This is a genomic window from Corynebacterium marambiense, assembly GCF_016342275.1.
GTDB classification, from domain to species: domain Bacteria; phylum Actinomycetota; class Actinomycetes; order Mycobacteriales; family Mycobacteriaceae; genus Corynebacterium; species Corynebacterium marambiense.
Window position 1 is genome coordinate 115,343 of record NZ_JAEIOT010000011.1, and the last position, 57,671, is coordinate 173,013.

51 protein-coding genes, 1 tRNA gene and 2 pseudogenes (2 of these 54 running past the window's edge) are annotated in these 57,671 nt (G+C 63.6%); 31 read left to right on the forward strand and 23 right to left on the reverse strand.

Annotated features, from left to right (window positions below; genetic code table 11):
* A protein-coding gene (locus JDV76_RS09745; RefSeq protein WP_198736706.1) for an acyltransferase family protein crosses the window boundary here: on the forward strand, positions 1 to 453 show its final stretch. 762 nt of this gene lie to the left of the window's left edge; only the last 453 of its 1,215 coding nucleotides appear in the window; its start codon lies beyond the left edge, outside the window; it ends in the stop codon at positions 451 to 453.
* A gap of 76 nt (positions 454 to 529) precedes the next feature.
* Here the strand turns inward: JDV76_RS09745 and JDV76_RS09750 are convergent, their stop codons facing one another.
* The 3 genes from JDV76_RS09750 to JDV76_RS09760 form a co-directional block, all read right to left on the reverse strand.
* On the reverse strand, positions 530 to 3,748 hold the full coding sequence (locus JDV76_RS09750; protein WP_198736707.1) for an alpha-(1->3)-arabinofuranosyltransferase domain-containing protein: 3,219 nt from the start codon (positions 3,746 to 3,748) through the stop codon (positions 530 to 532).
* Between the two features lie 3 nt (positions 3,749 to 3,751).
* Positions 3,752 to 3,949, reverse strand: a complete 198-nt coding sequence (locus tag JDV76_RS09755; RefSeq protein WP_198736708.1) for a DUF2613 domain-containing protein — start codon at positions 3,947 to 3,949, stop codon at positions 3,752 to 3,754.
* 71 nt (positions 3,950 to 4,020) lie between these two features.
* Positions 4,021 to 4,506: a universal stress protein gene (locus JDV76_RS09760; RefSeq protein ID WP_198736709.1), complete on the reverse strand. Its 486-nt coding sequence runs from the start codon at positions 4,504 to 4,506 to the stop codon at positions 4,021 to 4,023.
* A 182-nt stretch (positions 4,507 to 4,688) separates the two neighbouring features.
* Between JDV76_RS09760 and JDV76_RS09765 the strand changes: the two genes are divergently transcribed.
* Complete coding sequence (locus JDV76_RS09765) at positions 4,689 to 5,930, forward strand: glycoside hydrolase family 3 N-terminal domain-containing protein (RefSeq protein ID WP_336244255.1); 1,242 nt, start codon at positions 4,689 to 4,691, stop codon at positions 5,928 to 5,930.
* A 169-nt stretch (positions 5,931 to 6,099) separates the two neighbouring features.
* Positions 6,100 to 7,746, forward strand: coding sequence for a VanW family protein (locus JDV76_RS09770; RefSeq protein ID WP_198736815.1), 1,647 nt, complete (start codon positions 6,100 to 6,102; stop codon positions 7,744 to 7,746).
* Positions 7,747 to 7,753: 7 nt separating this feature from the next.
* Here JDV76_RS09770 and JDV76_RS12940 read toward each other — a convergent pair whose 3' ends face one another.
* Entirely contained in the window at positions 7,754 to 8,512 is a 759-nt protein-coding gene (locus tag JDV76_RS12940) for a helix-turn-helix transcriptional regulator (RefSeq protein WP_336244256.1), read from the reverse strand.
* Here JDV76_RS12940 and JDV76_RS09780 point away from each other — a divergent pair.
* From JDV76_RS09780 to JDV76_RS09800, 5 genes are all read left to right on the forward strand, one after another.
* Complete coding sequence (locus JDV76_RS09780; RefSeq protein ID WP_198736711.1) at positions 8,436 to 8,924, forward strand: YcaO-like family protein; 489 nt, start codon at positions 8,436 to 8,438, stop codon at positions 8,922 to 8,924. The genes JDV76_RS12940 and JDV76_RS09780 overlap by 77 nt on opposite strands.
* A complete protein-coding gene (locus JDV76_RS09785) occupies positions 8,921 to 9,220 on the forward strand; it encodes a hypothetical protein (RefSeq protein ID WP_198736712.1) in 300 nt (99 codons plus the stop codon). Before JDV76_RS09780 ends, JDV76_RS09785 begins: the two co-directional genes overlap by 4 nt.
* A 10-nt stretch (positions 9,221 to 9,230) precedes the next feature.
* Positions 9,231 to 9,875: a hypothetical protein gene (locus JDV76_RS09790; RefSeq protein ID WP_198736713.1), complete on the forward strand. Its 645-nt coding sequence runs from the start codon at positions 9,231 to 9,233 to the stop codon at positions 9,873 to 9,875.
* Positions 9,876 to 10,631: 756 nt separating this feature from the next.
* Entirely contained in the window at positions 10,632 to 10,838 is a 207-nt protein-coding gene (locus tag JDV76_RS12810; RefSeq protein ID WP_198736714.1) for a type II toxin-antitoxin system prevent-host-death family antitoxin, read from the forward strand.
* Positions 10,839 to 10,861: 23 nt separating this feature from the next.
* Complete coding sequence (locus JDV76_RS09800; RefSeq protein WP_198736715.1) at positions 10,862 to 11,746, forward strand: type I restriction-modification system subunit M; 885 nt, start codon at positions 10,862 to 10,864, stop codon at positions 11,744 to 11,746.
* Between the two features lie 191 nt (positions 11,747 to 11,937).
* Here the strand turns inward: JDV76_RS09800 and JDV76_RS13070 are convergent, their stop codons facing one another.
* Positions 11,938 to 12,159: a nucleotide-binding domain-containing protein gene (locus JDV76_RS13070; protein WP_198736816.1), complete on the reverse strand. Its 222-nt coding sequence runs from the start codon at positions 12,157 to 12,159 to the stop codon at positions 11,938 to 11,940.
* 14 nt (positions 12,160 to 12,173) lie between these two features.
* Between JDV76_RS13070 and JDV76_RS09810 the strand changes: the two genes are divergently transcribed.
* From JDV76_RS09810 to JDV76_RS09820, 3 genes and pseudogenes are all read left to right on the forward strand, one after another.
* On the forward strand, positions 12,174 to 12,356 hold the full coding sequence (locus JDV76_RS09810) for a hypothetical protein (protein ID WP_198736716.1): 183 nt from the start codon (positions 12,174 to 12,176) through the stop codon (positions 12,354 to 12,356).
* A gap of 125 nt (positions 12,357 to 12,481) precedes the next feature.
* Positions 12,482 to 12,769, forward strand: a pseudogene (locus JDV76_RS13075) (ATP-binding cassette domain-containing protein); the annotation flags it as partial.
* 24 nt (positions 12,770 to 12,793) lie between these two features.
* Positions 12,794 to 13,084, forward strand: a complete 291-nt coding sequence (locus JDV76_RS09820) for an ATP-binding cassette domain-containing protein (protein WP_198736717.1) — start codon at positions 12,794 to 12,796, stop codon at positions 13,082 to 13,084.
* Positions 13,085 to 13,213: 129 nt separating this feature from the next.
* Here the strand turns inward: JDV76_RS09820 and JDV76_RS09825 are convergent, their stop codons facing one another.
* The 5 genes from JDV76_RS09825 to JDV76_RS09845 form a co-directional block, all read right to left on the reverse strand.
* A complete protein-coding gene (locus tag JDV76_RS09825; protein ID WP_198736718.1) occupies positions 13,214 to 13,606 on the reverse strand; it encodes a hypothetical protein in 393 nt (130 codons plus the stop codon).
* Positions 13,607 to 14,696: 1,090 nt separating this feature from the next.
* The gene (locus JDV76_RS09830) at positions 14,697 to 15,887 is read right to left on the reverse strand and encodes a hypothetical protein (RefSeq protein ID WP_198736719.1); all 1,191 of its coding nucleotides are present in this window, start codon (positions 15,885 to 15,887) and stop codon (positions 14,697 to 14,699) included.
* Positions 15,888 to 15,951: 64 nt separating this feature from the next.
* Positions 15,952 to 16,025: transfer RNA gene (locus JDV76_RS09835), tRNA-Gly, on the reverse strand.
* A gap of 77 nt (positions 16,026 to 16,102) precedes the next feature.
* Positions 16,103 to 18,250, reverse strand: coding sequence for a YhgE/Pip domain-containing protein (locus JDV76_RS09840; protein WP_198736720.1), 2,148 nt, complete (start codon positions 18,248 to 18,250; stop codon positions 16,103 to 16,105).
* Positions 18,247 to 19,110: an ATP-binding cassette domain-containing protein gene (locus JDV76_RS09845; RefSeq protein ID WP_232959233.1), complete on the reverse strand. Its 864-nt coding sequence runs from the start codon at positions 19,108 to 19,110 to the stop codon at positions 18,247 to 18,249. The genes JDV76_RS09840 and JDV76_RS09845 overlap by 4 nt, the downstream gene beginning before the upstream one ends.
* A 148-nt stretch (positions 19,111 to 19,258) precedes the next feature.
* Here JDV76_RS09845 and dcd point away from each other — a divergent pair, with 148 nt between their 5' ends.
* From dcd to JDV76_RS09875, 7 genes are all read left to right on the forward strand, one after another.
* Entirely contained in the window at positions 19,259 to 19,822 is a 564-nt protein-coding gene (dcd, locus tag JDV76_RS09850) for a dCTP deaminase (protein WP_198736721.1), read from the forward strand.
* Positions 19,819 to 20,625, forward strand: a complete 807-nt coding sequence (locus JDV76_RS09855; protein ID WP_198736722.1) for an ABC transporter ATP-binding protein — start codon at positions 19,819 to 19,821, stop codon at positions 20,623 to 20,625. The genes dcd and JDV76_RS09855 overlap by 4 nt, the downstream gene beginning before the upstream one ends.
* Positions 20,622 to 21,260 carry an ABC transporter permease gene (locus JDV76_RS09860; RefSeq protein ID WP_198736723.1) on the forward strand — a complete coding sequence of 213 codons (639 nt, stop codon included), beginning with the start codon at positions 20,622 to 20,624 and terminating at the stop codon, positions 21,258 to 21,260. The genes JDV76_RS09855 and JDV76_RS09860 overlap by 4 nt, the downstream gene beginning before the upstream one ends.
* Before the next feature lie 7 nt (positions 21,261 to 21,267).
* Positions 21,268 to 21,942 (forward strand): ABC transporter permease, encoded by a 675-nt coding sequence (locus JDV76_RS09865; protein ID WP_198736724.1) that lies wholly within the window; start codon positions 21,268 to 21,270, stop codon positions 21,940 to 21,942.
* The gene (locus JDV76_RS09870; protein ID WP_198736725.1) at positions 21,939 to 22,919 is read left to right on the forward strand and encodes an ABC transporter substrate-binding protein; all 981 of its coding nucleotides are present in this window, start codon (positions 21,939 to 21,941) and stop codon (positions 22,917 to 22,919) included. Before JDV76_RS09865 ends, JDV76_RS09870 begins: the two co-directional genes overlap by 4 nt.
* A 181-nt stretch (positions 22,920 to 23,100) precedes the next feature.
* On the forward strand, positions 23,101 to 23,232 hold the full coding sequence (locus tag JDV76_RS12815) for a hypothetical protein (RefSeq protein ID WP_255520447.1): 132 nt from the start codon (positions 23,101 to 23,103) through the stop codon (positions 23,230 to 23,232).
* A gap of 104 nt (positions 23,233 to 23,336) precedes the next feature.
* Positions 23,337 to 24,662, forward strand: coding sequence for a UDP-glucose dehydrogenase family protein (locus JDV76_RS09875; protein WP_198736726.1), 1,326 nt, complete (start codon positions 23,337 to 23,339; stop codon positions 24,660 to 24,662).
* 71 nt (positions 24,663 to 24,733) lie between these two features.
* Here JDV76_RS09875 and JDV76_RS09880 read toward each other — a convergent pair whose 3' ends face one another.
* The 6 genes from JDV76_RS09880 to JDV76_RS09905 all read right to left on the reverse strand — a co-directional run bounded on the left by JDV76_RS09880 (position 24,734) and on the right by JDV76_RS09905 (position 34,056).
* Complete coding sequence (locus JDV76_RS09880; protein ID WP_198736727.1) at positions 24,734 to 26,053, reverse strand: YibE/F family protein; 1,320 nt, start codon at positions 26,051 to 26,053, stop codon at positions 24,734 to 24,736.
* A gap of 101 nt (positions 26,054 to 26,154) precedes the next feature.
* On the reverse strand, positions 26,155 to 27,357 hold the full coding sequence (locus tag JDV76_RS09885) for a DUF8175 domain-containg protein (protein WP_198736728.1): 1,203 nt from the start codon (positions 27,355 to 27,357) through the stop codon (positions 26,155 to 26,157).
* 159 nt (positions 27,358 to 27,516) lie between these two features.
* Positions 27,517 to 28,782 carry a pyridoxal phosphate-dependent aminotransferase gene (locus JDV76_RS09890; RefSeq protein WP_198736729.1) on the reverse strand — a complete coding sequence of 422 codons (1,266 nt, stop codon included), beginning with the start codon at positions 28,780 to 28,782 and terminating at the stop codon, positions 27,517 to 27,519.
* 137 nt (positions 28,783 to 28,919) lie between these two features.
* Positions 28,920 to 29,975 carry an ABC transporter substrate-binding protein gene (locus JDV76_RS09895; RefSeq protein ID WP_198736730.1) on the reverse strand — a complete coding sequence of 352 codons (1,056 nt, stop codon included), beginning with the start codon at positions 29,973 to 29,975 and terminating at the stop codon, positions 28,920 to 28,922.
* Between the two features lie 174 nt (positions 29,976 to 30,149).
* Complete coding sequence (locus tag JDV76_RS09900; protein WP_198736731.1) at positions 30,150 to 33,350, reverse strand: heterodisulfide reductase-related iron-sulfur binding cluster; 3,201 nt, start codon at positions 33,348 to 33,350, stop codon at positions 30,150 to 30,152.
* Positions 33,351 to 33,636: 286 nt separating this feature from the next.
* Complete coding sequence (locus tag JDV76_RS09905; protein WP_198736732.1) at positions 33,637 to 34,056, reverse strand: hypothetical protein; 420 nt, start codon at positions 34,054 to 34,056, stop codon at positions 33,637 to 33,639.
* Positions 34,057 to 34,455: 399 nt separating this feature from the next.
* On the opposite strand from JDV76_RS09905, the gene JDV76_RS09910 reads away from it, so the two are divergent.
* The 9 genes from JDV76_RS09910 (at position 34,456) to JDV76_RS09945 (ending at position 42,650) form a co-directional block, all read left to right on the forward strand.
* The gene (locus JDV76_RS09910; protein ID WP_198736733.1) at positions 34,456 to 36,132 is read left to right on the forward strand and encodes a nitrite/sulfite reductase; all 1,677 of its coding nucleotides are present in this window, start codon (positions 34,456 to 34,458) and stop codon (positions 36,130 to 36,132) included.
* Complete coding sequence (locus JDV76_RS12655) at positions 36,129 to 36,386, forward strand: hypothetical protein (protein WP_248140933.1); 258 nt, start codon at positions 36,129 to 36,131, stop codon at positions 36,384 to 36,386. The genes JDV76_RS09910 and JDV76_RS12655 overlap by 4 nt, the downstream gene beginning before the upstream one ends.
* Positions 36,383 to 37,162, forward strand: coding sequence for a phosphoadenylyl-sulfate reductase (locus JDV76_RS09915; RefSeq protein ID WP_248140934.1), 780 nt, complete (start codon positions 36,383 to 36,385; stop codon positions 37,160 to 37,162). The genes JDV76_RS12655 and JDV76_RS09915 overlap by 4 nt, the downstream gene beginning before the upstream one ends.
* A complete protein-coding gene (cysD, locus tag JDV76_RS09920; RefSeq protein ID WP_198736734.1) occupies positions 37,159 to 38,112 on the forward strand; it encodes a sulfate adenylyltransferase subunit CysD in 954 nt (317 codons plus the stop codon). The genes JDV76_RS09915 and cysD overlap by 4 nt, the downstream gene beginning before the upstream one ends.
* On the forward strand, positions 38,112 to 39,419 hold the full coding sequence (locus JDV76_RS09925) for a sulfate adenylyltransferase subunit 1 (protein WP_198736735.1): 1,308 nt from the start codon (positions 38,112 to 38,114) through the stop codon (positions 39,417 to 39,419). The genes cysD and JDV76_RS09925 overlap by 1 nt, the downstream gene beginning before the upstream one ends.
* Positions 39,412 to 40,152, forward strand: coding sequence for a sirohydrochlorin chelatase (locus JDV76_RS09930; RefSeq protein WP_248140936.1), 741 nt, complete (start codon positions 39,412 to 39,414; stop codon positions 40,150 to 40,152). The genes JDV76_RS09925 and JDV76_RS09930 overlap by 8 nt, the downstream gene beginning before the upstream one ends.
* Positions 40,140 to 41,102: a sulfite exporter TauE/SafE family protein gene (locus tag JDV76_RS09935; RefSeq protein ID WP_198736737.1), complete on the forward strand. Its 963-nt coding sequence runs from the start codon at positions 40,140 to 40,142 to the stop codon at positions 41,100 to 41,102. The genes JDV76_RS09930 and JDV76_RS09935 overlap by 13 nt, the downstream gene beginning before the upstream one ends.
* 433 nt (positions 41,103 to 41,535) lie before the next feature.
* Complete coding sequence (locus JDV76_RS09940; protein WP_198736738.1) at positions 41,536 to 42,057, forward strand: hypothetical protein; 522 nt, start codon at positions 41,536 to 41,538, stop codon at positions 42,055 to 42,057.
* Between the two features lie 287 nt (positions 42,058 to 42,344).
* Positions 42,345 to 42,650: a hypothetical protein gene (locus tag JDV76_RS09945; RefSeq protein WP_198736739.1), complete on the forward strand. Its 306-nt coding sequence runs from the start codon at positions 42,345 to 42,347 to the stop codon at positions 42,648 to 42,650.
* A 441-nt stretch (positions 42,651 to 43,091) separates the two neighbouring features.
* Here JDV76_RS09945 and JDV76_RS12945 read toward each other — a convergent pair whose 3' ends face one another.
* The 3 genes and pseudogenes from JDV76_RS12945 to JDV76_RS09955 form a co-directional block, all read right to left on the reverse strand.
* Complete coding sequence (locus JDV76_RS12945; RefSeq protein ID WP_336244258.1) at positions 43,092 to 43,457, reverse strand: DUF3887 domain-containing protein; 366 nt, start codon at positions 43,455 to 43,457, stop codon at positions 43,092 to 43,094.
* 30 nt (positions 43,458 to 43,487) lie between these two features.
* Positions 43,488 to 43,580, reverse strand: a pseudogene (locus JDV76_RS12660) (DUF3887 domain-containing protein); the annotation flags it as partial.
* Positions 43,581 to 44,127: 547 nt separating this feature from the next.
* A complete protein-coding gene (locus tag JDV76_RS09955; RefSeq protein WP_198736741.1) occupies positions 44,128 to 44,781 on the reverse strand; it encodes a hypothetical protein in 654 nt (217 codons plus the stop codon).
* Positions 44,782 to 44,880: 99 nt separating this feature from the next.
* Between JDV76_RS09955 and JDV76_RS09960 the strand changes: the two genes are divergently transcribed.
* Together JDV76_RS09960 and JDV76_RS09965 are read left to right on the forward strand one after the other, a co-directional pair.
* Positions 44,881 to 45,522, forward strand: coding sequence for a nucleosidase (locus tag JDV76_RS09960; protein ID WP_198736742.1), 642 nt, complete (start codon positions 44,881 to 44,883; stop codon positions 45,520 to 45,522).
* 419 nt (positions 45,523 to 45,941) lie between these two features.
* Positions 45,942 to 46,754: an IS630 family transposase gene (locus JDV76_RS09965; RefSeq protein ID WP_232959234.1), complete on the forward strand. Its 813-nt coding sequence runs from the start codon at positions 45,942 to 45,944 to the stop codon at positions 46,752 to 46,754.
* Positions 46,755 to 46,967: 213 nt separating this feature from the next.
* Here the strand turns inward: JDV76_RS09965 and JDV76_RS09970 are convergent, their stop codons facing one another.
* The 4 genes from JDV76_RS09970 to JDV76_RS09985 form a co-directional block, all read right to left on the reverse strand.
* Positions 46,968 to 47,777 (reverse strand): hypothetical protein, encoded by an 810-nt coding sequence (locus tag JDV76_RS09970; RefSeq protein WP_198736743.1) that lies wholly within the window; start codon positions 47,775 to 47,777, stop codon positions 46,968 to 46,970.
* A gap of 128 nt (positions 47,778 to 47,905) precedes the next feature.
* A complete protein-coding gene (locus tag JDV76_RS09975; RefSeq protein ID WP_248140939.1) occupies positions 47,906 to 49,573 on the reverse strand; it encodes an LGFP repeat-containing protein in 1,668 nt (555 codons plus the stop codon).
* A gap of 735 nt (positions 49,574 to 50,308) precedes the next feature.
* Positions 50,309 to 51,724 (reverse strand): AI-2E family transporter, encoded by a 1,416-nt coding sequence (locus JDV76_RS09980; protein ID WP_198736744.1) that lies wholly within the window; start codon positions 51,722 to 51,724, stop codon positions 50,309 to 50,311.
* A gap of 113 nt (positions 51,725 to 51,837) precedes the next feature.
* The gene (locus tag JDV76_RS09985) at positions 51,838 to 55,314 is read right to left on the reverse strand and encodes a proline dehydrogenase family protein (RefSeq protein WP_198736745.1); all 3,477 of its coding nucleotides are present in this window, start codon (positions 55,312 to 55,314) and stop codon (positions 51,838 to 51,840) included.
* Between the two features lie 684 nt (positions 55,315 to 55,998).
* Here JDV76_RS09985 and JDV76_RS09990 point away from each other — a divergent pair.
* Positions 55,999 to 56,376, forward strand: coding sequence for a hypothetical protein (locus JDV76_RS09990; RefSeq protein ID WP_198736746.1), 378 nt, complete (start codon positions 55,999 to 56,001; stop codon positions 56,374 to 56,376).
* 277 nt (positions 56,377 to 56,653) lie between these two features.
* Positions 56,654 to 57,671: the 5' portion of a molecular chaperone DnaK gene (gene dnaK, locus JDV76_RS09995; protein WP_198736747.1), read on the forward strand. The gene runs 818 nt beyond the window's last position; only the first 1,018 of its 1,836 coding nucleotides appear in the window; its start codon is at positions 56,654 to 56,656; the stop codon falls past the right edge of the window.

A 57,671-nucleotide genomic window follows, 5' to 3' on the forward strand; every position in this document is an offset into this window, starting at 1 on the left:
CCCGTCGGCCTCGTGCACCCGGAACCGGGCGAGTTCGCGCTCCGCGTTCTGGCGGGCACGGTGTTCACCGCTGCCGTCGTCCTGCCCTACGCCCTGGCGCCCAGGGAGGGGTTACTGACGACGCCGGTGTTCCAGGCGCTCGGCCGCTGGTCCTACTCCATCTTCCTCGTCCACCTCCCGGTCCTGGAACTCATGTTCCCGCTCACTGGAATCGCGCCCTTCACCGGGCACACCGCACTGATCGCGGTGCTGACTCTCGCGGTGACTGTCCCGCTGTCCGCCGCCATCTACGTGCTCGTGGAGGAACCGGCCCGGACGATGACCCGGCGAATCATGACCCGGCGGAAAGGTTCGGCGACCGGGAGGGAATCCACGGGAGGTCCGTCCGTTGAACCAGACGTATGCACACCGGAGCAATCATCAACTACTGCTCGGGCCGGGGATCTGAGCTAGTATTGGCGGCGTAAGCCCCCGGGGACGCGCCGATAAAGCGCCTGCCCGGGGGCGTTTGTCTGTGCGGATGTCGGCGCTATCTCGGTCGGGAGTTCACCGCCGATACCACGGCCGCCACCGAGACCAGGGCGGCGAGCCCGACGAAGGATGCGTCCCCGGCATAGCCGCCCTGCGGCCAGGGCGCGTGGGCGAGCCACATCCCGGCCAGGGCCACCCCACCACCGGCGAGAACGGACGCCGGGATCAGGGTGTACCGCACCACCGCCCACGTCGCCACTCCGAGGACGAGCCCGGACCAGCCGCCGATGAGCCAGAGAGTGACCGCACCGCCGAGCGTGAGAAGGGCCGTCGAGTGGCCGGTGTCCAGGGTGGGCACGAAATTCCCCCGGCTGCGGATCACGGCGAGTGCGCACAGCACCACGGCGCAGAGCCAGGCCACGGCGCCGCCGATGAGTCCCGCCCGGTAGGGGGTGTCTCCGGCGAAGTGCAGTTCCACGGCGCCGGACACCCCCGCCGGGACGTGGAAGGATCGGGTCGCCGCATCGATCACGTCCGCGTCCACCGCGGTACCGCCGACGGTGGCAGTCAGCCCGTCGAGGGCGGCGCGCCCGGTGATGAGCAGCCGGTCGGTGTCCGCCGCTGTGAGATCACGCCCCACACTGACCGGTGTGATGCCGCCGGTGAATCCTTCCTCGGTGAGCAGCGCCCAGTCCTGTCGGGTGCGGAGATGATGTTCCCCGGCGGCGAGATGTACCGGTCCGCATGATACAAATGCGCCGTCAATCCGGATGCTGCGTTCCCGCGCCTGATCGGCGAGCGTGATCCCGTGGTTGGGGTCCTCGTCAACGGGTCGTGGATCCCGGCAGTCGGGGGAGTCGAGGAGCAGGGTCATGTCCCGGGGGGCGGTGAACACACGGTCGAGGACGTCCTCCCCGGTGGTGAGTCGCTGGAGGAGAAACTGCCGCGCATCCGGGGAAGTGTCCGGCACCGTCACGGTCCGGCGGATGGGTGCACCGTCGAGTGCGATCTGGGCGATTCCCACCCGGTCCCGCGATGCGCCGAGCGTCACGCGGACGGTGTCGGTCGGGCCACCGGGAACCCGCACCCGGGTGGATTCGTCGGCGACCAGGTGGGTATCGACACTCGCGTCTCCGGCGTTGACGGTCACATCCACGTCGGTGCCGGTGGCGGTGATCCGTAGCACCGGATCGGATACCGGGTGATCGGCGGTGATCTCGATCCACTCGCCTGCCTGGCGGCCCGGGGTGGGATACCAGGCGGTGGTGGGGTCACCGTCGACAGCGGCGGTGACCGACGCACCCGGATCGGCGCCGCCGAAGCTCGTGGCGTCCGAGGCCGACGTGGAAGCCCGCACGGTACCGCCCTGCTCGGCGACACGGGTCAGGGGCCCGGCCGAGGGGTAGTCTGCCACCGGATTACGCACGTCCGAGCCCTCGGACAGATCGACGAGTGGCGCGGAGACCGCGTCCCGTACCGTGCCGTAGTTGCGGGCGACGAGCTGCGGGGTATCGGTGACGATCTCCGCGTCGCCGTCGACGAGGGTGCGCGCGGCGGGGCCGGTGAGGGCGTCGAGAAGCGCGAGTGACTCCCCGCCACCGGCGACGCGGACGGGTGTCTCCGTGGTCGTGGTCATGTTCAGACCGGGATCGATCTCGAAGACGGTGACCGGACCGAAGTCGTGTGCGGCAGCGCCACTGTCCCGCAGCCGCTCCACCAGATCACCGGCGGGCGCGGCGGGAAGGTCGTCGCGCACCACGATCAGGCCGACCCCCAGACGTCGGACCGCGCGGAGAGCCGCCGCCGGGTCGATGGCGGGGGAGGCCAGCACCGCATCGAGACCGTCGAGACCACGGATCGCCTCAGCCGGTACGAGGGGAACGGCGTCGCGGACCACCCACGGGACGTCGAGCAGCGGTTGCAGGGGTTCGTCGCGGGTCCAGCCCCAGCCTTGCCGGGCGAAAGACGTCGACGGCAGGATCAACGTCCGCGTGTCGCGTCCGTTGGCGTTCAGCCAGTCCGCGGTCTCCCGCCAGTAGGCGGGCACCTCCGGCCAGCCGCCCCGGGGGGCGAGCCGACCACTGAGCGCCGGGGCGCACGCACCGAGTGCGACGAGCGCGACGAGGACGGCGGCCGCGTGTCGACGCCCCGGATGCAGCAGCTCCGCGCGTGTCGATGGCAGCACCAGTACCCGCCCGAGCGCGGCGAATCCGACGAGCAGCGGGAGCCGCACCACGGGGTCGAACTTGTGGATGTTACGCAACGCCGCGCCAGGCCCGTCGAGGAAGGACCGGATCTCCGGGCCGAGCGGTCCGTGCGCTGCACCTAGAATCACCAGTCCGACGAGCAGCATTCCCACCCCTAGGCCGCGCCGGGGAAGTGGCTGACAGAGCCCCACGAGGCCCAGCGCCGTGACGCAGGAGGTGAACAGAATGAACACCGGGGACGTCACCAGGAGGTTCCCAGCCAGGCGTTCGGTGTCGACGAACGGCGCCCAGCTCGTCGTCCCCCGCAGAATCTCCGTGGGATTCAACCACCGGGTGGTCACGTAAGCGTTCTCAATGAAGTCGGTGAACGGCGGCGCGTAGTGGCCGAGCACGAGCAGGGGGATGATCCACCACACGGACACCGCGACGCAGCCGACGAACCAGACCGCACCCAACTGGGCCGCGCCGGGTTGCCTGCGCAGAACACACCAGGCGAGGGCGATCCCGGCGGGGACGCACGCCGCGAGGGTTGCCGTGGCGTTGACGGCTCCCAGGCAGGCCACCGCGAGGACGGACGCGGCGATCCGTGATCCGGTCAACCGGCCGGCGACCAGCGGAGCGAGAATCCACGGCGCGAGGGCCACCGGCCAGGACTCGGAGGAGATCGCGCCCAGGGTGGTTAGGACCCGGGGTGACAGGGCGTAGAGGACAGCCGCGAGTATCCGGAACACCGGGCTCCCCACGTCGAGCCCGCGGACGAGCCGGAGGAATCCCGAATAACCCACCCCGAGGACCACCGTCCACCAGAGTCGTTGCGCGACCCAGTCGGGAAGAGGGTCCGCCACCAGGAAGAACAGGCCCTGGGGAAAGAGGTAGCCGTACGCCTGGTTCTGCACCTGCCCGAGGGGAAAAATATCCGACCAGGCGGCGGTCGCGGAGGCGAGGAATCCTCCCGGGTCGACGGCGAGATCGTGTTTCGTGTCGGCGACGGTCAAGCCCGGGGACTGCAGGAAGGCCAAGATTCCCAGCAGCAGCCAACCGGTCAGGTGGGGGCGGGCGACGGTACGCACGCGTTACTCGCGGGTGCCGTACTCCGCGCCGCCGAGGAGAGCCTCATCACTGCTGATGACCTGGTCCTGCGGGATCTGGTCCTGGCCTGAGAGCTTCGCCACGCCGATGACCGCGGCGCCGCCGAGGATCACGCCGACGACGACGCTGGCCAGCGCCGGGCCAATGGTGCGCCGCGTGTCGGAATCTGATTCAAATGCCATGGGTGGTTACTGCCGTGATCTCTCGTGTGGGTGGGCCGGGATGTGTCGGAGCCAAAAGCAGAGACTACCAGCTACTCCTCGTTCTCCTCCAACGGAGGAACGATGAATACCGGGAGGCCGGCGTGGTGCAGAACGTTGTCGGCCGTGGAGGACTGCAGGAGTGAGCGGAAACCGGTGTTTCCCCGGGTGCCGGTGACGATGACGTCAGGGCGGAGCTGTTCGGCGGCGTCGACGATGGCTGACCATATTGCGCCCGTCGACTCGACGAGGTGGGCGTGGGCGATGAGCCCGAGGGACTCCGCGATTTCCGCACCCTCGCGACAGATCGACAGCGCCTCGTCGTGGGCGGGATCGCCGTCATCGTCCGCGCTCCAGTCCACGACCGAGACCCCGGGGGCGCCGGCCGCGCGGGCGGCCTGGCGCTGCATTGGTTCCCAGGCCGTGATGATCTGCACGTGCCGGGGTGAGAGCAACTCCGCGGCGTAGGTCAGTGCCCTGCGCGCCTCGTCGGATCCGTCGTAGGCGATGAGCATGGTGGTCGGGTCGGACTCCGGCATGGCTGGTGCTCCTCGGGTAGCTGTCGGTACGTGGAATCGGGTGGGGTCACCGCGGTCCGTGGCCCACAATTCTAGTCGGGTGGGTACGGTTGTCGACCGGAGCGAGGTTCGCGTCACGGGTCGGACTCCGGCACACTGTGAGCACAGGGTGGGATGGAAATCGGTGAAGGAGTGGCACGCGAATGCTTCGGGAGAGCTTGTTCCTGCGTTGCCCACGTGGCTGGACCGCGATCATGGTTGGGGGTGCGCTACTGGGGCTCTCCGCCTGCTCGGTATCGTCGGAATCCGTCCCGGAACCGGACCCCCGCTACCGTGTGGCGACCGGTGAGTTTCATGGTCCGCCCGTGCCCCCGATCATTCTGAGTCCAGCCGCTCTGCCGCCCGAACCTGATCCGATCCGCGACCCCGTGGCCGCGGCCCGAGCAAATCTGCCCACGACGCAGCGCGGGCTTGTCGCCTCCCTGATGACGGTCGGGGTCCGTGACTACGACGACGCGCTGTTCGCACTCGAGCAGGGCGCCGGCGGGATCTTCATCGGATCCTGGACGGATCCGGCGCTGCTCACCGGGGCGGACCGCAACATCGCGGAGCTCCGACGGGCCGTCGATCGTCCGTTCGCCGTGAGCATCGACGCCGAGGGCGGGCGGGTCGTCCGGCAGCCCGACATCTTCGGGAATCTTCCCGCACCCCGGACCATGGCGGAAACAATGACCCCGGAACAGGTCCGGGCGCTCGCCGCTGAACTGGGGGCGAAACTTGCGGGCGCCGGGATCACCGTCGACTTCGCGCCCGTCCTGGACACCACCGGGGAACCCGCGGGAGCGGCGATCGGGGACCGGAGTTTCTCGCCCGATCCTGAGCGTGCGGCGCAGTACGCCTCCGCGTTCGCGGCGGGCCTCCGGGACGCGGGGATCACGCCCGTGTTCAAGCACTTCCCGGGCCACGGCCGTGCTACCGGTGACAGTCACTACGACCAGGTGCTCACCCCGGGGGTCGATCAGCTCAGGGAACTGGACCTCAAACCCTACGGTCCGGCACTGGATTCCTCACCGGGTGCGGTGATGATCGGACACATGATCGTGCCCGGACTGGGCGAGGAGGGTCTTCCCGCGACCCTCAACCCGGCCGTCTACGAGCTTTTGCGTAGCGGCGACTACCCCGGGGGAAAACCGTTCAACGGTGTCATCTACACCGACGATCTGTCCGGAATGGAGGCGGTGAACAGCAGAATGAACGCCCCGCAGGCCGTCCTTGCGGCACTGCGGGCCGGTGCGGACGTGGCGTTGTGGATATCCACCGACGACCTCGTTGCTGCGGTGGACGCCGTCGACCGGGCGGTCAGCGAGGGTGGGTTCCCCATGGAACAGCTGGAGGCCTCCGCACTGCGGGTGCAGGTGCAGAACCTTGGTCCGCTACCCGGGTGAAGGCCTGGTTCATCACGAGGTGGTAACGTTCCGGTAACGCCGGAGTAGCTGGCCTGGGCGGGGGTCGCAGCCCGGGCGGCTGGTGGTTAGTGTGAGCGGTGTGCATTCCGCTGATCCCGACACCCACGCCTCCACCGCTGACGCATCCTCCGGACGCCGGAGGTGGGCCATCGTCCTCGGTGCCGTCGCCGGTGCCCTCGTCCTCATCGTCGCCGTCTACGGCGCGGACTACTTCTTGAACAAAGGGAAGGTTCCGCGTGGTGTGACCGTGGCCGGTGTGCACATCGGGGGAATGAACCCGCAGGACGCCGAAGCCCGACTAGCCGCGGAACTCGACGATACTCTCGCTACACCGGTGACGGTGACCGGTGGGGCAGCTGATTCGGTCGTGGATCCGATCGTGGCCGGTCTGCGTCCGAACTGGCGGGCGACGGTCGCTGAGGCGGGTGAACCGCCCCTCAACCCGATCGACCGGTTCGGCGGTCTCGTCGGGGAACGGGAGGTGGGGATCGTCAGCGACGTGGATGATGCTGCGCTTTCCCCCGAGATCGACCGACTCACCGCTGAGCTCGCGATCCCGCCGACGGAAGGTGCGGTGTCCATCGATGGCGGGACGATCCGGGAGACCGCACCGGCTGCCGGGCAGAGCGTCGATCCGGAGGTGCTCAGACAACGGGTGATGGCGGATTGGCTGAACCCCGACGGCGTGCATGTCCCCGTTACCGAGAACGATCCGGTGATCGGCGCGAAGGCGGTGTCCGCCGTCGTCGACGGTCCGGCCGCGAAGGCGGTGTCCGGCCCCGTGGTCGCCCACGGTGTCGACGGTGTGGATGGCATCATTCCCGTCGAACGGATGGGGGAGGTGGTCACCTTCCGTCCGGAGGGGACGAACCTACGCACGGATGTCGACGTCGATGCGGCGCGGGACATCCTGATGGAGAATCTCGCTGGCACGGAGGTGCCGATGAAGAATGCCCGCATCACCTTCTCCGGGGACGGTCGGACGGTGACACCGCACTCCGACGGCCGTACCGTGAACAGAGAAACCCTCGTCTCCGGGCTTCGCGAACGGATCGTCGGCTCCGAACCGAAGGAGTTCGACGTCGATTATCTTGATGAGCCCGCGGGTTTCACCACCGCCGACGCGGAGAGTGCCACCTTCGATGAAACGGTCAGTGAGTTCACCACCACCGGGTTCTCCTACGCCTCTGGTGTGAATATCCGGCGGGTCGCGGAGATGGTGGATGGTGCGGTCGTCGCGCCGGGGCAGGTGTTCTCGCTGAACGGGTACACGGGGCCGCGGGGCACCGCCCAGGGGTTCGTGGAGTCGGGCATTATCCTGAATGGTCACGCGGACACGGCGGTCGGCGGCGGGATCAGCCAGTTCGCTACGACGCTCTACAACGCGGCGTATTTTGCGGGCTTCGATGATGTCGCGCACACGCCCCACAGCTACTACATCTCGCGGTATCCGGCAGGACGGGAGGCGACCGTGTACGAGGGGTTGATCGACCTGAAGTTCCGGAACAATTCCCCCTACCCCGTGATGATCAACACGAGTACCGGGGATAATTCGATCACGGTGCGGATGACGGGTGTCAAGACCGTTGATGTTGAATCCGTGCCGGGTGGCCGATGGGCGGAGACTCCGCCGACGCGGATCACGCTCACCGGAGACAACTGCGTCCCCTCGTCGGGTGCTCCCGGGTTCACCACCTCAGATACCCGGATTATCCGGGACTTGAACGGCGCCGAGATCGACCGGCAGACCCGGACGACCGTCTACGATCCCTCGCCGATCATCCGGTGCGGCTGATCCCGGTTCAGCTGGGCTGTCGGCCGCTGGTGAGCAGGAAGGCCTGGCTGAAAACCTCATCGGCCGAGAGCTCGAGTGCGGCACAGATGCTGTGGAACTCGTCGAGCGACATCGACCGCTTGCCCCGGAGGTAGAGGCTAATCTGACTGGTGGAGATGCTGACCCGTTTGCCGAGTTCAGCCTGGGTCACCTGGCGTCTGGCGAGAGCTTCGCGCAATGTGGCGGCGATTTCCGTGCCTAAAGCGGCAGGGCGGCTTCGCGGTTGACTAGACATAGGACCGAGTATCACACATGACGCACGGTTTTTTGGGCTGTCAGTGTCTTTAACCGCGAAGTTTGGCCCATATTCACGAATTCGAATCCATTCGGGGATGTGGGCCAATTTCGCAGCACCCTCATATGGGGGTGTTTTGAGGTGCTTCACCCGTACCCCGGGCATGTGCGTTCTCCGGGTATGGGGAACCGGCGTGGGAATGACTCCGGACCGTCGGGGCTCCGACATCGGGGGTGGTGCGGGGGCGTTGGCCTGTTCCGTTTCCGGCGGAATCAGATGAGAACGCCCGCCCCGCCACGCGTTCCCCGCGGTGTTCGGGATTGTGTATCGGGAGGGGCGTTCAAGTGGGGACGTAGACGTCGGATCGGATAGGTGGACCCTACGGCGTAAGTCGATCTGCGGTTGGCCGGGGTGGGTGCTCTCCACGTCCTCGGGGTGTGCGACCGGATACACCGTGGCCGAGGCCGCCTTCTCCGGTCTGCTCGAACTCATCGGGCGGGATGCCTACGGCACCTCGTGGTACACGCACTGGTCCGCCGCGCTCCCCGGTGGCCCCCGGTTCCCCGTCCGGGCCCAGCTGCCGGGGGTGAAGGTGGAGGCGTGCCCGCTGACGAGTTCGTTCGGCGTGCCTGTGGGGATCGCCCCGGTCCACGCGGACACGATCAGCTCGATCGGCACGGGATACCGTCCGGGTCCGCTGAAAGCGTTGGATGTGGTGATCAACGTGGCCTGGACGTACACCCCCGACCGGATGTCCATGGGCACGTGCGATCCCGACAGGATCAAACGGCTGTCCGAGAATTCTCGGCTCGTGCACGACATCGACGACCACCCCTGCTGTGCTGCCCCGAAACGAACCCGATCTATCGGGGCATCTGTGGGCGTGGGTAAAACCTCGGCGTGAAAGGTATCTACGGGTGGGGGCACGCGGAGTGGTCGGAGGAGCTGACCTGTGGCAGGGGAAGTCTCCTGCGCAAACTGCTGGACAGGCTCGGTGACGACATCTGCGTGTACGCTCGCGTCCGAACCTCGCGCTACGAGCGTAGTTTCGACCCCAAAGCCGTCACGGTTGTGAGCCCCACGCTTCTTCCCACCGATTTCGGGTGGGACTGCCGACGAACCGTCCGATCGGACCGGCTGGCCCGGCTCGCGGCCGAGGAAGGGGCCGATATCTGCACCGACCTGCACCCGTTCCCGTAAGGAGAAAAAGGTGGGTAACACGAAGGAGAAGACAGTGGGGAACACGAAGGCGGAAACGGCGAGCGGTGCGTGGGAGGAACAGGCGAATGGCACAGACCCCCGCAAGGCCCGCCGAACACTGATGTCCGTCACCCTGTTCCTCGTGGTGCTGACGGTCTTCTACGCGGCATTCACTTTCTTTGCCCGCTCGTGGCAGGTCACGGTGGCCGGTCTCGGCGTGGCCGTCGGCATTGCCCTCGTCGCCTGGCTGCTGTCCCGCCGTCGGCCGGAGCAGGCCGTTCCCTCTCCGGCCGCCACGAGATTCGTCAATATCACCTCGGCTCTCGAGGGAATCGCCATCACCGTCGCCTACATACTGGGGTTTTTCGATCTGTGGTGGCTGTTCCTGCCCCTCGTGCTCACCTCGGTGGCCCTCCACTTCATTTCCATGCTCATCGCATACCGCAGGGCCATCGACTGGTTCGTCGCCCCGGTCTCCCTCGCCGCCACCGCGCTCGCGTGGAGCGCGGGAACGACGGACTTCTCCAACGAGTGGGCGATCGCCGGGGGAATGCTGTCGGGGTGCTGCGCGGGCTACGCCCTGACGCTCCTGTCCGTCGCGAGAAAGATCGGTGCCGCGGCGCAGTCGGGCGACGCCGCTGACGTGCCCGCGTAACCGGTTCTCCCGGCCGCCCGTGCCCCGTTCGGAGGGGTCCGGCGGCGTCGCCGTCGCGCGTCGCGCTGGGGCGAGGACCGCGCCCGTACCGCCCTGTACCCGTCGCCGCGCCGGAAGAATGACGGTGGTGATCGTCCGGTGTCGCCGTTCCGGTGGGCATGTTTTACGGCCATGACTGGCATGGCCTCTCTGGTAAGCGGCGTAGGTCAATCACCACCGGACAATCTGACGCCCGCCCCATACCTTCTGACGGGCGCCGATACGTCTTGACGCTCTCCCTCAACGGGAGCCGCAAACGGCATCGAATCCCCGCACATCGCCTGTCCGCGGTCGTCGGTCACACACCCAACCGCACCGGCAAACTCTCCGCCCGACAGCCGGAAACCCGGGCTGACAGACAAAACGCCCATTTCGATCCGCGGTCCGACCTGGCCGGGCTTCGTATCAGAATGGGCGTTTGATGGATAGTGGGACGTCGGATTTAATAGGGGCTCAACTTGCCTTAGATCCCTGTTGGTAAGGGGTTTTGTTACTTCCGGGGCGACCTCTAGCGCTCTGTCCGAAGCGTCCGGTGACCGCCATGGGACTGACCCATGCTGAAGATCTGCACCGCTGACTACCGAGGGGTGCGATTCACCTCTTGCGTTGGCGTGCATCTCGTAAGGGGCGGCCTAGCTGGTACCATCTTTAGTAATTACTTTATGGGTTGATAGTGCATTAGCTTCTGACTGCGGAGCTGCGCTGAGAGGGGTCGATGTGGACGACAAAGCGGAGAAGACAACGATGTGCTTCTACAACATGTCGGACTTCCTGCGTGGACAGTCGTCGAAGATCATCACGAAGCTATCCGAAGAAGATGAGGCTGCTTTCGTGCTCAAGAACGGTAGACCGATGGCGGTGCTCATCTCAATCGACAGGTACGAGCGGCTGATGAAGGCCGGGATCGACATCACCGAGTATTAAAAGGCTTCTACGAGGGAAACTTGATGGCAGTGAAAAAGACAGAACTTTACTCCCTGTTGTGGGAAGCGGCTAACAAGCTTCGTGGTGGTGTTGAGCCTGCCCGTTACGAGGACTACGTGCTGACCCTGTTGTTCTTCAAGTACGTATCCGACCGGTACAAGGGCCAACGCTACGCCGACTTCATCGTGGAAGAAGGCACATCGTTCGATGACCTGATTGCCGCGAAAGGCAAGAAGGATATCGGTGAGCGCGTGGACAAGATCCTGTCCGCTTTTCTGGAAGAGAACCAACTGCAAGGTTCGTTGCCAGACGTTTCGTTCAACAATGAGAACGAACTTGGGCGAGGCAAGGAGCTGGTGGACAAGGTCACTGGTTTGATTGCGGTCTTTGAAAACCCGGCGATTGACTTCAAGACCAATCGCGCGAGTGGCGATGACATCATCGGCGATGCCTACGAGTACTTCATGATGAAGTTCGCTCAAGAATCAGGCAAGAGCAAAGGCCAGTTCTACACGCCTTCCGAGGCGTCACGGATTATGGCCAGACTGGTCGGAATTTCACGCATCGAACCACGCCAGGGACGTCCGTGGACACTGTACGATCCAGCAGCTGGCAGCGGTTCGCTGTTGATCCGCGCAGCCGATGAAGCACCCGTGAATCGCCAGGGTAATGCTATCGTCTCGATCTACGGTCAAGAGAAAGACAACTCGACCGCTGGCTTGGCGAAGATGAACCTGGTGCTTCATCAAAAAGGCACCGGTGAAATCAAAACGTACTCGACATTGGCGTCACCGCAATACACCGATGAGTACGGACAGCTGCGCAAGTTCGACTTTATTGTGATTAAACGTTGGACTAAGACGTTGATACAAAACAATAGCGTGAGCGAGTACGACCTCGCGGCGTGACATAGTGTAGTAAAGCGCTAAAGGAGCGGTCAGGGGTGTCGCGGCGCTCGCAGTTACCTGAGTCGCCCTTCCGTAATTTGCCCTGTTACGGTACACGTTGGGCGGTGACCGGAGGCGGCTGTGTACCCACCTTCTGTGTCGGAGGTAAAGTGTCAAAAGGTTTGAAAGAGCGTCAGAATGTGTAGCAGAACTTACTCAGTTGGAACTGATATATGTGCTCGAGCCGCAAGAGCTCCGCCTTTTATGGCGTAGCACTCTACGAAGTGATCACCATAGAAATCGCTACTTTCTTCCAAGCTCTGAGTTCCTTTATCACTCATAATTGATCCGCGAATCATGTTTCGCTCGCGAGCTTGGTCACCCTGGTTCAGAACCTTCCATTTGAGTTCAAAGGATTCAGGATATCCACCCAGAGGACGTGATACACGTGAATAAGAAGAACAATGGTAGTGCCAGCGTGACGTGGGTACTCATTGCCCTGCTCGCTACAATCTTTGTCATCGTTACGTTTGTCGATGAGAGGTTTAAGTCGGGTGCCCTCTACGTTGCACTCATAGCCACTCTAGCTGCCTTGGCTTTTATTGGCTTTCAAAATCGCCGGGATGGATAGTTATGGCAGAGGCGGCAATCGAGTTTCGAGGATTGTCAAAGTCTTTTGGATCAGTAACAGCTGTTGAGGATGTTTCGTTCTCTGTCGAACCAGGTCGGGTTGTAGGGCTCTAAGGAGAAAATGGGGCTGGTAAGACGACATGTATACGTGGACTCCTTGGCCTTCTTGAATCGGACGCTGGCGACGCACTTATTTTCGGTAGTCCGTTCAGCACTCGTCGCGAGAGAAATATTGTAGGAACTTCAATCGACGGCATAGGGTTCACTCCTGGTGCGACTGCCAGACGTGAACTTATGATGTGGGCTCATGCACATGATGTCAGTCGCGAGAGAGTCGATTCCGTGCTGGACCAAGTGAGCCTTACCGATGCCCAAAACCGTAGCGTCCAGAAGCTCTCCCAAGGTATGAAATAAAGGCTCGCCCTCGGGACGGTCCTGTTGCCCGATCCTGATATTTTGCTTCTTGACGAGCCAACAAATGGTCTTGATCCAACTGGAGTTTGTTGGCTGAGAACGCTTTTGCGCAATTTTGTTTTAGTGGGGAAAAGAGTTCTGCTTTCTAGTCATTTGCTCAACGAAGTTGAGCAAACTGTTGATGACGTAGTCATCTTAAAACGAATTGTGAAGTTCGCTGGTTCCCTGAGCGATTTTACGGAGAACGGACATTTTATATTAGCGGATAAGTTCTTTGAACTGATGGGAACCGAGGGACTGAATGATGTTAGGTAACCGATTTCGCTCAGACCTCCTGAAAGCATTTACTGGGGAGCCGTTCTGGGTCCTTATAGCAATTGGTCTCGGTCTAACCGTGCTTTTTGCCTTTGGATTCGCAGAATCGTTGGTGGATCCTGCCTTACCTCAAGTTTCATCGGAGGAAGGGGGTGCCACGGTCCTTCGCTCATTCTTCGCGATGACGATCTGTGCTGCTTGGATAGGCGCTTTGATTGTCACCCGGGAATATGGAACTGGGACTATCGCTCGGACGGTTATAATCTCCCCCACTAGAACAAGTGTTGTGGGTGTGAAAACACTTACTGCAACATTTGTTGGGGCAATTCTGGGCGCCGTAGCGGTAATTGTCGCAATCCCAGTATCAATGTTCCTTGTCGAATCAAAAGGCTTTGAGTTTGTGTGGACGAGTGACGTCGTTACTATTGCGATCGGTGTTTTTGTGGCGACACTGCTTTCTTCTTTGTGGGGGCTGTACATAGGTTTTATAACCCGTAATTCCGTTACCGCTATCTCCGTCATTGCACTCCTTACGTAGATGATCGAACCCGCAATTCAACGATTTGCTCCAGAGATATCGGGGTATCTGTTCACTCTTGCCACAACGGGGGTAGTGCTGGACCCTCACGATGAATTACTCAGTGTCGGCGCATCATATCTTGTTCTCATTGTTTGGTTGGTAGCACTTGGGCTGGTCTCGACTGTGCTGTTCCGTCGGAAAGGCATTGCGTAAAGACTGCATGCACATGAAGAACGAGGAATTTAACGACAGCTGGGCCACCGAAAATCCTCCTAGGATTTCAGACACGGTTGTTCTCCACGAGCCGCATCACGATGGCGAATCGTGGATCCTTCAAGCTGGCAGTCGGCGTTATATCCGGATCCAAGCTGAACTTGCGAGACTCGTTCAGTCGCTCACTGGAGAGCACAGCGTTGAAGAGCTTTCTAGAACTCTAGGCGGGGTGTAGACTCCAGCAAATGTCGAAGCTGCACTCGCGAAGCTTCACGGCATGAATCTGTTGTACACCGAGGAATCAAAAAGTAAGAACCGGCGCTTTCGATTCGAGGGACTCCACCGAATTCAGTTTACTCTTCTAGAAACTCCCCAGTTATTTGAGAAGCTGAGGCCCTTCGCGAGATTGGTGGTATCCAAGCCAAATCAGATTATCTGGGCAACCCTCTGCGTGGTTGGCTTTCTCGCACTGATCGGAAACTTCCAAACGTTAATCGATGCAGTCGCGACTCCTGTTGACTTTCGAACTTACCTTGTTGTTGGGCTCGCATCCTTGTCCATTATGTTCTTATATGAGTTTGCGCATGGACTAGTTCTTGCTGGATTCGGAGGAAACCCCAACAGCGTCGGAGTCATGCTTTTCTACTTTACTCCAGCTTTTTATTGCGACATTAGTGATGGTTGGCGGCTTCGGAATAATAATCGACGCGTCGCCGTCGCATTGGCAGGGATCATCTTTCAGCTCGGTGTTGCTGGTATATCATGCATCATCGCGCTATTTCCCATAAGCAATGAAGTGTCTAAGGGACTTCTCTTATTTGCAACGCTGAACTACGTATCGTGCATAGTTAATGCGCTTCCGTTTATCAAGCTTGACGGTTATCTAGCCCTGATGACCCATCTAGACCGACCATTCTTGCGAGAGAACTCTATGAAGCTCGCACGTACCTGGACCGCGAGGTCGTAGATGATCATGCTGCGATGGTTTGTGCCCGTGCCTTTGTCCTTCGGTGTCTCAAAGGTGTAGCTGTTGTAGGCGTTGAGTGTGAGTTTGGGTGCGTTGTATTCACCGCCGGTAATTTCATCGTTGATTACCTCCATCTGGGTATTGATGGCAATTTCGATATCGGTGAGGACGTTCTCGATTTGTTCGTGGTAGCGATTGCTGGCTTGTTTCTTCTCGTTCTGGAGGCGGTTGCGGGGGTCAAATGCCTCATTCTCGTCTTTGAGCTTGTTGATCCTGCGATCCAGAGACGTGTAGGCATCGAGGAACTCGTCTGTGAAAGCTTTCGATGTCGGGATCGAGTCCATGTGTGAAAAGAGGTCGCGTTCGGCTACTTCAAATTCCTCGATTTGTCGCTCGACCTCGATTTTGGCTTCCTCGAGCTCTTCGCTGAGGATGGTCTGGATCTTGGTGTGGAACTTTTCAATGTCGACGAGTTTTTCGAGGTCGGCGTTAGGGAAGAACTCGTGGAGTGCGGCTAGGTCGGCTTCTGTGGGGTATGCGCCGTGGCGGAGGTTGAGATCCAATAGGTGGAGCTCGTCCTTCTTGGCCTTGATCGCGCGTCGTATGTCAGTCAGCTGGAGTTTGAGGGCATTGCGTTCATTGGCGTTTTCGACCTCGACAGGATCGACTGAGGTTTCATCGGATTGGGCGAGTTTGTTCCGTTCGTGTTCGAGCTTGGCAATCTCGACAATGTTTGCCTTGTATTTAGTGAGTCCGTCGACAGCGGAGGGGATGAACTCGTAGCGGCGAGCCGCACGGAAAGCACTGATCCGTTCATCGGCGTTTTGGAGTTGGTTCTTAAACTCTTCGATGGATTTGTAGTACTCGAACAAGGCGAGGAGGATGTTGATCGCGTCGCGTTGGGATTCTTCACCGCTCCGTGTCTGGAGGGGTTTGAGTTCGTTGTGGTTGTTCTTGCCGTAGATGCGGAAGAAGCGACTGAGTGTGTTGCGGAAGGACACTCCTGGCAGGTCCATCCCGTATTGCTGTGTGAGCCAGGTGGTGAACTGCCCAATCTCCCACGGCTGCGCGATGATGTCTCGGTTTTCGTTAACGACAAGCACTGTCTTTGCATCATCGGAACGCCGGGCGAAGCGATATTCGGTGCCACCGAATTGGAATGTGAAGTGGAGCCGATGACGGGAATCGAACCCGCGCCACCTGCTTGGGAAGCAGGAGTTCTACCATTGAACTACATCGGCATCGGTGTCACGCTCTCGCGTAACTACCGGACCATGATAACACGGTCTGAACGGGTCGTGAACATGGTCGCCAGCGGTCAGATCTTGATCGGCGGGTGCAGGCGTTTCATCGTCCACCGCCGGTCGCGCCGCGCCACCACCGCGGTCAGCGTCATGCTGAGCAGGAACACGAAGATCACCGCCGCGATGGCCTCCGGCAGGCGGTGGTCGACGTGGCCGTACATCAGTTGCCGGAAACCGTTGACCGAGTAGGTCATCGGGTTGATCGGGTGCAGCCACTGGAACAGTGCGGGTTCGGTCTCCACCGGGTACAAGCCGCCGGAGGCGAGCAGCTGCAGCATGAGCAGCGCCATCGCGACGACCTTGCCCGCCCCGGGCCCGAGGGCGGCGTTGAGCAGCTGGTTCACCGCGGTGAACATCAGGGACACGAGGACACAGAAGACGAGCAGGCCGATCGGGTAGACCGGTTCCAGTCCGACTCCGTAGCGGGTGACCAGGAAGATGGCGGTGGCCTGACCGATCGCTATCAGGGACGCCGGGAGGAACCCGTCGAGGGCGGCACGCAGCGGTGCGACACCGCTGGCTACCGCCCGGTTCTGCAGCGGTCGCATGATCATGAAGATGATCAGGCCACCGATGAACATCGCCAGCGAGAAGAAGAACGGGGCGAGGCCCGCGCCGAACGTGTGGGAACCCACATCGTTGGTCGTCCTCAGGCTGACCGGCCCACCGAGGACACTCGCTGTGCCTTTCCGCTGCTCGGTGTCCCACTTCGGCACGGCCCGGGAGCCCTCGGTCAGCTTCGTCGCCAGTTCGTGCGACCCGTCGCTGAGCCGGTTGCTGCCGTCGACCAACCTGGTGGTGCCGTCGACGAGGCGACCGGCGCCGTCATCGAGTTTCTGCAGGCCGTTCTGGAGTTCCCCGGTGCCGGTGACCAGGCGGGAGGTGCCGTCCTCGTGCAGCTTGTTCAGGCCGGTGTCCAACAGTTGCATACCGTCGTTGAGCTGGGTGACGCCGGTCTGCAGTTCCCCGAGCTTGCCGGGGAGGACGGACGTGCCCTCACTGAGCTGGTTGAAGCCGGAGCGGAACGGGGCCTGCGGGTCGGAGAGCTGGTAGGCGAGCTGGCTCGTGCCGTTCGCCAGTTCGTTGAGCTGAGCGGTCGCAGGGGCGTTCTGGCCGAGTGCGTTGTGGTCGATGTCGAAGGCGACCTGGTCGAGTTGGCGGACGACGTTCTGCACGTCGGGGTTGGGGATCGGGCGGAGCTGGTCGGCGAGCTGCCGGATGTTCGCCGACGTGGTGGTCTGGATGTCAGTGGCCTGGGACAGGGTCGCGTTGAGCTGCTGGACCCCGGCGTCGATGCGGACCGCGCCGTCGGCGAGCTGGTCGACGCCGCCGCCGAGCTGATCCACGCCCCTGGTGAGTGCGGTGAGCTTGGCGGTCGCGCCCTCGACCTGGTCGTTGAGTTGCTGGGTTCCTGCGGCGAGTTTGTCCGCGCCCGCGCCGAGCTTGACGACGTTCGCGTCCACCTTCGCGGCGCCCGTGCTGAGCTTCGTCGTCGCCGCCAGCGCGGAGTCCAGTCCACCGTTGAGCTTCACCGCGCCCTCGCTGAGTTGGGTCGCGCCGTCGTTGAGTTTCTCTGCGCCGTCATGCAGTTGTGTGGCACCGTTCGCGGCCTTCTCCAGGCCGGCGCCGGCGGACTGGATGCCGATGAGGACCTTGTCCACCGCCTCCTCGCCGATCCGGTTGGAGATCGCGGGCAGCATGGTGCGCAGGACGTTCTCGCCGATGAGTGTTGAGAGGTAGCCGTTGGAGTCGTTGTACGTTGTCTGGATGACGGCCTTGCGGGCGTCGCCGGTGGTGGGGGAGGCCACTGCCTCGGAGAAGTCCGGGGTCAGCTGGACCGAGAAGTAGTACCTGCCGTCCCGCACGCCCTCCTCGGCCTCCTGCTCGGAGACGAAGTCGAAGTGGACCCGGTCCTCCTTCTTCAGCTGGTCGACGATCTGGTTGCCGGCGTTGATCTCCTCGCCGTCGACCTCGGTGCCGAGGTCGCTGTTGACGAAGGCCACGGGCATCTTGTCGACGTGGCCGAAGGGATTCCAGAACGCCCACAGGTACAGCGCCGAGTACATCAGCGGCATGAGCATGAGGACGACCATGGCGATGCGTCCGAGTTTGGAGCGGAGGAACCGGCGCAGTTCCGTGCCGAGTGTGAATCCGGCGATCATAGTTCCGCCTCCTTGGCGATGCGGTGGATGCGGTCCAGGTCGGAACCAGCGTGACTGGGTTGGAGATGCGACGCATCCGTGAACAGTTCGATCAGTGTGTAGTCCGGCAGGAACTCGTCGGGGAGCCGGTTGACGGCGTTGACGACGACCGGGATGTTCTCCGCGAGCCGACTCAGCACGGTCACGAGGATCAGGCGGTCGTCGAACTCGTGGACCTGCTCGAGGTCGTCCATGACGAGCATGCCGATCTCCGCGCCGTTCGCGGGCCGCAGGGCCAGTGCGATCCGGATGAGCAGCCGGTCGAGGCCGGAGATCTGGGAGACGTAGGCGTCGAGGGGTGGGAGGTCACGCTCGCCGAACACGGGGCGGCAGACCGATTCGTAGTAGTCCTGGTCGGCCCGCGGCGCCCACATGATCCACGGTGTGGACCACGCACGGTGCTCGGTCAGGATCACGCGGATGCGGACGTCGCGGTCGAGCAGGTCGATGTCGTCGACTCCGGCGATGGCGACGCGTTTGCGGATCACCGAGGGCTTCGTCTCCCCGAGCACCTCGAGGGTGCCGGTGCGGGGTTTCATCCGTCCGGAGATCGTCAGGGCCAGGGCGGTGCGCCCGCCGCCGCCCCTGCCGGAGAGCACGGTCAACCCGGTGCCGGGGATCTCGACGTCGAGGGGGCCGTAGACGGGACCTTCCTCGCCGCGGACCGAGATGTCGTGTGCGATAACTGCCGGGTATGGTTCGCCGCCCTCGGGTGTGGCGCGCTGCTCGACGGTGCGTGATGACGTCGTGGCCTTCCCGGTCGACTCGTTATCTTCCCGGTAGGGGTGGGGTGCGGCGGTTTCGGGGATTTCGGAGGACATGGGCGCTCCCGATGGGGCAGAAGATGTGGCGTGAGTGGAACTCACGCTACAGTAGTACAACCGGAGGGTGAACTTCCACTTATCAGTATTTTTCGAGTTCAACCCGCTTCTGGTTCCTGTGGAGGCTTCAACCGATAGACTCGGTGCCGTGCTGCTCTCCGACCGTGACATCCGCGCCCGCATCAATTCCGGTGATCTCGTCATCGATCCGTTCGATCCGCACCTCGTGCAACCGTCGAGCATCGATGTCCGGATGGACCGCTTTTTCCGCGTGTTCAACAACTCCCGCTACACCCACATCGACCCGAAGCTGCGCCAGGACGAGCTGACCAGCCTCGTCGAGGTCGGCGAAGATGATCCCTTCGTGCTGCACCCGGGGGAGTTCATCCTCGGGGCCACCCTCGAGAAGTTCACCCTTCCCGCCAATCTCGCGGGGCGTCTCGAGGGCAAGTCCTCACTCGGACGCCTCGGGCTGCTCACACACTCCACCGCGGGATTCATCGACCCGGGGTTTTCCGGACACATCACCCTGGAGTTGTCCAACGTGGCGAATCTGCCGATTATTTTGTGGCCGGGAATGAAAGTGGGCCAGTTGGCGTTGTTCTGTATGTCGTCTCCCGCGGAGGTTCCCTACGGCGCCTCCGAACTGGGGTCGAAATACCAGGGTCAACGCGGACCAACTCCATCAAAGGCGTATCTCAACTTCCAATGATTCAGTTCGATCACGTCGTCAAGACCTTCCCAGGCGCAGCCACACCCGCTGTCAGGGACTTCACCCTCGATATACCAGCCCGGTCCACGACCGTGCTGGTCGGCAGCTCTGGCTCCGGAAAGACCACCCTCCTCCGGATGATCAACCGCATGGTCGAGCCCACGGAGGGCCGGGTGCTTATCGACGGCGAGGATCTCGCCGGGGTCGACCCCGTCAAACTCCGGCGCAGCATCGGCTATGTCATGCAGAACTCCGGGCTGCTCCCGCACCGCACGGTGTCGGACAACATCGCCACTGTGCCCCGGCTCAACGGGGTGCCCCGGAAACAGGCCCGGGAACGGGCCTGCGAACTACTCGAGCTCCTGGGGCTCGACGGATCCCTCGCGAAGCGCTACCCCAGCGAACTCTCCGGCGGCCAGGCGCAGCGGGTCGGCGTCGCCCGTGCGCTGGCCGACGACCCGAACATCCTCCTCATGGATGAACCCTTCGGTGCCATCGACCCCGTCGTCCGCAGGGATCTGCAGGAACAGATCCTCGATCTGCAGGAGAAGATCTCCAAGACCATCGTCTTGGTCACCCACGACATCGACGAGGCGTTCCTGCTCGGGGACACCATCGTCCTGCTCGAGATGGGAGCTCAGATCGCGCAGGCAGGCACCGCCGAGGACTTTGTCACCGACCCCGCCAGCGATTTCGTCGCCAGCTTCGTCGGGACCCAGAACCGGGAACTCACCCTGCAGGAGCGGCACGGAATGACCATCGCCGTTGACCGGCACGGTCGGGTCAAAGGGGTGGTTCGGTGAACTGGAGCTGGATCGCCGGAAACCTCGACCGCATCGGCGGACTGGCTCTCGCCCACGCGAACCTCAGTTGGCCTGCGATCATCGCGTCACTCATCATCGCGCTTCCCCTGGGCTGGGCCGCCAGCCGCAACCGCATCTCCCGGGAGATACTCGTCACCGCGTCGGGACTGCTCTACGCCATCCCGTCCCTCGCGCTGTTCGTTGTGCTGCCACTCGTTATCGGCACCTCCGTGCTGTCGCCGTTGAACGTCATCATTGCGATGACGCTCTACGGGCTCGCGCTGCAGATCCGGACCACCGCCGATGCCTTCGACTCAGTGCCCGAACCACAGAAGCAGGCGGCGGTCGCGATGGGATACCCCGCCTGGCGGCAGATCCTCACCGTCGAACTCCCTCTCGCTGGACCGATCATCCTCGCCGGACTCCGGGTCGTCAGTGCGTCGACCATCTCGCTGGTCAGCGTCGGTGCGCTCACCGGTGTGCAGTCCCTCGGCACCCTGTTCACCAACGGCTTCGCCCGTTCGTTCCCCACCGAGATCCTCGCCGGGGTCGCCGGAACAGTGATCCTGGCCCTGATCTTCGACGCGGTTCTGGTCCTCGCAGGCCGGATCCTGATGCCCTGGGCAGGGCGGTGATGCGACGATGAATTACTTCACCGGAGCCGTTTCATTCATCGCCGACCCGGCCAACTGGCCTGGAACCGGCGGAATCGGTGAACGGCTCGGCGAGCATCTCTGGTATTCCGTGCTCGCCGTGGTCCTCGCCCTGGTCATCGCTCTCCCGCTCGGCCTCTTCCTGGGGCACACGGGGAAGGGCGCGTCCGGGGTGATCGCCGCGACCGGCGCACTACGCGCCATGCCGTCCCTCGGGCTGCTGACGTGGCTGACCCTCGAGATCAGCTTCGGGATCCAACTGCCGATCGTGCCCTCCACCATCGTGCTGCTCATCCTCGCGGTTCCACCCGTCCTCGCGGCCACTGTCTCCGGGGTGTCCACAGTCTCCCGTCCCGTCGTCGACGCGGCCCGGGCGATGGGGCACAACGAGGGGCAGATCATCACCCGCATCGAGCTTCCGCTGGCGGCCCCCACCATCGTGGGCGGGGTACGATCGTGCGTGCTCCAGGTCCTGGCCACCGCCACAATCTCGGCCTACATCGGGCTCGGCGGACTCGGCCGCTACCTGCTAGACGGACTCGCCCTCCGCGACTACGAGCAGATGCTCGTCGGGGCCATCCTGGTATCCGCGCTCGCTCTCGCAGCGGATGTGACACTCGCCCGCCTCCAACACCGACTACGACCGAAAGGCGTTACCTCATGACCCTCCCGAAGAATCAGCTCCTCCGCCGCGCCGGCGCCACCCTCGCCGGGCTGGCCCTGGTGCTCCCCCTCGCCGCGTGCACCGGCTCCTCGGACCCGCTGAGTGAGGGAAACTCCGGCGGAGAGACGAAGTCCACGCGCGCCACAGACAGCATCGTCATCGGCACCGCCAACTTCCCCGAGAGCGAGATCATCGGGCAGATTTGGGCGGAAACCCTCCGCAACGCCGGTTTCGAGGTCGAGGTCAAGTCCGGTATCGGTTCCCGCGATGTCTACCTCAAGGCACTGCAGGAGGGCTCCGTGGACATTGTCCCCGAGTACTCCGGCAACCTCGCCCAGTACTTCATGGCCGCCGAGAACCAGGAGCTGCCCGTCGGTGCCACCGAGGAACAGGTGCTCAACGGCCTGAACAAGGCACTGCCCGCAGGCCTGGCCACGGGCAAGGCTGCCCCCGGTGAATCGAAGGACTCCTACCGGGTCACCCGGGAACTCGCCGACCAGGCCAAGCTGGTCACCCTCGCCGATCTGGACAATCTCGATGACATCCGGATCGCCTCCAACCCGGAACTCAAGGACCGCCCCTACGGTCCCTCCGGACTCGAGGAGCTGTACAACATCAAGGCCGACAAGATGAGCATCATCCCCATCTCTGACTCCGGTGGGCCACTCACTATCGCGGCCCTGACCACGGACAAAGCCAACGTCGCCAACGTCTACACCACCTCGCCGACCTTCGACACCGACGGTGCGGAGATCGACCTTGTCACCCTCGAGGACCCCGAGAACCTCATCCTGCCCCAGCACATTCTCCCGCTGATGCAGGGCAAGGCCGTCTCCGGTGAAGCACGCGAGGCGATCACCAAGATCAATGCAGACCTCACCACCGACGCCCTGCTCGAGATGAATATCCGCAACATCGGTCCCGAAAAGGCCGACCCCAAGACCATCGCCCGGGACTTCGTCACCGAGAACTCCTGACGCACAGTTCGCTTTCCCGGTGTCACCTGCCGCTACAATGAGTGGTGATTCGCGGGGGGATTCCTCCCCGCCAGCGGGGATGGCACCGTACTCTGTAGGGAAACGCCGCCGCTGTACCCGCAGCCCGACACCAACCCACTCGCCGGGCCGGGGAGAACCTACCCAGGAGAGGAGGAGCAACATGCCGACAACAGACGCAAGCTGGTGGACTCCCACCATGAGCGTGATCCTCGTAGCAGTGATTGTCGCGATCATCGTGGCGATGGCGCTGTACACGATCTACAGCTACCGCAAGAGCCTCCCGAAAGAGTGATCTCTCCACACCGTACCCTGGGGCTGGACACTGTCCGGCCCCAGGATGACGTCATTCAGATGACGTTCACCTCCCCCTAACCTCCGGCGGGTACAACTGGTGACATGAAACTGACCGTCATCGGAACTGGGTACCTCGGCGCCACCCACGCCGTCTGCATGGCAGAACTCGGACACGAGGTTCTCGGGGTGGATATCAGCGAGGAACGCATCGAGGCACTCCGTGCCGGACGGGTTCCCTTCTACGAGCCGGGCCTCGCCGAAAAACTCTCAGCGAACCTGGCCACCGGAAGACTGGATTTCACCACGGACATCGCCGCTGCGGCCCGCTTCGCCGACGTCCATTTTCTCACCGTCGGCACGCCCCAGCACTCTGAGGGAAGATCCGCTGATCTGAGTCAGGTACACGGGGCGGTGACATCGCTGGTTCGGCACATGCAGGGGAGCCACCTGATCATCGGGAAGTCGACGGTTCCCGTCGGTACCGCCGCGGATCTGCAACTGATGGTCTCCGCACTCGCTGCGCCAAGCACGGAGATACGCATCGCCTGGAATCCGGAGTTCCTCCGGGAGGGACATGCGATCGCGGATACGCTCCATCCGGATCGAATCGTCGCGGGGGTGCCGGGTGATGACGCGGGATACGCGGAGAACATCCTGCGTGACGTGTACGCGGCGACCCTGGCGCAGGGCACGCCGTTCATCGTCACGGACCTTGAGACTGCGGAACTGGTCAAGGGGGCCGCCAACGCCTTCCTGGCGACGAAGATCTCCTTCATCAACGCCATCGCGGAAATCTGTGACCTGAGCGGTGGAAATGTCACTGATCTGGCCCGTGCACTCGGCCACGATGATCGCATCGGGCGGAAGTTCCTCGGCGCCGGACTCGGATTCGGTGGTGGTTGCCTGCCCAAGGACATCAGAGCGTTCTCGGCCCGTGCGGAACAACTCGGTGCGACCGGAATCCCCGCACTCCTGGGCAGCGTCGATGACATCAACCTCGGGCAACGCCGGGCGGTCCTTGATACGGTGGTCCGTTCCTTCGACGGCGCGGTTGCGGGTAGGCGGGTGACGGTCCTCGGAGCCGCCTTCAAACCTAACAGTGATGACATACGTGATTCGCCGGGCCTGTTCATCGCAGGCTCGCTCGCACGAATCGGTGCCGATGTCACCGTGTATGACCCCCAAGCGATGGAACCGTCGAAACGGGTGCTCCCGGAGCTCACCTATGCGCCAACCGTCTACGATGCGCTGCATCCCACCGAAGCCGTCGTCCTGGCGACGGAATGGCGCGAGTTCATCGACCTTGATCCCGTGGAAGCGGCATGTCACGTGGATCGTCCTCTGATGATTGACGGCCGCAACTGCCTTCCCGCGCGAGCCTGGATTGATGCCGGCTGGGATTACCGGGGTATCGGCCGCCGGTACTGACCGCCCGTACTGATACCAGCGGCGTCGAGGTGCGTGGCCCGGAGGTTCCGCGTTTCCGGATGATAGTGAACTCAGTGCGTGTGGGAATGTCGCCGCCCGGAACAGGTGAAGGCGGCGATCGCTGTGGTGATCGGAACCGACATGGTCAATGCGAGTGCGCCCACGGCGGAGCGTAGGAGTTCGGTGGCCATGATGTCCCCGGTGAGTAGTTCACCGAACGGCCGGTCTGCGACGGTGAGCAGCAGAAGCAGGGGGAGCGCCGCGCCGGTGTAGGAGAGGACGAGGGTGTACATGATGGAGGCGATGTGGTCACGGCCGACACGGATGGCACCCTTGAACAGCCTCCAAGGGGAGGCGTTGGGGTCGATGGCGGCGAGTTCGTTGACGGTCGACGCCTGGGAGATGGTGACGTCGTTGAGCACGCCGAGCGACCCGATGATGAAGCCACACAGCATGAGCCCCGTGACGGAGACGTCGGGCAAATAGAGCTGGATCATCAGGTTGTCCTCGGAGCCCAGGCCGCGGAGTTGGGTGCCGCTGATTGCGAACTGGGCGAGGACGGCCGCGATGCCGAGGGCGATGAGCGTGCCCCCGAGAGCGGAGGATGTCTTCCAGTTGACCCCGTGCACGAGGTAAAGGGCGGCGAAGAGAACCGCGGAGCCGCAGACGACGGCAAGGGCCAGAGGCGGTCCGCCGTGGAGGAGTGCGGGGAGTAGGAAGATACCGACGCCGGCGAGCGTGACGGCGAGCCCGATGAGGGAGCGGGCTCCGAGCCAGGAACCGAGGAGGACGACCCCAAGGGCAGTGATCAGTCCCCAGATGAGAAGGGTCGAGCCGCGTTGGTAGTCGGCGAAGGTGTATCCGGTGGTGTCTTCTGAGGTGGTTGATTCGTAGAGGAGAATTTTCTCCCCCTCCGAGAGCTCAGGGTCGCCGGGTTGCCCGGAGAGCATGAGCATCGTTCGTTTTCCCTCGTTGACACCGGACGTGATGTCGATGATGGCCTGTTCACAGACCCGGTCGGAGTGTTCGAGGGGGACGATAGGCGAGGATTCGAAGATCCGGCCGACGGACGGTGAGGTGCAGGAGCCTTCGGTGGTGAGGGCGACCGTCCCGGTCACTTTCTCCTTGGACAGGGAGGAGATGTTCTGGAAGGACGGGGCGACGTTCGGTTTCTCTGATGACGGCCAGAGAACCGCCAGTCCGGCGACGGTCCCGAGGAAGGTGAGGACGAGGAAGACACTCAGGATCCACTGGGGGACGGTGAACGGTCTCTTCTCGCCCTTTCGCTTCGGCAGCGGATTACCATCCGGCCCGATGCCGTGCGCGGCGAGATGACCGGCGATGTGTTCTGTGGGGTCCTCGTGACTGTCGGATCGGTGGTGCCGCCCCATCGCGTGCTCCTTGGTGGGAAGTAGGGAGGAGAGTCGTGGTCAGTGCAACAGTAAAATGCCCGCCACGGACCGGAACTGGGGTGGCGGGCAGGCGTGTCGTTCTACCAGCGCGCCCAATCCTCGATCTCGTCGACGTCGGTCAGTTTGAGGCTGCGGATGAACTGGTCGCTCTGGTGCCAGTCGCCGTCGACCCACTCGACCATCATTGTGACCACGGAGACGACGTCATCGTCCTGCGCGGTCGCGAAAGTGATGATGACGGCTTCCTCGTCGAAGGAATCGACCTTGTATGCGACCGGGATGGGAGCGGAGTAGTCGGGGGTTTCCGGGATGATTGACGGATCGGCGAGCGCGGCATCGAGACGGGCCGGGTTCATGCTCGGTGGCAGGAAGACACGCGCGCTGCGGACCGCATCGATTCCACCCCGGTTGACGCCCTGGAAGATGTGCCAGGCTGCGAGCGCCGCGCCCTGGGGGGTCCGGCTGAATCCGTGGGCGACCCCGTCGGTGACCTGCCACGGGCCATCGGACGCACTGAACGGGAAGTCCCAGGCAGTACCGCTGTCCTCGCTCTCCTTGAGCCGCTGCCACTCGACCTTCGGGGCGGCGGTCAGCCAGTTGTCGTCCCCGGGAACGAGGGCCTCACCATCGTCGGTGAAAACATCGCCTGCAGGGTCCTTGGGGTAATAGACCGTGATGCCATCGGCATCGGTGGTGCGTCGTTCGGCGGGTTTGATATCGGCAGCGTAGGCCTTGTCGGCGAGCGCTGAGGGGGCGGGCTTCTCCGAGGGCTCGGAGGTCTTGCTACCACTCGTTGACGTAGTGGTACTGCTGGTGCTGCTCTTCTTGTCGGTGGTCTTCTTGTCGGTGGACGTCGTGCTGGAGCTCGTCGTGGACGAGGAGGATGTCCGACCGGTGGATGAGCTCTTCGCCGATTCCGGGGTCTTCGAGGACGTGGAAGAACGGGGCGCTGAGCTCTTCGTGGTCGTGGAGGACTGTGACGTGGCGGACGGTGTCGAGCTCCCGGCGGTCGCCGATTCCGATGTGGAGGTACTCGAGCTACCCGGGTTCGACGAAGATTTTGTGGTGGACGGTTCCGCTGATTCCGTGGAAGACGACACAGCACTGGTGCTGGTGTCGGGATCGCTCGACGGCTGCCCCGAGGTGGCGGCGCCGGCTTCCTCATCTCCGATGTACATGTAGGCACTGGCGGCGATCAAACCAGCCACGGTCAGGGTGGTCAGGGTGGCGAACAAACCCCGAGGGGTCAGGGTGGAACTGTCGTAACCGGAGCTTTTTCGCACGCTGGTCCTCATCTCGTCATCAGTTGTGCACGATTACCCGGCGAGCCTGCCGCCGACGCCGGTCTGGTGACCGGCCACATGGTGTCAATAATAGAGAAAACAGCCCGCGCACTGCGCTGACTCCCGAAAAGGGGTGCCAATGGGCGGGCCGTGGTCCGCCTACTGGCGGTAGTGCGCGAGAAAGTTACCCAGCCGCTCGATGGCCTCGGACAGCTGGTCCTTCGCGGGCAGTGTGACCACCCGGAAGTGGTCGGGCGCATCCCAGTTGAACCCCGTTCCTTGAACCATCAGGATATGTTCCTGGCGCAGCAGGTCGAGCATGAGCTTCGCGTCGTCGTGGATGTCGTGGACGTTCCGGTCGATGCGTGTGAAGGTGTACAGCGCCCCCATCGGCTTCACGGTGCTGAGCCCCTCGATCGAGTTGATTCCGTCGTAGGCGATGTTCCGCTGCTCGAGGAGGCGACCCCGTTGAGCCGTGAGATCGAAGATGTCCTGGTGGGTCTCCAGGGCAGCGGGAATAGCGAACTGTGCCGGAACATTCGAGCACAAGCGTGTGCCGGCGAGGAGCTCGAGCCCCTGAATGAACTCCGTGGCGTGGTCCTTCGGCCCCGTGAGCACCATCCATCCTGCCCGGAAACCCGCAGCGAGATAAGCCTTCGACAGGCCATTGAACGTGATGGTCAGAAGATCCGGTGCGAGGGTGGCGACGCTGATGTGCTCGGCATCTTCATAGAGGATCCGGTCGTAGATCTCGTCGGACAGCAGCAGCAGATCGTTCTCACGGGCGGTCTGGACGATGCCCTCGAGGACCTCCTTCGAGTACACCGCGCCGGTGGGGTTGTTCGGGTTGATCACGACAATGGCGCGGGTCTTGTCCGACACCTTTGAGCGGAGATCATCCAGATCCGGATTCCAATCGGCGCCCTCGTCGCAGCGGTAGTGGACCGCAGTACCACCGGCCAGGCTGGTCGCCGCAGTCCACAGTGGGTAGTCGGGCATCGGTACGAGGATTTCGTCCCCCGGGCTCAACAGGCCCGCGGTCACCATGAGGATCAGCTCGGAGACGCCGTTGCCGAGGAACACGTCCTCGACATCGAATTCCGGGAACCCGGGAACCTCTGCGTAGCGACGCACGATGGTCTCCCGTACCTCGAGCATCCCCTTCGCGGTGGAGTATCCCTGTGCCGGGACGATGTTGTCGATGATGTTCCGCACTGCGGCTTCCGGTGCACGGAAACCGAAGATCTCCGGGTTGCCGGTGTTCAGCTTCAGGATCTCGGTTCCCTGGCGCTCAAGACGCTCCGCTTCGGCACTGATCGGCCCCCGGATCTCGTACGCGACGTTGTCCAGGCGGCGGGCGTGTCGAATCTGCCGTCGTCGGTTGCCGTTGGTCAGGTCACTGGGAGTGGAGGGCGCATCAGTCATGGTCACCATCGTGCCATCTACGTCGACTGAATTGGGGAGCTTCGGAAAAACAGCCCCGGCGTTTTTTCGTGTCTAGCAGATCAGCTGCGCCTGAATCAGGGGTGTGTGTGGGGGCGATGCGTGCCGTTCACCTGGGATTATTGCGCATCCGATACTTCTCCGGTGTACCGCATGAGGCCCTCGGGGACGACCGGGCCGTCAACGTGAAATGCGTGGGCCAGCTCGCCGAGGATCGCGTACGCGCCCGGCAACGACTCCGAAGTGATCCATGCGGTGTCGTCGGCTGTCACGGCCCGGCGTTCAAGTTCCGGCCAGTTCTCCGTCGCCCGGAAGCTCTCCATCGAGCGTTCCCCACCCAGAGGGCTGGTGGTGATGAAGATTCGGTCTGCATCGACATCCGCTATCTGCTCGACGGTGACCTTGATGAAATTCTGGCCGCCGCGTTGCGACTTCGGTCGGGCCAGTCCAGCGTCGGCGAGGACCATGCCCGGGAAGGAACCTGCAGCGTAGATTCTCGTCGGACCGTTCTGGAACCGGAGAACCGAAATCGTGGGATTCGATGCACTGGTGTTGATCTCCTCGCCGATACGCTGCGCCTCCTCCTCGTATCGCGCAAGCATGGCGGAAGCGTCACTGTCCACCCCCAGGGCTTTCCCGAGAACCAGGTAGCCGCTTTTCCAGGTGGCAGGTGCCCCCTCCGACATCACCGTCGGAGCAATCTCGGAGAGACGTTCGTAGTGTGCCCCGCTGGTTTCCCTGGCCCCGACAATCAGATCCGGTTTCAGGTCGGCGATCGCGTTGAAGTCCGGTTCCCGCGGAGTGCCCACGATGACCGCGTCAGCACCGAACCTCTCCGGGAGGTCGCCTAGATAATCACCGAGTCCCTGGCCGTGCGTGTACGTCTCGGTGTGCCCGATCAGTGTGCCGTGCAACAGGAGCACCGCATCCGCCCACGGACGATCGAGAGCGACCACCGTTTTGGCCGGGGCATTGAGCTTCGTTGTTCCGAGTGCATGGACGATACTGATCTGCCTGCCGTCAGAAGCCTGCTGGGACGAGTCCGTGGACGATTCCTCCGACATGGTGCCGGGGGCCGAGGAGTCGCTATGTGCGCTACAACCGGCCAGGGAGAAGCTGAGCGATGCGGCGACGAGGAGAATGCCGACGCGTCGGAATCGGGATGGTGGTCTCACGGAGAATCCCTTCAGGGAGACCGCAGATGTGCGGCCGGTCAGCGGTTGAGATACACCCCGACGTTAACAGTGCGGGAACCGTCCCGCCGCCGCCCACCGTCGCGGGGGGACCCGACCGGCACGGCGGACAGGTGCCCCTGCCACTGCATTCCCCGCGGATGGGATGTGTCCCGTTTAGTTGTCGGAGTCCGCATCGGATCCGTCGGTATCAGCGGATTCCGGTTGTGTTCTCGACTCCGGCGCCCTGGGAACGGTTCCCGGCGGTTTCGGGGCGCCAGGTATACCGGGAGCTCTCGGCACAGCGGATCCTCCCGGTGCAGAGGGAATCCTGGGCGCATTGGGTTGAGGGGTGCCGGGTGTAGTGCTGCCGGGGGCCGGTGGAACCGCTGGTTTGGGTACGTCCGGAGCTTTCGGTGCTGCGGGAGCACCTGGTGCGGTGGAAATGCGTCTAGCCGGTGCCTGTGGCGCGGATGGTGTCGGTGCAGCTGATACCGGGGGCGTGACTGTTCCGGGTGCCTTAGGTGTTGCGGAAGCACCGGGTGCGGTGGGTGTCGTGCTGCCCGGCGCCGGTGGAACGGCAGGTTTCGGCCCCGCGGGTGCTTTTGGCGCGGCAGGCGCCGTGGGTACACCGGGGGCTCCAGGTGCCTTAGGCGGGATTGATCCTGGCGCCGGTGGAACGGCAGTGCCGGGAGCCTTGGGCGCGGTGGGGGCCCCGGGGGTCTTCGGTGCGCCGGGTGCCTTCGGGGCGGCCGGGGCCCCGGGGGTCTTCGGTGCGCCGGGTGCCTTCGGGGCGGCCGGGGCCGTGGTCCCGGGCGCAGATGGAGCCGGGGGAGTACCGGGTGCGCCAGGTGCGGTGGGCGCGCTGCTCTGCGGTGCCGACGGCGTGGCTCCGCCGGGCGCCCTCGGAGCGGCAGGGACCGCGGCGCCGCCGGGTGCTTGTGGTGCTGCGGGTGCCTTCGGGCCGGTGGGCTTCGCGGCTCCGGGTGCTGCCGGAACCGGGGGCGTCCCCGGAGCCTTCGGCGCGGAATCAGGCACGGTCGGCTGGACCGGTTTCGCGGGGGCAGGGGATTTCGCCCGGTCGTCGCGTCCTGCGGAGGCGCCGCCACAGGTGCCCGCCTTCCGCGGCTTCACGGAGGTGAGACCCAGATCTGTGACACCGCGGCGGGGTGGTGCAAGGAAGGCGCGCTCGCGGGGTTCCGGCAGTTTCCCGTCGACGAGGACGGAATCGCGGAGCATCTGTGCGACATCGCGTACCTTGGGTTGATCTGCGGCGGGCTTGTCGGAGAGTGCCTTGACTCCGCCGGTGAGCATGACGGTGCAGAAGGGGCAGCCGACGGCGATCTCCTCGGCGCCGGTGGCGAGTGCTTCGCTGGTGCGGTTCTCGTTGATGCGGGTGCCGATGGTCTCGTCCATGAACATGCGGGCGCCGCCCGCACCGCAGCAGAAGGCGTCGTTCCGGTTGCGGTCCATCTCCCGCAGATCGTGCCCCGTGGCACCGAGCAGTTCGCGCGGTGGATCGAAGACCTTGTTGTGGCGGCCGAGGAAACAGGGGTCGTGGTAGGTGATGGGCCTGCGGTCCTCGGGGCGGCGGGGCACCGGGGTGAGGAGTTTCTCGCGGACCAGCTTGTTCAGGATCTGGGTGTGGTGGACGACGTCGTAGTGGCCGTCGAAGTCCGGGTACTCGTTGCGCAGGGTGTTGAAGCAGTGGGCGCAGGTGGTGATGATGGTGCGCTGGCCCTTCGGTACACCCTCGAACACGGTGTTGAGGGTGGTGATGTTCTCCTGGGCGAGCATCTGGAAGAGGAACTCGTTGCCGGCGCGCCGGGCGGGATCACCGGTGCAGGTCTCGCCCTTGGAGAGCACCGCGAACTTCACGCCTGCGGTGTGGAGGAGTTCGACGACGGCGCGGGTCGTTTTTACGGCCTCATCGTCGTAGGCGCCGGCGCAGCCGACCCAGAAGAGGTATTCGGTGTCGTTGAAGTCGGTGATGTCCTCGCCGAACACGGGTACCTCGATGCCGTCGCGGCGTGCGGCGTCGATCCAGGTGGCGCGGTCGGCGGAGTTCCGGCCCCAGGGGTTGCCCTTGGCCTCCAGGTTCTTGAACAGGCCTGCCAGTTCGGAGGGAAACTCCGATTCTGCGAGTACCGCGAAGCGGCGCATGTTGGCGATGTGGTCGATGTGCTCGATGTCCACCGGGCACTGCTCGACGCAGGCCCCGCAGTTGGTGCAGCTCCACAGCACGTCCGGCTCGATGGTGTGGCCCTCGCCGACGAGCTTGAGGACATCCACACCGTCATGGGAGGTGTCGGCGTCCAGCAGGGATGGGTCGAGGAGATAGGGGGAGTTGGTCACCATGGCGTCGCGGAGGTCGGTCATCAGCAACTTCGGGGACAGTGGCTTCGCGGTGTTCCAGGCGGGGCACTGCTCCTGGCAGCGACCGCAGTCGGTGCAGGTGGTGGCGTCGAGAAGCATCTTCCAGGAGGCGTCCCGGAGGGTGCCCGTGCCGATGGGGTCGGCGTCGGGGTCGAGCTCGTCGACGCTGTCGAGGGTGACTTGCTCTCCGCGCGAGACCATCGGTGCCAGCGCGCCGAGTGCCGGTGCACCGTCCGCGTTGCGTTGGAGGAAGATGGTGAAGAAGGCGGTGATCCGGTGCCAGGCCACACCCCAGGACAGTTGCCGCCCGACGACGAAGAGCCAGATCGTCCCGGACAGTAGTTTGATCAGGGCGAATACGCTGACCATCACGGGGCTTGCGGGGAGGAGCTGCGCGATGTGCATGGTCAGGAAATCGGACCACAGGTGCGGGTGGATGTCGTCGTAGGTGGCGATCTTCGCCGACTTCACGGCGATCATTCCGAGCCCCTCGATGAGGACGACGCCCTCGACGAAGTGCGCGGCGCGGGCGTTGGACCCGTAGAACCGGGACATGCGTTCGCGGGTTCCGGCGTGCAGGCGGGCCCCGATCAGGAAACAGATGCCGGCGACGGTGCCGATACCGAGTAGTTCGTCGGCGAGGTGGTACATGCCCCATTCGCTGACGATGGGCCAGCCACCGCGTGGCCAGAAGGTCTGGATGTAGGCCTCGAACCAGAGGACGAATCCGATGAGGAAACCGACCATGACCAGCCAGTGAGCTGCCGCGATAGCGGGTTTCCGGGCCAGTTCGCTGTGGAAGACGACCTCCTTGAACAGCGTGCCGACGCGCCGTGCGGGCCGGTCGGTGCGGCCCGGCAGGGGTTGTCCCGCGCGGACGAGACGGAAGAGTCGGCTGGCGCCACGGAGGAAGTAGAACCATGCGGGAAGTGACAGCAGGAAACCGATGATTCCCAGCACGACGGTCGTGCTGGTCATCGTTGGGGCTGCGGCGAGCGTCATCGCGGGAGAGGTCCTTGGCGTGGGCAAAAGAATGGGTGTTCAGTGCCTGTCACGAGCGGGCTGGCTGCGTGCGGGCATGGTGGTTCCCACTCTAAGCGGTGCCGTGGTCATCTCCCCAACAGTACCCACGCGCCAGGTCGACGGAATGTTTCGGGAGGACCGGGAACGGGTCTGTTCAGCCAACGTCCGGTGATGGTTTGACAAGTCTGAAAATAAACTGTCCCCGCTACCAGCTCCGGGACGTGGAGCGGGCGGCGGGGCGGTCGGACGTGTGCGTGGGAGGGGGTTACTCGGGGTTTGCCGCTCCCGTGAACAGTGAGCTGATGAAACCGAGGAGATCGAGCACGAGGCGAACCGGTGCGGTGATGAGGGAGAGGATGCCGGTGCTGATGCGTGCGTTGGCGAGCTCTTCAGCGGTGATGGGTCCGGCGGGGCAGGGGCGTTCCATCCAGTTGATTGCTTCGGTGGTGACGGGGAGGTCAGGGTCACCGGCGTGTTCCGCCCGGCACTGGTCGACCTCCTCCTGGGTCATCACGCCGAACTTCACCACGGCTTCGGCGGGCATGCCGGAGGGGTGTGCCGGGGCGATTGTCGACGACAGGTGCGTGACGGACGAGCCGGTGGCGGTGTCCTCGGCGTGGGCGGGGGTCGCCAGGCCGAGGAGCAGTGCGGGGATCATGATTCCGGTCAGCAGTTTCTTGGTCACGGGGCACTCCTCTGGGGGGCAGGATGCTGTTTCTGAATAAATATAAGCGATATCGGAGCAGCGCCGCCAGGGGTGTCCCCGCTGCTCCCGGTGTTGCGGGTCGGCCGGTGTGTGGCCTGGGGTGCCGGTGCTGCTGCGGTCGGGAGCGTCTCCTGGCGCGAGGAGGGGTGAAGTGAACAGGGTTGTGTACAGAACGGTCTATTTCATTCACCGACTTTCGCTTCTTAAAGTCGCATGTAATGGCAGATAAATGTGAAAAAATAGACTGATCGGTACATAAAAAATGCCGGTTTTATGGTCATGCAAGCGTTTGCTGTGTCAGACTTGGCCGCACCAACAGCACCCCCATCGCGGCCCCGGCCCCGGCACTGCCGGAACCGGGCTTTCCAAGGAGCACCCATGGCACCGACCACCGTCAAGGAACGGCCCGCCCGGCAGCACAGGCCGGACGGCCAGTGGAAGATCGACGGCACCGAACCGCTCAACGCCGACGAGCGGATCAAGGCCGAGGACCCGGGGATGTCCTGCAAGCAACGGATCATCGACATCTACTCGAAGCAGGGCTTCGACTCCATTGCGGAAGACGACCTCGCACCCAGGTTCAAGTGGGTCGGCCTGTACACGCAGCGCCGCCAGGATCTCGGCGGTGAGCACACCGGTACAGCCACCAACGCGGAACTGCAGGACACGTTCTTCATGATGCGGGTGCGTTTCGACGGCGGCATTGTCAGCACCACGCAACTGCGCACCGTCGGTGAGATCTCCCGCGACTACGCCCGCGGCACCGGCGACTTCACCGACCGGCAGAACATCCAGCTCCACTGGATCCGCATCGAGGACGTCCCCGCGATCTGGGAGAAACTTGACGCCGTCGGACTGTCCACCCTCTGCGGCTGTGGTGACGTTCCCCGCGTGATCCTCGGATCACCCGTCGCGGGCATCGCCGCCGACGAGATCATCGACGCGACCCCCGCCATCGAGGCCATCACCTCGGACTGGCTGCACCGCGAGGAGCTCCACAACCTGCCTCGCAAATTCAAGTCCGCCATCTCGGGTTCCCCGCGCCAGGACGTCACCCACGAGATCCAGGACCTCGCCTTCATCGGCGTGAACCACCCCGAACACGGCCCCGGCTTCGACGTCTACGTCGGCGGCGGCCTGTCCACCAACCCGATGCTCGCCCAGCGCCTCGGCGTCTGGGTGCCGCTCGACGATGTACCGGAGGTCTGGGCGTCCGTGGTCAAGGTGTTCCGCGACTACGGCTACCGCCGCCTGCGCAACCGCGCACGCCTGAAGTTCCTCGTGGCGAAGTGGGGCGTGCAGAAGTTCCGCCAGGTTCTCGAAGAGGATTACCTCGGACGCCCGCTCCTCGACGGCCCGGCGGCGCCCGTCAATCCCGGCAACCGTGACCACCTGGGCGTCCACCCGCAGAAGGACGGCCGCTTCTACGTCGGCGTCAAGCCCACCGTCGGCCACGCCTCCGGCGACCAGCTCATCGCCATCGCCGATGCCGCCGAGGCTCACGGCGTCACCCGGATCCGGACCACCGTCGACAAGGAGCTGCTGTTCCTCGACGTGGAAAAGCGGCAGGTCGAGCCCCTCAAGGAGGCGCTCCACGCCACCGGACTACACCCGGAGCCGAGCGAGTTCCGCCGCGGCGTGATCTCCTGCACCGGCCTCGAGTTCTGCAAACTTGCCCTGGTCACCACCAAGGCGCGGGCGATCCAGCTCGTCGACGAACTGGAGGACCGGCTCGGCGACATGGACGTCCCCCTGAAGATCAGCCTCAACGGCTGCCCCAACTCCTGCGCCCGCTCCCAGGTCGCGGACATCGGACTCAAGGGCCAGCTCGTCACCGACGATGAGGGCAACAAGGTCGAGGGCTTCCAGGTGCACCTCGGCGGCGCCCTCGGGTTCGACCCCGACTTCGGCCGCAAGCTGCGCGGACACAAGGTCACCTCCGCGGAACTCGGCGACTACGTCGTTCGCCTCGTCGAGCGCTACCGCGAGCAGCGCACCGAGGGTGAGCAGTTCCGCGACTGGGTCCTGCGCGCCGACGAGGGGGACCTGCAGTGAGCTACCGCGTCGACAAGCCCAACCCCAACCGCGGCTTCCCCCAGTACTGCGCCTACTGCGGCGGAACCGACCTCTTCCCCGACGAGGAGACCGACTTCGCGTGGGCCTGCCAGGAATGCCGAAGAGTGTTCTCCGTGATGTTCCACGGGCGCAACGACCCGGCGAACCGGCCCGCGCCCGCGCCCTCCACCGCGGAGGCACTCGCCGCATCCCTCGACCACCACGGACACACACCGGGGGTGCGGGTACCGTGACCGACCTCAGCCGCTTCGCCCGCCCCCGCGCCCACCGCGACCCCGAGGTCTCACCCGCCGGGGCGGCGACCACCGCACCACTCGACCCCGGGACCCGCGCCGAGCTCGCCGCATTCGTCGACACGCACGCCGACGCACTGTACGACGCCGACGCGGAGACGATCCTCGCGACCGTCGCCGAACACGTGCACGGTCCCGTTGCGGTGACCATGTCGATGGAGAATACCGTCCTCGCGGAACTCGCGTCCCGGTACCTTCCCGACGCCGACCTACTGTTTCTCGACACCGGCTACCACTTCGACGAAACCCTCGACGTCGCCGATGCGGTGCGCCACCGGTACCCGCTCCCGCTGGTCACCGCCACCCCGATCCTCACCCGCGCCGAGCAGGACGCCACCTACGGGCCCGCGCTCTACCGCCGCAACCCCACGGCCTGCTGCCGAATGCGCAAGGTCGAGCCACTCGCCGCCGCGATGAGCGGCTACATCGGATGGGTCACCGGGCTGCGTCGCGCCGACTCCCCGCTACGCGCCGACACCCCGGCCGTCACCCTCGACAAAACCGGCCGACTCAAGATCTCGCCCCTGGTGACCTGGTCACTCGAGGAGACCGAACGGTACATCGTCGACCACGACCTCATCCGGCACCCCCTGACCACCCGTGGCTACCCGTCCATCGGATGCGCCACCTGCACCCTGCCCGTCGCCGAAGGCGAAAACCCCCGGGCCGGCCGCTGGGCCGGACAGAACAAGACAGAATGCGGACTCCACACATGACCACCACCCTCACCGACACCACCTCCGACGCCCGCACCGACCGGGGCACCGGCTCGCCGCTGTCCCCGCACCTGAAGGACCTGGAGAACGAGGCCATCCAGATCCTCCGCGAAGTCGCCGGACAGTTCGACAAGGTCGCCCTGCTGTTCTCCGGGGGCAAGGACTCCGTCGTCGTCCACGAACTGGCCCGCCGGGCGTTTGCCCCCGCCGCTGTACCATTCGAATTGCTACACATCGATACCGGGCACAACTTCCCCGAGGTTCTCGAGTTCCGCGACCGCCTCGTCGAACGCACCGGCGCCCGACTGCGCGTCGCGAAGGTCCAGGACTGGATCGACCGGGGTGAACTCAGCGAACGCCCCGACGGCACCCGCAACCCCCTCCAGACCATCCCCCTCGTGGAGACCATCGCCGAACAGGGCTACGACGCCGTGCTCGGCGGTGCCCGCCGCGACGAGGAACGGTCCCGCGCCAAGGAACGCATCTTTTCCGTCCGCGACAGCTTCGGCGGCTGGGACCCCCGCCGCCAGCGGCCCGAACTGTGGAACCTCTACAACGGCGGACACCTGCCCGGTGAGAACATCCGCGTGTTCCCGATCTCCAACTTCACCGAGGCCGACATCTGGGAGTACATCGGCGCCCGGAACATCGAACTACCGTCCATCTATTTCGCCCACGACCGCGAGGTGTTCCACCGCGACGGCATGTGGCTGACCGCCGGCGGGTGGGGTGGTCCCCGCAAGGGCGAGACCCTGGAGACCCGCCGCGTGCGGTTCCGCACCGTCGGGGACATGTCCTGCACCGGCGCCGTCGACTCCGACGCCGACACCGTCGACGCCGTGATCGCCGAGATCGCCGCCTCCACCCTTACCGAACGTGGCGCCACCCGCGCCGATGACCGCCTGAGCGAATCCGCCATGGAGGACCGCAAGAAGGAAGGCTACTTCTGATGACCAGCACCCTCACCGCCCCCGCCCCGATCGAGGCGCTACACGACCGCCAGACCCTCCGGCTGTGCACCGCGGGCAGTGTCGACGACGGCAAATCGACCTTCGTCGGTCGCCTCCTCCACGACACGAAATCGGTGCTCGCCGACCAGCTCGCCGCCGTCGAGGCGACCTCCCGGGCCAAGGGCCTGGACCACGTCGACCTCTCCCTGCTGGTCGACGGCCTGCGCGCCGAACGCGAGCAGGGCATCACCATCGATGTCGCCTACCGCTACTTCGCCACCGCGAAGCGCACCTTCATCCTCGCCGATACCCCGGGCCACGTGCAGTACACCCGCAACACCGTCACGGGTGTGTCCACCTCCCGCGTCGTCGTGCTGCTCGTCGACGCCCGCAACGGCATCGTCACCCAGACCCGCCGCCACCTCACCGCCGCAGCCCTGCTCGGCGTGAACACGGTGGTCCTCGCGGTGAACAAGATCGATCTCGTCGGCTTCGACGAGTCCGTGTACCGCGCCATCGAGACCGAGTTCACCGCCCTCGCCGACCGCCTCGGTGTGACCAGCACCTTCGTGGTGCCCACCTCCGCGCTGCTCGGGGACAACGTCGTCGAGCGCGGCACCAACACCGACTGGTACACCGGCCCCACCGTCCTCGAGATCCTGGAGACCGTGCCCGCCGGTCCCGAGGTCGGCGAGCTGGGACTCCGATTCCCCGTGCAGACCGTCATCCGCGATCACGCCACCGACTACCGCGGCTACGCGGGCCGGGTGACCGCCGGACAGATCCGACCCGGCGACACGGTGCATCTCGGGTCGGGGCGCACCACGACGGTCACCGGCATCGATACCCCGGACGGGGAGGCGGAACTCGCGCTACCCGGCGACTCCGTCGTGCTGCGCCTCGCCGACGACATCGACCTCGCCCGCGGTGACCTCATCGCCGGTGCCGACCGCCCCGACGACGTCCGCGAGTTCACCGCCACGCTCGTCGGCCTGGCCGAGAAAGCCGTCCGCCCGGGCCAATTGCTCAAGCTGCGCTACGGCACGTCCCTGGTCCGGGGCCGGGTCACCCGGATCACCGCGGGCATCGACATCGACGCCCCGGTGGACGACGTGATGCGGGACGCCCCGGGCGAACTCGCCCTCAACGACATCGTGCGCGCCGAGATCCAGGTCGCCGAGGCCCTGCCCGTCGACGGTTTCACCGCCCGCGGTGCCGTCGGCTCCCTCCTGCTCATCGACCCCGCCTCCGGGGACACCCTCGCCGCAGGCCTGGTCGACGGCACCGGCGGTGATGGCCGTGACTGACCCGCGTCCCGCACTGATCACCCTGTCCCACGGATCCCGTCACCCCCACGCCGACGCCGGTATCGCCGAGCTGACCGCGGCCGCCGGTGACCTCCTGGACCTGCCCGCGCACCCGGCCCACTTGGACCTGTCGACGCCCACCCTCCCGGACGTCGCCCTCCGGCTCGCCGTCGCGGGCGTCCGGGAGGCCGTCGTCGTGCCCCTGCTGTTCACCCGCGCGTTCCACGCCACGACCGACGTCCCCGAGGAAGTGCACGCGGCCACGGAGGTCTCCGGGTTACGGATGACCCTCGCGGACGGGCTCGGTACCGGCCCGGATCTCGTCGACGTCCTCGCGGAGCGCCTGATCACGGATGCCGCGGATCGACGAGACACCGTCCTCCACCCGGTCGGAACGTCCAGCAAGCGGGCATCGGCTGACCTGGCGCGACTCGGGGCGGAGCTCGCCGAGCGGACCGGTCGCCGTGTCGACGTCATCGCCGCCACCGGGCCGGGCGGCGGCCCCGGGGCGGTCCTCGACCGCGCCCGCGCAGCCGGTTCGCTGCACGTTCTCCCGCTGTTCGTCACCCACGGGCTTTTGCTCGACCGGCTGACCGACCGCCTGCCCGCCACCCGCCCCGGGGGCCCGGACATCTCGGTCAGCGCACCGCTCGGCCGCGACCTCGCCGGAATCGTCGCCACCCGCTACTCCGACGCCCTGACCAGCGACCGGACACCGGCATGCGTACCCTGATCCTCATCGCCCTGGCGGGGGCGATCGCGCAGCTCGTCGACGGCGCACTCGGCATGGGCTTCGGCGCGACGTCGACGACCATGCTCATCCTCGCCGCCGGCCTCGGCCCCGCGCAGGCGTCCGCCGTGGTGCACACTGCGGAGCTGGGGACGACCCTGGCCTCCGGGATCAGCCACTGGCGCTTCGGCAACGTCGACTGGCGGCTCGCGCTGCGCCTCGGCATCCCGGGCGCGGTCGGCGCGTTTCTCGGGGCCTACGTCCTGTCCAACCTCTCCACCGCTGCTGCCGCCCCCGTCACGGCGGGGATCCTCACCGCCATCGGCCTGCACCTCCTGCTGCGCTTCTCCCGCGGCGCCCCGCACCACGCGGTCGCCACGGACACCCGCCGCCGGGGACGGGTCCTCGGACTCCTGGGCCTGACCGGCGGATTCATCGACGCCTCCGGCGGGGGCGGCTGGGGACCTGTCACCGCCTCGACCCTGATGAGCCTCCGGCACGCCGAACCGCGCCGGGTCGTCGGAACCGTGAACACCTCCGAGTTCCTGGTGACCGCCGCCGCCACCACCGGATTCGCGATCGGCATGCGGGAGGAGCTGCTCGCCCACCTGCCCGCCGTCGCCGCCCTGCTCGTCGGTGGTGTGATCGCCGCGCCGTTCGCGGCGTGGCTCGTCAGCCGCATGCAACCCGGTCTGCTCGGCGGGGCGGTCGGTACCGCGCTCATGCTCGTCAACGCGCCCCGGGTGGTCGGTGCCCTCGACACCGCGACGTGGGTGCTCCCCGCTGTCGAGGTGGCGCTGCTGGCCCTCGGCGTGGGCCTGACCTGTTGCGGTGTGCGTCGGATGCGGAAACGGGCCAAGGTCCGGGTCATGGATGAGGCCGCCCCGGAGGTCCCCGTCGGACGAAGCGAGAATATTAAGCATCGAAAGCCGATTGGAGTCGGAGAGAGATAGTTAAGGTGCGCAGTAGATAGGGGAAGACCTACTGGGAGTCTTCCTCTGCTGTCTCCGCGCCGTATTCAATGCGCTACACGACGTTTGGACGATGCAAAAAGGCATGCCCTGTGCACGTATGTCCCTGTCTCGTGAAATTCGAGATCAGTGCGTGAGGCCTTCGTAGGGCAGCCCGTAGTCAAGCTACTCGCATGGTATCGGTGAAAGATGCCCATGGGTATCTACCTTGTTTGACCGCACAATCCGATGTGTACCTGGGGGTAGATCAAGGAACTGTTTTCCAATTCAGTCCAAGATCATCCTATAGGTGGGAAACTTGCGCAGCTCGGTGTGTCGGCACGTGCGCGTTGTGTCCCGGCGGTCAAAAACTCCTTGGTGTATCAGTATTAGATACTAGCATGTGAGGTTGTGATTTTCTTCTATGATTACTGGTATGACTTACTTTCCGCGGATAGAAGACCTTCCCGATGATGGGAGTCGTCAGAAGGAAGTTTACGCAGCTGCTGGCCTTGCCCTTTATAAAGGACAGGTCTGGGAAAGGGGGATGATAAATCTCGTTTTAATAATGAACTTGGCAAAAGGAAAAATAGCGGATGTTGAAGACTGGGATAGGAGGGAGGTTGATCTTTCCTCGCTTACTGCAGGTAGGTTGCGAAAGCTGATTGAGAAAGAGGGATTGGCGCCTATTGATACCTTGGAAATGTGGGGGGAGGCTCGCGACTTTCGCAACTATTTGGCACATCGGTTCTTTTACGAAAACGCGGTTTCTTTTATGACTGATGAGGGTAGTCAGGCCATGCTTGACGAGCTTGATAAAATGATCAGATTTTTTGAAGCGGCAGATAGGAAAACGCGGAGTGTCGTTGAAGATACTTCAAGAAAATTGGGTATTACTCATGAGGTGATAAAAGAAATGGGGGAGCAGCTAGTGGAAGAGTATAAGGAGTCTATCTAGTACTGGATGGATGGATGGATCGGCCTGCTGTCCGAATTCGTGTCTAACATGACTTGACTGGGCTCGGTGTAGCGATCGATGACGGTAATGCGGACTTGTGTTTATAATATTTGGAGGGGGTGCTATTCTGGGTTCGCTTTGAGTGAGAGCTGTTGGGGTATTCTCGATTGCCGCATTGGAACGGTGTTGCGGACGGGCCGATCACGCAGAGTGTCCTAGGCCGGCGGTAGATGACAGTGTCCTGCTCCTTTGAATTCCCTCTTTCGGACGGGCGCTTGCAATGAAATGTGGCCATCGTCGCGGGAGTGGCTGAAACGTGGAACCACAAATGTCGAATCCTGTTCGCATGGTGGAACGTAGGTCGAACCTTCTCGGCAGTCTTTCTCCCGCGACGTGATTGGATGGTCATGAGGGTCGGTTTCCTTGAAGATCCCATCATTCGTGTGATCTTCTCTGGATTAAATTGGCTTTTATTAACCTATCGAGTTGCCCAATCGTCAGCGGCCATCGAAAAAAGCATCAAAAGCAACTATATTGAGTATTCCGTCCGCGAAATTTGTCATTTTCTGACGGATGAGATCGAATTTGCATAATGGAATCCGGTCGCGTTGCCATGATGGCGGGCGGACCAACTGCAGTACTTGGTCATTGCTGGATTCTCGGTTCTTAGGAGGTGTGAGTCGAAGCTTGTTTGATCGTGCGGTTCTTAATCATTAAGATCCCTTCCCTATTGCAAAAAATAAAGGTGTCAGAGGCTAGGCCAGCTGGCGCGTTGTTCGGATATGTTTATCCAATTTTATGGAGAGTATGAGGCCGGCGAAGCGGGTTATTCGAAATCTTCGGTTTGAGATCCTCCCGACCGTGCAGTTTGTGGGCTATTCGAATGAAAATCGGTGAGTTGTTTCTACCAACGGGGGGCATTGTGCTGGAGTGATCGCGATAATTGTCTTTATGGATGTAGTAGCTAGTTGAAGCAGTTGTCACCAGACGGTACGAGGTTAAGATTACCGGTGAGTAACTTAGGTTTGACTGGGCTAGTGAGTTCTGTCTCCGCTGAGTGCCTGGTCGGCGGGGAGGAACCACAGTCCGACCATCTCGCCCTCCCGGTTGTAGCTGATTCGCCCGACTAGATCGGTCGCCTCGAAGTCGAGGAGCTGTTCGACGACGAGGACCTCGTCGGCGAGGCTCACCGTCTGCGCCGGGTGGCGGGCCTCGAGTTCGCCGCCGAGTGCCACGACCTGGGCCCAGGCGTCCGCCAGGGATTTCGCGTCGAGTTCGTCGCCGAGTTTCGGACCGAGCAGGCGCGCCGCGCCCTCCCAGTCGTGGGCGGTGAGGGCATCGAGGAAGGTCACGGCGTGGGTGACCGCCTCCTGCTGTTGGGTCGGGGTGGGTTTGTTCATGGGGTTTCCTGTCCGTGGGTCGATGGGGTTGCCGAACCTCTGGAACGCCGCCTGTCGGCTGATGCCGAGGGCGTTTCCGATGCTCTGCCACGTGGTGCCCCGTTCCCGGGCCGCGTGGACCAGTGTCCCCAGTGCCTCGGTGGACAGCAGCTGCATGGTGTGTGCCGTGGCCAGGGAGTGGGTGACGTCCCGGGGTGGGGTGTTTCTCGGGATGCTTTCGGTGCCGGAGGTGTCGATCTCCCGGAGTTCCGTGGCGAGCAGGGACGCGACCTGGGTGAGCAGCGTGGCCAGTGTGGTGGTGTTCAGTGGTTCCGACATGTGTAAAGGTTATCTTTACATTCCGGAGGTGTCAAGGAAATCTTTACACGGTTACGGTGGCGGGGCACGGTCACGGTGAGAGGTGCGGTCGGACTATGGGACGCGGGCACACGCGCGGTGGAGCGTAATACAGGTGCACCGGATCGACGTGTCGCACACATCCTGCAGTAGGTGACGGGGTGCAGCGGCCGGGATCGACTCCCCGGTGGCTGGACCCGTGATGCGGGGCCACCACCTCGGGTATCCCTGGATCGGCGCAGTTGCATTGGGCCTACACGTGAAGACCCGGAGAGCGATGGTCACGTCACGGCCCAGGGAACGTACGGGATTCCGCGGTCCCGCAGGGGACCGGTCACTCGCAGATCGGCACGCCGCGGGCGAGTCGGGCGATGCCGTCCCAGTCGATGGAGCCGGCCAGCGTCGCCGCGGACGCGAGTGCGGCGGCGGTGGGTGGGGCCGAGATCATCGTCTCCGGTAGCCACCAGCCCTCCCACGAGGTGTAGGCCACATCGCGTGTGTCGAGTAGCTCGCGGATTCGGCCCGCGTCCGCGAGGAGCGGCGTGCCCAGCGTCCCGACCCAGGCGTCGGTGGCGATGCGGGTGGTGACGGCCCGGGCCGCGGTCAGGGGGTCTTCCGTGCCGGTGGTGTAGACACCGGGGGTCAGGCGCCCTGCCTCCCGCGTGGCGGAGAAGCCCGCGCCGGAGGCGACGTCGGGGGAGATCACGACGGCCTCGTAGTGGCGGCGGAGCTCGGCGACGGTGATGTCCCCGCCGACGCACACGTTGCCGAACAGTTTCAGCCGCGGTGTCGCCGGTGCGTCGGGTTTCTCGGTGAGGGTGTCCCCCGGGGCGTGTTCGGCCAGCCCGTAGCGGATGAGGCCGAAGGGGGCCGGGGTGCGTTCGAAAAGGTCGACGTAAATGTTGCAGCCGCACCCGACGAGCAGTTCGGCGGTCTGGATGCCGACCGGCCCGGCACCGACAACGGCGATCCTCTTGACGGGGTACATGCGTGTCCTTTCCTGTGACGCAGGTTTACGGCACTCCGGTTGATTCTAACCGCACAGGTTCACCACGCCGGTGTCTTTTCTGTGACCTAGAGTGTGGGCATGGAACTTCGCGGAACAATCACCAACGGTCGGCCCCTTCTCGTCTTCGCAACCACCAGTGAGACGGAGGCTATCGACACCGATCTGCCTGTGCTTGTCACGGGGGTTGGTGTGCTGCGTGCGGCGATCGGCTTGACCGAGGTGCTCACGGAGGCGCGTGTCGACGGTCGGGTGCCCAGCGCGATCATCAATCTCGGAACCTGCGGTGGGCTCGTCGACGGTCTGAACGGCGTGTACGAGGTGCGTGAGGTGTACAAGCACGACTTCTCCTCCGAACTGCTGGAGGAGATCGACGGTAAGCCGGAGATCAACGCCCTCACGCTCGGCACGTCGGGACTGCTGCCCACCGCCCGCCTGGCGACGGGTGACAGTTTCATCGCGGACAGTGCCATCCGGACCCGGCTCGCGGAGCGTGCGGAGCTCGTGGAGATGGAGGGCTACTGCTTCGCCAGGATCGGATACCGCTACGGCATTCCCGTCACCCTGCTCAAGCAGATCAGTGACGGCGCGAACGAGGAGTCCGTGGGCACGTGGGCCGACGCCGTGGCGGAGGGCTCCCGCCAGTTGAACGACGCCCTGCGCACTCTTCTGGATGCCGATGCACTCGTGCAGAACGTCCCGGTCCCTGTGGCGCGTTCCTGACCCCGGGACCTGGACCGAGAAAGCCCCGCGCCCGGGAACCGGGCGCGGGGCTTTCTGACGTGTCGGAGACTAGGGAGTGTCTTCTAAAAGGCGTACCCGGGTCAGGATTGCGCAGAGGTGGACCGCGGCGCGGTCGGTGATGGCGGGTTTGTCGTAGCAGGCGGCCGGGCCTTGCCGGTCGATGGTGCTGTGGATCGTGCTCGTCAGTCCACCACGCGAGCGGCCAATACGGTGACCTGCAGGTTCGCACTCCACGATTGGCTGGTTCTTGTGATTCGATTGAGCCCTCTGTGTCCTGCTCAGGGGCGCGTTGTGTTCGTGCCATGGTGATGGGCGCGATAGATGGTGGTATTGATCGAGACGTTCTAGTGGCGCGCGTCGTTAGTTCCTGAACGGTTGAGGATCTGAAATCATGGGGCATGGCCAATCGACCTGCTCCGGCTCTGGTGTTGCGTGAGGGTGATCTCGAGAAGCTTGAGAGTTGGGTCCGTTCAAGGACGGTCACTTCTGGTCTGGACAAGCGGGCCCGGATGGTCTTGTTGGCTGCCGAAGGGATCGGGAACTCCAAGATCGCCGATCGGGTCGGTGCTTCGCGGACCACGGTCATTGAGTGGCGCGATCGCTATGACGAGCGTGGGCTGGCCGGTTTGAAGGATCTGGAGTGCTCGGGCCGGCCCCGCGAGTTCGACCATCGCCAGATCGTGACTGAGACACTGAAGCTACCCCCGAAGAAACTCGGGGTCACGCACTGGTCAAGCCAGCTGCTCGCGGACCGGATCAAGGTCAGCGCCTCGACGATCCAGCGCGCGTGGCGTGGCTACGGGATCAAGCCTTGGAAGGCCGAGTCGTTCCGGTTCTCCACCGACCCCGAACTGGTCGGGAAGGTGACCGACATCTGCGGGCTGTACCTGGCGCCGCCGGAGAACGCCATCGTGCTGTGTGTGGACGAGAAGTCGCAGATCCAGGCGCTGGACCGCACTGTGCCGATCCTGCCGATGCAGGAGGGCCGGGTCGGGCGCCGCTCCCATGACTACTACCGCCACGGCACCAGCACCCTGTTCGCCGCTCTCGACATCGCGACCGGTCAGGTCACCGCCGCGTTGAAGCCGCGGCACTGCCACCAGGAGTTCGTGGCGTTCCTGCGCCAGATCGAACGCGCCCACCGCCCTCGTCGACGACGTCGCGGCGGGTGCGTTCGATTTAATAACGTTCCCGAAGGTGACCACAGGTGATTGAAACGGATGCGGGGCCCGAAAAGCGTTTTTAACAGCAGGGGTCCGTATACCTGACATCGGAAAGGATGGAATCGAATCGCACACCAGAGATACCCCTACCCCGGGAACGGGCTATCCGTACGGAGGGTTCTTCAATCCTAGTCGGACTAAAAATGCGCGCCCCTTCACGGGAGGCTATGTCACAGATTCCACCGTGTCGAAGTAGTTAAATCATTCACTTAACCCCCAACCGATGTCCTTATGCCACCACTGAGGCACCAGGTCGTGTCCGTCGCTTTCGGCGCTGACTGAGTGAACAATGCCGTCAGATATCCGGCAATCAACATATTGCGTCACAGATCCGGCCGGGAGCTGTAGGGATGAGGACTCTATCGAGCATCTTGTAAAAAATAGAAAAACGTTTGCCCGAAATGCCTCGATCCGATTTATCGAACAGTCTTTAAATATGAAAGAGGGCTGCCAGTCGCGCGGTGGATCAGGCTTCGGAGAGTGCATCATACGAATCAATAGCTGGCCTTTACTGGTAAAAGCGCTACTAGAAAACTGTATCGGGGAACCACATGATACTGCGGTTAAATGCACTGCATTATCAAAAGTGCAATCGGTGAACCGAAACCGCTTAAGCAACACGTTCGACAAGATGAGCGGCTTACTAAAGAACGCTCCCTTGATGTCAATATCTGGAGGTTCGAATTCCCCTTTTTCAGAGGTGCTGCGAATGGCGTAAAGCTGAAAAGCTAAAGAAGCCAGAACGGTTTCTTCTATCTTGCCGTGCAATTCGATTCCTATCGCCTCTTCCCTTAGTAGGGCGCTAGAACTTTGAAGGAGATCCAGCGAGAGATTCAGGAGTTGCTGAGAGGGTTCAGGGCAGTCGACTTCATGTTGAGCACGGAGACCGTTTTTATCTTCTCCACTCGGAGATATAACTTCGCTTTCTAATATTCTTTCCGCGATTTCAAGCCGGGTTTTGGTGGGGTTGCGTACGAGATTTTTAAGTGTTAAGAGCTTTATTTTATCCATAATGTGATGATCCTAATTTGGGAATGTCGCAAGCCCTTTACTGAAAACGAATTGGACAAATGACCTACATCGGTCGAGGGCCTTGGCTTGGCGGGGCAGGTGCTACCGAATTGACTTGACCTTACTGGTTAAAAAAACCGGCCAAACCTCTTCGTCTCCCTCATTCGTTCTGGGCAAAAGTTGACGACGATTTTGTCATCCTGGCCACAGAAGGCATTTACTAGACCCAAGTCTGCCGTATCGTCGCTGGCATTCCTCCCGGGAACGCCTTTAAACCATTCCCTATTCTCTGCTAGGTAGATGTGCCGAAGTATTACTGGATCCGCATACTCCTCGCACTTTCCAAAGCTGCAAGCCTTGAAGAAGACTTTCGTCTCCCAACCTTCAGCACCGGACTCCGTCGGAGAGAAGTAGGTTGATGTTTCCGAGGTGTTGGCTGCCTCTACCATATCCCAGCGAGTAACGCCGTGTTTATACTTAGCTTTATCGGCTCCAAATCCAACGCCCGGAAGATCTTGGGGATCCCAATAACCACGCCGGATCAAGAAATGCGGATCAACACCTGGGTTTTTGGGGTAGATGATATCGCCAGTTCCGCTCCTACTGGCCGAACGAAGACCGGCGGATTCAGGGGCGTCCTTTTCGGTCGGAACCTCTTCGATTTGCTGTGACCGAATTGTACCGTCGACTACTCCACCCATGTGGGCGATACCGTCTTCGGTGGCCCAAGCAGCACCTTTTTCGAAGCGTTGCATTACACTGTCTTCGAACGAAGTGGAGGAAATATGGGGCAGCCCTAGCCCGTCTATGCCACCCAATTGGTTCCATAATGTCACGATGCCACCAGTCAACTCGCGGGCACCTACAGCAGCCCCCCACAAGATCGTTGCGTTCATCCCAAAATCCACGTGATGAGCAACTCCGGGGACATAGGCAAGTTCGTGTGTTGTGGGCCAGCCCAGCTTCCCGGTCTCCCTTCCTAGGGCATCCCATACTTTCTTTGTCGCCAGGTACATGAACCGGGTTTGTCTGTCGTTGCGCCAGCTAATCGTGCCATTGGAGAAGTTATTATACCGGTACCGGTCACCGTTGGACATTTCATTGGTGATCGGGATGCCGATGGCATGGTGGGATCCGCCCAACTCGTCGTAGCGTTGCTTAATGTCGCCCCAGACAGCACCGCCGGTCAGAGGGTTGTAGTAGTTGTCCCCGCCGGTGAACTTCTGCATTTGCGTAAGGGGGACGTTCGTGTCGATCGGGCTGGAGGTGGGGTATCCGAGTGGACCGGACTCCCATTTGAGGGTGCCCCACTGGCGCATTCCATCGAGAGTCACAGCGTGTGCACCAGTGTCAGGGTGCCAGTAGATTGAGCCGCCGTAGAACTCGCTGCGCTTTCCCACTCCGTCAGGGTTGGTCAGTTCATTTGACTTCGGCGGCCCAAGCCAGGATAGTGTCCCACCGATCTCACGGTAAGCATCCAAGATAGCGCCACATACTTGAAATCCCGTAGGCCACACCGTTTGGCAACCTGTGGCTGCCAACATCTGCGGTTGCACGTTACGGCGCCCTTCCTCGATCTCGATCTGGTCTGCCTGTCCCTTCGTCACTCCTTCAGGCAGCTCCACGGCATCAGAGCGCATTTCCCCCTCAACCAAGGTCTTCTTTGGCGCAGGCAGGGTAGTGAGGTTATCCGCAGTCTCTCCTACTTGCCGTTCATGTTCTGCCACCTCTTCCGGGTGGTCCAGCTCGTACTGTTCCAGTTGCTCTTCTATAGAAGGCTTGTTTCTGTCCGACACATAGTCGAACTGTTCGATCCCCGTATCCGGTTGGATCGGCCCTCATTCTTGTGGTTGGGCAGAAGCGGCGGGGGATACCGCTCCGAGAATGACCAACGCCGAGAGGACCGCGCCCCTGCTCTTTCGTCGAAACATTTATGCACTCCAAACGGGTGGGATAACGTGAACGCCCTGAGTATAACCATGTCTAATGGATTGGTGCAGGGAAGTGTTTGACGTAGTGACTGCGCTGTCGTCGCTGAGCGTAAGGGCAAGCGCAGCCCTGCTAGGGAGTGTCTTCTAAAAGGCGTACTCAGGTCAAGATTGCGCAGAGGTGGACCGCGGCGAGGTCGGTGATGGTGAGTTTGTCGTAGCGGGTGGCCGGGCCTTGCCGGTCGACGACGCTGTGGATCGTGCTCGTCAGTTCACCACGCGAGCGGCCAATTCGGTGACCTGCAGGTTCACACTCCGCGATTGGCTGGTTCTTGTGATTCGATTGAGCCCTCTGTGTCCTGCTCAGGGGCGCGTTGTGTTCGTGCCATGGTGGTGGGCGCGACAGGTGGTGGTATCGATCGAGACGTTCCAGTTGATCATCCCGGGTGCATCCGCGTCAGCGAGAATCGTGTGCAGGGCCCGGTCCCAGGTGCTCTCGGTGTGGCGACCATGGCGCGTGCATACCGTCTGCCATGGGCTGAACTCCGTCACGCCATACGGCCGCCGTCTGGCGAATCACCGCTCAGCTATAGGAGACACGTCTTAGTCGTTGCTTGGAATGTCATGCCGTTTGAAGCGTCGCCGGACCGAACGCATCGCCTGGGCGATGTCTATGAGGGCCTTGGAACCGGCCGCGGTCTCGGTCTCGATTTCGTCGATCGTCCGTTCCCCGGATCGGAGGCTGATGATCTCCGCGTGGTAGCGGAGCCACACTGCGACGGTTGCTGCCGCAGGTACGGCGAGGAACGCGCCGACGATGCCGAACAGTCCGCCACCGACCGTGATGGACAGCAGCACGATCACGGGGTGCAGGTTCATGGCCTTGCTCTGCAGCAGCGGGGAGAGGATGTTGCCCTCGATCTGCTGGACCGCGATGATGAGGACCAGGACGAAGATGGCCGTGGTCAGACCGTTGGACACCAGGGCGACCAGGACTGCGATCGCACCGGCGGAGATAGCACCGACGATCGGGATGAACCCACCGAAGAAGGTGATCACCGCGAGCACGAGCGCCAGGGGGACACCGAGGATCACCAGCCCGATGCCGATGAAGATCGCGTCGATGAGGGACACGAGGGCCTGGGCGCGGATGAACCCGGACAGCGTGTTCCAGGTGCGGGTGAGCACCTCGGTGAGATGCCAGCCCGCGGACTTGCCGACGTTGCGGCGCACCCACGGCAGGAATGTGTGGCCGTCCTTCAGGAAGAAGAACGACAGCACCAGCATCAGTAACAGGGTGACCACCATCGACGTTGCGGTGGACACACCCGCAAAGACTCCGGACGCCAGCTTGTTCGCCACTCCGCCCGAGAGCATCCCGGACGCGCCATCCTGGAGCTTCCCGGAGATCTCGTCGAGGACACCGTCGATCTGGTCGGTGTTGATGTTGAAGGGGGGCTCCCCGAGCCGGACCTGGAGCTTCTCCAGACCGGTGACGCTCTGTGTGAACAGCAGCTTCGACTGTTCGGCAACCCGCGGAGCCATCGCCGCGAAGACCCCGCCGAGGGCACAGAGTGCCCCGACGAGAACGAGGAGGGAGGACAGGCTACCCGGGACACCGTGGTCCTTCAGCCAGCGCACCGGCGGCCACAGCACCGTGCACAACAGGATTGCGAGCAGGACCGGCAGGACACCGGTCCAGATGATCCCGAGTCCGAGCCAGGCGATACAGCTGGCTGCGGCCACGATGATGAACCGCAGGGCCCAACCCGCGAACCAGCGGCCGTCCCGGCCGATGATGACGGCACGGTCGAGTTGGTCGTGCTCCTCCGCGGAAACGGAACCCGCGGACGGTTCACCGGCGTCCGATGCCGTGTGATCCGTCTCACCGTTGATGGCGGTGAAGATGATGTCTTCGGATGACGCCGAAGCGGGCGACCCGATCGGCGTGGTGGACTCCAGCTCAGAGCTGGAATCGTCGGAGTGCCCCGAAACCCGGGGGCTGTGATGTTTGCTCATAGTGGTTGGAAACTATGCCACAGACACCGGCTCGCTGGTAGTCAGCTGGCTACGAACGTACAACGGGGAGCAGTCCATCCGGTGGGCGTGGCTCCCCTCCGTCCGGGTGCCGGTCAGTTGGACAGGCCCTTGATGTATCCGAAGCGGTGCTCGGTCGTGGAGATCGCCTGCTCGAGGAGGAACGGCAGCAGCTCCCGCCGGCCGTCGGCTAGGACGGGCTGATCGAGGATCACGGAACCCGATTCGGCCGCCGCCCGGTAGAGCGCGTCGGGAACCTCACCCAAGGCGCGGACGCGGATGGATGCCGCGGCCGCGATCTCGGCGGCGAAATCCTCGTCGGACACGGCCCGGATCCCGGCGCCGAGCGCACCGAGTTCCGCGGCGGTCGCGGCGGTCGCGGATACATCAATGTCCGTCCCGGTGATCTGGCTCGCGAGCTTCATGCGCAGAAGATCCCGCACCGCAGTGCCCGCACCGACGCGCACCCGCAGTGGCTGCAGGAGCGGCCGGTAGCGGAAGACATTGGATTCGGCGAGGAGTGCAGTGCGGTCGTGCTCCACGCCGAACTCCGTCTGCCACGCGTAGGCGTCGGCCTCCGCTGCACGACGCAGCCAGTGGTTGTCCGCCGGGGTGAGAGTCGGGCCGAGCTGCGCCTTGAACTCTCGCAGCATCTGGGCGATCCGTGTGCTCACGGAACCCGAGTGCAGCTCGTTGAGGTCACCCTCGGACCAGGTTCCCTGCTGCCCGATGTAGTTCGGGCCGCCGGCCTTCGCCCCGGAGCCGAGGGATGAGTTCTTCCAGCCGCCGAACGATTGCCGCTCGACGATGGCGCCGGTGATGCCGCGGTTGATGTAGGCGTTACCCACCTCGACGTGCTCGCGCCAGTAGCTGATCTCGTCGGTGTCCAGGGAATGCAGCCCCCCAGTCAGTGCGAAGCCGGTGGAGTTCTGCCACTCGACGGCCTCCTCCAGGGAATCTGCCCGCATGATCCCGAGCACGGGGCCGAAGCACTCGTGGGTGTGGAACCACGAGCCCGGCTCGACACCGTCGCGCAGACCCGGGGACCACAGGCGGCCACTGTCATCGAGCTGTCGTGGCTTGACCAGCCACCGCTCGCCCTCGTCCAACTGGGTCAACCCGCGGGCCAGCTTCTCGCCGGGGGCCTCGATGAGGTTGTTCATCGTGGTGGAGATGTCGGTGCCGTAGCCGACGTGCAGGGATTCGACGGCGTCGATGAGCTGGTTGAGGAAACGCTTCGATTCACCGACCGAGCCGACCAGGATCACCAGCGACGCCGCCGAACACTTCTGGCCCGCGTGCCCGAATGCGCTGCGGTAGACGTCCGCCACCGCGAGATCCGGATCGGCAGACGGGGTGACGATGATGGCGTTCTTGCCGCTGGTCTCCGCATTGATGACCATGCGCGGCTTCCAGCTCCGGAACAGCTTTGCGGTCTCCGATGCGCCGGTGAGGATCACGGAATCCACGTCCGGGTGGCTCACCAGGCGCTTACCGGCCTCGTCTTCGTCTGCGTTGACCAGTTGCAGCAGGTCCTCACCGATACCGGCCTTGCGCAGTGCGGCGACCGCGACTTCGGCGCAGCGCACCACCTGCGGTGCGGGTTTGATGATGACCGCGGCACCCGCGGCGAGTGCCGCGAACACGCCACCCATCGGGATGGCGACCGGGAAGTTCCACGGGGGAGTGACCACCACGACGCGGTAGGGCTCGAAGCGGACGCCGCGCACGCGGTCGAGGGCGCGCGCCGACTCTGCGTAGTAGCGAGCGAAGTCGATGGCCTCCGAGACCTCCGGGTCCGCTTCACCGACGGTCTTCCCGGCCTCATGGCTCATCACCGTGATGAGTTCACCGCGAGCATCTGCCAAGGCCTCGGCGGCCTTGTCCAGCAACGCGGCGCGCTCCGCGCCGCTCTTCGCCGCCCAACCCTCGCCTGCGGTCGCCGCACGGGTCACGGCGTCATCAATCTCGCTCACGGAGGTGACGCGCGCGGACTCCACCGGGCCGGGATCGCGTGACAGGGCGTCGAGGGCCCATTGCCGGTTCGCGGGCAGGGACGGGTCGGTGTCCGGTTCCCCGATGAAGTGGCCCGGTACCGCACCGGAGGAAGTGCCGACCTTCCCCTTTTCCTCGGCTGTTCGGTCCTGAGTGCGGCGCGGACCGGCGGCCGTGGACCAGCGATCCGCCACGGATGAGCGGAACCGTTGCCGTTGACCCTGCATCGGCGTCAGTCCCTCATCGCCGGTGACATCCGGAGCGAACAGGGCATAGAGGAAGTTCTGCTTCGCGCCGTTCTCTTCGAGGCGGCGGACCAGGTAGCTCACCGCGACATCGAAGTCCTCGTCGTGGACGACCGGGGTGTAGAGGATCAGATCACCCACGACATCCCGCACGGCCCGGGCCTGCGAGGGTGCCATCCCCTGAAGCATCTCGACGTCGAGCTGGTGCTCCACACCGCGCTCCACGGCGAGCTCGTGGGCGAGCGCGACGGTGTACAGGTTGTGCGACGCCACCCCGATACGGACGTTGTCCGCGTGCTCGGGCTGCAGAATCCAGTCCAGCAGTCGGACGTAGTTGGCGTCGACCTCGGCTTTGGTCAGGTACGGTGCCTGCTTCCAGTCGTGGATCTCCGATTCGACGCGCTCCATCGAGAGGTTCGCTCCCTTGACCAGTCGAATTTTGATCTTCGCCCCACCCGCGGCTCGCCGTTGCGCGGCGAACTCCGCCAGTTCCTGCAGCGCGCCGAGTGTGTCCGGAAGATAAGCCTGCAACACGATGCCCGCCTCCAACGGCAGGAACTCATCCTCGGTCAGAAGTTCGGTGAACAGGCGGATCGTCAGGCGCAGATCCTTGTACTCCTCCATGTCCAGGTTGATGAAGGGGTGCGGGTCGCGTGATAGTGCCTTGCGGTACAGCGGACGCAGGGTCTCCTTCAGTCGTTCGGTGTTGCCGTCGATGTCCCACGGGTTGAGCTGCGCACACACCGAGGACGCCTTGATGGAGACGTAGTCGACGCGGGGATTGTCCAGCAGATCGAGTGTTCGGTTCAAGCGAGATTTCGCCTCCCGGTCTCCGAGGACGGCCTCACCCAGGAGGTTGAGGTTCAGACGGAACCCCTGCTCGCGGGACCGGTCGAGCAGTTTGTTCAGGGCCGAGCCCTCGGCGTCGAGAACCAGGTGCCCGACCATCTGACGCAGGCGTTTCCGGGCGATCGGCATGACGATGTTCGGCAGCCAGGGGGCGACGATCGACCCAGCGGTGACCAGGCCACGATCAACCGCGCCGACGAAGTCCGGGACGGAACCGCGGCCCTTCAACGGGCTGGCGAGATTGGCCAGTTCCCGGGCGGAGACGTGATTGTCCTCGGGGCGGGCGACCCGGTCGACGAAGCCCATCGTGAAGTCGATGCCGTCGGCGTCGTGCACCAGGGCGGCGAGCTGCTCGGTGGACTTCGCCTCCTTCCGTGACTCGTCGGATCCGGTGGCATTGAGCCACGTCTCGGCGCGGGCGGTCGCGGCGTCGAAGACCTTCTCTACGTCGCCGGTGTTGGTGGGGGCCTGGGGGAGGGACATGAGTGGGTGTGCTCGCTTTCATGAATGGTCACCGGCATCCCGACGTCGGCCGATGCGGCGGGTCGGTGGGTGATTCAGAGAACCGGACCCCTCTGTTCGGGGGCGCGGCGGGAACGCGGAGCGCCGGTGGCGGTCCGTTGGGAAACCCGAAGTGGGTGATCGGCTGGATCGGGGTCAGACCGGTGGACGATCACCGACGGGGCGGCGACGGCCGCCGCACGCCTGGGCGGTGGCCGTGGTGGCCTCATGTGCGGGAGGCTGTACGGACAGGGTGGATGAGGTCACGTGTCACGCACCGCCTTTCCCGGGTGTCGGCATGTGTCCGGCAGAGAAACCACGGGAACCGTGAGGGGATTTCGGGGTGTTCCATCCCACTGTTGGCTCTGCGGAGAAGTCTGTTTGCATAGTAACCCCTCACCCGAATCAGGGAAAGGTGTGATGGCAGGATCGGTGTGATGCTGTGTGGTGGTTCCGGGCGTGGTGGAGGTCCGGCGGAGCCTCCACCGGTCGCGTGGTTTCCAGCACTTTCATCGGGCGATTCCGCATCGGTCCACCCGATGGTCAGGATGTTTTCCAGACCTTAGTATTGGGTCCGTCAGAATCTGCCCGGGCGCCTGCGTGGTCGTCGAGTGTGGTCGGGTACCTCCACGACGTACGGATGACGTACGGATAAGGAGATCCATCGTGAAGACATTCCTCGTTTCGTTGGCCACCGTCGCTCTCGCGGGCGCGGGATTCGCCGCTCCCGCACAGGCGGATCAGCTCGATGCTGAACTGGTGCTGTGGGCCACCGCCCAGATGAAGCTGACATCGTGTGACGCGATCACGCAGCAGGTGAAGGACATCGCCGACACCTCCCCCGTGTCCGCAGCGCAGCTCCGTGAGAAGATTCTCGCGAATGTGGGGGTGGAGCTGAATGACCTGGATCCGACCATCGAGAAGATCTACACCGCCTACACCGATGCGTTGGTCTCACGCGGTCGCGAATGCGGCGCAGTGACCGGGGGCGGGTTTGGTTCGCTGTCGAGCGGATCGAGTGGCTTCAACTTCGGTTCCAGCTAGTCACGTATCCGGCGTGTCGTGACGCGGAGCCCCGGTGGGTGGAGGTCCTGTGCACTTCCCTACCGGGGCTCCGGTGTGCCCCGAAGCGATATGTGTGACAGGGGTCACGCCAAAAAGTTGAGCGTATCGGGAACAACTTTGTGTCGAGCGCCGTTGTGATGGGTGAACAGGTTGAGTGGACCGCGCTCAAGGAGATTGTTAACATCGTCTCCGTAAGTTGAGTCGGGGACAGTCAACCACCGATAGACGACACAGACATACGAAGGAGAACCATCACATGGGACGCGCAGTAGGTATCGACCTCGGAACCACGAACTCGGTTGTTTCCGTTCTTGAGGGTGGCGACCCCACCGTCATCGCGAACGCCGAGGGCTCCCGCACCACCCCGTCCGTCGTTGCCTTCGCCAAGAACGGCGAGGTCCTCGTCGGGCAGTCGGCCAAGAACCAGGCCGTGACCAACGTCGACCGGACCATCCGCTCCGTCAAGCGCCACATCGGCGAGGACTGGAGCGTCGACATCGACGACAAGAGCTACACCCCGCAGGAGATCTCCGCCCGCATCCTGATGAAGCTGAAGCGCGACGCCGAGGCCTACCTGGGTGAGGACGTCACCGACGCCGTCATCACCGTCCCCGCCTACTTCGAGGACGCGCAGCGCCAGGCCACCAAGGAAGCCGGCCAGATCGCCGGACTCAACGTCCTGCGCATCGTCAACGAGCCCACCGCCGCGGCACTCGCCTACGGCCTGGAGAAGGGCGACAAGGAACAGACCATCCTGGTATTCGACCTCGGTGGCGGCACCTTCGACGTCTCCCTGCTCGAGATCGGCGACGGCGTCGTCGAGGTCCAGGCGACCTCCGGCGACAACGACCTCGGTGGCGACGACTGGGATCAGCGCATCGTCGACTGGCTCGTCGAGAAGTTCAAGTCCGCTCACGGCATCGACCTGACCAAGGACAAGATGGCCCTGCAGCGTCTGCGTGAGGCCGCCGAGAAGGCCAAGATTGAGCTGTCCAGCTCCCAGCAGGCCTCCATCAACCTGCCCTACATCACGGTCGACTCCGAGAAGAACCCGCTGTTCCTCGACGAGACGCTGTCCCGCACCGAGTTCCAGCGCATCACCTCCGACCTGCTCGACCGCACCAAGAAGCCCTTCAACCAGGTGATCAAGGACGCCGACATCTCCATCAACGATGTCGACCACGTCGTCCTCGTCGGTGGCTCCACCCGGATGCCCGCCGTCGTCGACCTGGTCAAGGAGCTCACCGGTGGCCGCGAACCCAACAAGGGCGTCA

Bases quoted from the DNA above. Each gene is read 5' to 3' on its own strand.
- JDV76_RS09755 (WP_198736708.1), bottom strand. From the start codon at position 3,949: ATGGCATTTGAATCAGATTCCGACACGCGGCGCACCATTGGCCCGGCG.
- JDV76_RS09760 (WP_198736709.1), bottom strand. From the start codon at position 4,506: ATGCCGGAGTCCGACCCGACCACCATGCTCATCGCCTACGACGGATCC.
- JDV76_RS09765 (WP_336244255.1), top strand. From the start codon at position 4,689: ATGCTTCGGGAGAGCTTGTTCCTGCGTTGCCCACGTGGCTGGACCGCG.
- JDV76_RS12940 (WP_336244256.1), bottom strand. From the start codon at position 8,512: ATGAGTTCGAGCAGACCGGAGAAGGCGGCCTCGGCCACGGTGTATCCG.
- JDV76_RS09800 (WP_198736715.1), top strand. From the start codon at position 10,862: ATGGCAGTGAAAAAGACAGAACTTTACTCCCTGTTGTGGGAAGCGGCT.
- JDV76_RS09825 (WP_198736718.1), bottom strand. From the start codon at position 13,606: ATGACGGAGATAGCGGTAACGGAATTACGGGTTATAAAACCTATGTAC.
- JDV76_RS09840 (WP_198736720.1), bottom strand. From the start codon at position 18,250: ATGATCGCCGGATTCACACTCGGCACGGAACTGCGCCGGTTCCTCCGC.
- JDV76_RS09845 (WP_232959233.1), bottom strand. From the start codon at position 19,110: ATGTCCTCCGAAATCCCCGAAACCGCCGCACCCCACCCCTACCGGGAA.
- JDV76_RS09855 (WP_198736722.1), top strand. From the start codon at position 19,819: ATGATTCAGTTCGATCACGTCGTCAAGACCTTCCCAGGCGCAGCCACA.
- JDV76_RS09865 (WP_198736724.1), top strand. From the start codon at position 21,268: ATGAATTACTTCACCGGAGCCGTTTCATTCATCGCCGACCCGGCCAAC.
- JDV76_RS09870 (WP_198736725.1), top strand. From the start codon at position 21,939: ATGACCCTCCCGAAGAATCAGCTCCTCCGCCGCGCCGGCGCCACCCTC.
- JDV76_RS12815 (WP_255520447.1), top strand. From the start codon at position 23,101: ATGCCGACAACAGACGCAAGCTGGTGGACTCCCACCATGAGCGTGATC.
- JDV76_RS09875 (WP_198736726.1), top strand. From the start codon at position 23,337: ATGAAACTGACCGTCATCGGAACTGGGTACCTCGGCGCCACCCACGCC.
- JDV76_RS09880 (WP_198736727.1), bottom strand. From the start codon at position 26,053: ATGGGGCGGCACCACCGATCCGACAGTCACGAGGACCCCACAGAACAC.
- JDV76_RS09890 (WP_198736729.1), bottom strand. From the start codon at position 28,782: ATGACTGATGCGCCCTCCACTCCCAGTGACCTGACCAACGGCAACCGA.
- JDV76_RS09900 (WP_198736731.1), bottom strand. From the start codon at position 33,350: ATGACGCTCGCCGCAGCCCCAACGATGACCAGCACGACCGTCGTGCTG.
- JDV76_RS09910 (WP_198736733.1), top strand. From the start codon at position 34,456: ATGGCACCGACCACCGTCAAGGAACGGCCCGCCCGGCAGCACAGGCCG.
- cysD (WP_198736734.1), top strand. From the start codon at position 37,159: ATGACCACCACCCTCACCGACACCACCTCCGACGCCCGCACCGACCGG.
- JDV76_RS09925 (WP_198736735.1), top strand. From the start codon at position 38,112: ATGACCAGCACCCTCACCGCCCCCGCCCCGATCGAGGCGCTACACGAC.
- JDV76_RS09935 (WP_198736737.1), top strand. From the start codon at position 40,140: ATGCGTACCCTGATCCTCATCGCCCTGGCGGGGGCGATCGCGCAGCTC.
- JDV76_RS09940 (WP_198736738.1), top strand. From the start codon at position 41,536: ATGACTTACTTTCCGCGGATAGAAGACCTTCCCGATGATGGGAGTCGT.
- JDV76_RS12945 (WP_336244258.1), bottom strand. From the start codon at position 43,457: ATGAACAAACCCACCCCGACCCAACAGCAGGAGGCGGTCACCCACGCC.
- JDV76_RS09955 (WP_198736741.1), bottom strand. From the start codon at position 44,781: ATGTACCCCGTCAAGAGGATCGCCGTTGTCGGTGCCGGGCCGGTCGGC.
- JDV76_RS09960 (WP_198736742.1), top strand. From the start codon at position 44,881: ATGGAACTTCGCGGAACAATCACCAACGGTCGGCCCCTTCTCGTCTTC.
- JDV76_RS09965 (WP_232959234.1), top strand. From the start codon at position 45,942: ATGGCCAATCGACCTGCTCCGGCTCTGGTGTTGCGTGAGGGTGATCTC.
- JDV76_RS09970 (WP_198736743.1), bottom strand. From the start codon at position 47,777: ATGGATAAAATAAAGCTCTTAACACTTAAAAATCTCGTACGCAACCCC.
- JDV76_RS09980 (WP_198736744.1), bottom strand. From the start codon at position 51,724: ATGAGCAAACATCACAGCCCCCGGGTTTCGGGGCACTCCGACGATTCC.
- JDV76_RS09985 (WP_198736745.1), bottom strand. From the start codon at position 55,314: ATGTCCCTCCCCCAGGCCCCCACCAACACCGGCGACGTAGAGAAGGTC.